Here is a 53,799-nt window from a genome sequence, read left to right as displayed (position 1 = left end):
ACATCGCGCAGGTCCACAGCGACTGCCAATTGTCGCGGCCCTCGTTGAAGAGCACATAGGCCGCCGACAGCGTCAGCACGCCGGCGAAGACCGATTCCGCGATCGGACGCTGGCCAATCTGCGGCCGGTTCAGCATCAACAGCGCGAACGGCACCACCGCCATCGTCAGCGAGGCGTAGGGGAAGTCGTGGTAGCGCGGGTCGAACACGAAGCCGAGCGCGGTCTGCGCCGCGATCACCGCGGCCACCGCCAGCGTCAGACCCAGCACGGCGGTGAGCTTCGACCATTTCCGGCCCTCGCGCGGACCGAGCAGATCGAGGAAGGTCGGAAGGCTGCGGCCGATCACCATCGCCTGCGCGCAGAAGATCGGCGACAGGATGCCGGCCGCGAGCAGCGTGCCCCAGAGCAGCCAGCCGCCGATGCCGTAGCTCTCGTAGTACATCTTGTCGGCGCCGATCCCGAGCAGGATGCCTGCCGAGGTCGCCGAGATCGCCACACCGAGCCAAGCCGAGAAACGCGGCGTCCAGGGCCTGCGCCGCAACGTCAGGCCGGCCACCGCGAACACCAGCACGCAGAGGCCCATGCCGGCGCCCATGTACCATTTCCAGTAAGGGAAATTGCTGATCGGCTGGCCCGGCGGATATTTCAGGTTCCGGCGCACCGAGTCATAGAGGCCCCAATAGCCGCCGACGGTGCCTTCCAGCTTGCGCTTCCAAGGCTGGTCGTAGGACTCGATCAGATTGACGCGGAATTTCTGCGCTTTCGCCAGACTCAGGATCTCGGAGACGACGCGCGCCTGGTTGGTGCGCGAAGGCAGCGCGCCCTCGCGCATGCGCCCTTCGCTCGGCCAGCCGGTTTCACCGATCAGGATCTCCTTGCCGGGAAATGCGACCGCCATGCGCTCGCGGATCTGTTCGACATGGGAGGCGGCAAACTTCGCCTTGACCGGGAAGTCCTCCCAATAGGGAAGGATGTGGATCGTGACGAAGTCGACGGCGTCATAGATCTCGCGATTCCTGAGCCAGAACTCCCAGACATCGGCATAGGTGACGGGCACGCTGACCTGCGCCTTCACCGAGCGGATGATGGAGACGAGGTCCGCGGTCGTCATCTCGCCGCGCAGCAGCACTTCGTTGCCGACGATGATGCTGGTGATGGTTCCGGGGAAATCCTTGGAAAGGCGAATGGCGAGCGCGGCCTGCTCGAAATTCTTGGTGCGGTTGCTGGAGAGCCAGATCCCCTGGAGCACTTTCAGTCCACCGATCCGGGCCGCGATCGCCGGCACCTGGTCGAGCCCGTTCTCCATCGAATAGGTGCGGACGCAGTCGGTGATCTCCTTGAGCTGGCGCAGGTCCTGCTCAATCTGGTCGGCCTCGATATGGGTCCACGCGTTCAGCGGCGACTGCTCGCCGCGGAACGGCGCGTAGGAGACGCACTGGACCTTGTCGGCGGGATCGATCGGGGCGCGCGCGAGCGAGATCGGCGTGGCAAGCCACCACCACACGGCAGCGATCGCACCCAGTGAAACGAGCAGAAGCGCCAGTGGCGTACGAAGAGAAATCGGTTCCGTCCTCCGCGAAGGGCAGTCGATTACCTGCTAGCACGCCGTCTGCCAAGGGGGTGACTCCGTTATGGATACATCCCTCCCCTGAGGAATTTACCTGCGGCCGTTCGACCGAGGCCTAGGATCGTGACTTTGCTGGACAAAATTCCAGATTCAGGCCATGGACTCGGGAGGACTTTTCCGCCGCATTGGAGACCCATTTGGACGCCATCACGCAGGCGCGTCCGCGAAGGTCCTGACGCGGACGGTCAGTGATATATTGGGGAATTCATGCGGCAACGGGTGTTCGAGTTACGAAATGCGGTCCTGCGGCAGCTCGCCGCCACCTTGGCCGTTTCTTCCCTTGTCATCCTGATGGGTATCGGCGCGGCCTCCGCCCAGAGCGGCACGCCCGCCCCCGACCAGAGCAAGGCAGCCGCCCAGCCCGCCGACGCGGCCAAGGATGCCGCCCAGAACCAGCGCCGCACCGACGAGTTCGCCGAAGCAGCCCAAGTCATCAGCGGCCCGGCCGGCAACCCCGAATGCGTCTGGCTCGGCCGGCGCGTGGTGCGGCTGATGTGGCGGGATGACCTCGATACCGCATTCCGCCATCTCGACTTGTACGACCGCTTCGGCTGCCCCGGCGGCCATATCCAGGCCGCGTTCCGCTGCCTGACCCGCTTCGGCGGCCAGATCGATCCCAAAGTCGCCGAGACCCTGGACAGCCGTGTGCACGCTTGCTGGATCAACCCGGCGTCGCAGCCGCAGCAGGCGGCGGCCGCAGCCTCCCAGCCGGCCGCGCCGGCATCGGGCAATGCGCAGCCGCAGCCGGCCGCGAGCCCCTCGCCGGCGGCAAGCCCGTCACCGGCGCCCCCGAAATAGCCGCGATTGTTTCAGCCTCCGTTCAGGAACGATCGGCGATAGAGGCAATTGGCACTGCTGCGAATTTGAAATGTGCATGCCCTCATACGGTCATGAGGCGATGACAGTTGTGAAACCGCGCGGCAGAGGTATGCTCCATTTGCCGCGGACTTGGTCGGATCTCGGGGTCGGATCCGCTTCCCTGCCCCCTCAGCCCCTTTTGGTTTAGCCGCGATGCGGGTTGTCGCCGCCGTTCTGTTGCTTGTGTCCGCGCTCCACGCCGGCCTCTGGGGGGTCTTGCGTGACAAGGAACCCGCGCCCGACTTCAAGGGCTTGCTGCCCAGCGTCTCCTATGCGCCGTTCGAGGGCTCGGCTCACCCCGATATCGACAACATTCCGACGGTGGAGAAAATCCGCGCCGACCTGAAGACGCTGTCGACGATGACGCGCGCGATCCGTCTCTATTCGTCCACGGGCGGCGTGGAACTGGTGCCGCCGATCGCGGCCGAGTTCGGCCTCAAGGTCACCGTCGGCGCCTGGATCGACAAGGACAAGGATCGCAACGAGCGCGAGATCAAGGCCACCATCGAGCTCGCCCGCAAGAACAGCAACGTCAACGGCGTCGTCGTCGGCAACGAGGTGATCTACCGCGGCGAGCAGAAGGTCGAAGACCTCATCGAGATGATCAAGAAGGTCAAGGGCGCGGTCCGCGTGCCCGTCACGACCGGTGAAATCTGGAACATCTGGCGCGACAATCCCGACCTCGGCTCCAATGTCGACTTCATCGCCGCCCACGTGCTGCCCTACTGGGAGAACTTCCGCTCGGACCAGGCGGTCGACCAGGCCGTCGACCGCTACAATCTGTTGCGCAACCTGTTCCCCGGCAAGCGCATCGTGATCGCCGAATTTGGCTGGCCGAGCGCGGGTTACAATTTGCGCAACGCCGACCCCGGTCCGTTCCAGCAGGCACTGACCTTGCGCAACTTCGTCAGCCGCGCCGACGCCATCGGCATGGAATACAACATTGTCGAAGCCATCGATCAGCCCTGGAAATACTTCGAAGGCGGCGTCGGTCCGTACTGGGGCATCCTCAACGCCAGCCGCGAGCCGAAATTCGCATGGACCGGGCCGGTGGAGAATCCCGACTATTGGAAGCTGATGGGTGTGGCGCTCCTGGTCGGTATCCTGCTGTCGCTGCCGATCCTGCGGCTGCAGCAGCCGACGGCGAAGCAGGCGTTCCTGCTGTCGGCCACCGCCAACGGCGTCGGCGCCTGGGCCGCCACCGTGTTCGCGTTCTGGAACGGGCACTATTTCATCTTCGGCTCGGCCTTCGCGCTCACGCTCGGCATGATCCTGCTTGTTCCCCTTGTGCTGATCGCGATGGCGCGCATCGACGAGATCGCCGCCGTCGCCTTCGGCCGGCCGCCGCAGCGCCTGCTCGCGAAGGACAAGCCAGTCGAGAACGTACCGGAGAATTACTTTCCAAAAGTCTCGATCCACATCCCCGCTTATTTCGAGCCGGTCGAGATGCTCAAGCAGACGCTCGATGCGCTGTCGCGGCTGAACTATCCAAACTACGAATGCGTCGTCATCATCAACAACACGCCGGACCCTGCGTTCTGGCAGCCGATCCAGGATCATTGCCGCGCGCTCGGTGAACGCTTCAAGTTCATCAACGCCGAGAAGGTGCAGGGCTTCAAGGCCGGTGCGCTGCGCATCGCGATGGACCGCACCGCCGTCGACGCCGAGATCATCGGCATCCTCGATGCCGACTACGTCGTCGATCCCGACTGGCTGAAGGACCTCGTGCCGGCGTTCGCCGATCCCAGTGTCGGCCTGGTGCAGGCGCCGCAGGAACATCGCGACGGCGATCTGTCGATCATGCACTACATCATGAACGGCGAATATGCCGGCTTCTTCGACATCGGCATGGTCCAGCGCAACGAGACCAACGCCATCATCGTGCACGGCACGATGTGCCTGATCCGCCGCGCCGCGATGGACATGGCCGGCGGCTGGTCGTCCGACACGATCTGCGAGGACAGCGACCTCGGCCTTTCGATTCAGCAGCTCGGCTGGACCACGCACTACACCAACCACCGCTACGGCCAGGGCCTGCTGCCCGACACCTACGAGGCCTTCAAGAAGCAGCGTCACCGCTGGGCCTATGGCGGTCTCCAGATCGTCAAGAAGCACTGGCGGAACTTCCTGCCGGGACGGAGCCGGCTGACGCCCGACCAGAAGCGCGAATATGGCCTCGGCTGGCTGAACTGGCTGGGTGCCGAAAGCCTCGGCGTGGTCGTGGCACTGCTCAACCTCGTCTGGGTGCCGATCGTCGCCTTCGCCGACATCGCCATTCCCGACAAGATCCTGACGCTGCCGATCATCGGCGCCTTCATCGTCTCGCTCGCGCACTTCTTGTCGATGTACCGCGCGCGCGTCGCGATCAAGCCCGGCCAGATGCTGGGTGCGATGATCGCCGCGATGAGCGTGCAGTGGACAGTGTCCCGCGCCGTCGCGCAGGGACTGATCACCGAGCACATCGCGTTCGCGCGCACCTCCAAGGGCGGCCTGTCCAGGATGTCGATCGAGTTCCAGGCGTTCTGGGAGGCCGTGATCGGCGCCCTGCTCCTGATCGGCGCCGGCGTGCTGGTGGCCTCCAACAGCTATCGCCAGATCACCGAGATCTACATCTTCGCTGGCGTACTGGTGCTGCAGAGCCTGCCGTTCCTGGCTGCGGTCGCCATCGCCATCCTCGAGCTCAGCCGCATCAACTCGTTCCAGTTCTGGCGCGACAGCGCGATCCGCACCGCCGAGCTGATCGGCCTGCGCCCGGTCGCGCTGCCGACCCCCGCCGGCACGCCGCAGCAAGTGCCGGTGCCGAGCGAGGTCCGGCGGGAAGCGAACTGACGGGGCTCCGAACGCGGCATCCGGCCCATGGGCGGACGTCGCGGGTTCTTCGGCGTGGATGGCGGCCCGCCATCTCGGTTGAAAATCCCGGCTCAAGCATTGGAAACGGCGAGCGAATTCCCGCTGTTGCCTTCAACTTCGGCAGCCACCCGAGCTATTGACCTCCGCGCCCCATCCCCCTACACAGCGCGGGCCGAAAGCATGATCCGGAAACAGCCGGTTTTTCCGCAACGCTTGCGTCGATGTGGCGGCAAGACATGCTTTTCCAAATGACCGAAGACGATGGCGATCTCTTCAAAGCCATCAGCGGCCATGGGAGCGCGTAGCTCAGCCGGTAGAGCACGTGACTTTTAATCACGGGGTCCTGGGTTCGAGCCCCAGCGCGCTCACCAACAGATACTCCGCTTTAAAATTTTCGGTTTTATCGGAGCCTTGCTCATGCGGGGCGCATTCCGGGCCACTTGGACCCTTTTGCCGCCATAGGAAAATAGGGCTGCCGAGCACGTGCAGCGTGCGCCTCCATCGTGCCACTATCGACTCCTTGATTCGGAGTGAGTCTAGATGGCGAGTAGAAGCGTCGAGTTGGCCGTGTTCTGGCTGCCGCTCCTTGCGGGTATCCTACTTAGCGGGATTGCCGGCAGTGCTTGGTACGGCGGCGACAAAATTCCAGCAATTTGGATCGCTTTCTTCGGAGTGGTCTGTCTATTGCTGACCGCTGCTCTCCAAATACAAAACTTCGCGTATGCCAACCTGCTGCAACCAGAAATCGATATCGAAGCACCGACCCAACGAACAATTTTGACGTGGAATCCGCCTACCAGCTTTTTCATCAACTCCCGTCCCGAGAACAAAGCGCCGCCCGGAAGAGACAGCTCCGAGTCCCCGGCGATCATTTTCGAGAACAGGAGCAACGTCATCGGGCAGGACGCGTCCAATGTTGCGCCCGCTCAGCTCAATCAGCGCGTCGACACGATCTGGCGAATAGCCGGTGCGTCCGCGCTCAAAATCGGTCGTGAAGGCGCACATCTGATCTTCCAGCACCGCGAACCCGCCAACGTGATAAACCTGCACTTAGGAAACGTGCGGCGGGGGCGGTGGTTGGTTCTTGCCTGAACCACGCCAATTCATAGCGTTTAGCTCCTTTTAGCCGCCGGCAGTCAATGTCCAGCCATCACGCTCATTGCGTATCAGCTTTTGCTGTTCGAGCTTCTGCGCCAGACGGTACACGTCCAATTTCCGATAGTCCCCGGTACTCCACCGGACATGCGCAGCCGTCTAAAGGGAACTACCCTGCCGGCTTTTGGACCATTTCGGATGACGCGCAGCAAGGAGCGGGGCAGCCCACCGATCCTCATTTGCCGCAAATGCAGGGGGCGAATGGACTACCTCGCGACGCTGCCTGCGATTGTGAACCTACCGGCAGTGTATGCTTACAGGTGCCTCCCCTGCCTGAGAGTTGACACCGTCGCTCTGGAGTAGCCCGCATCGAGCGCCGAGGCTTATCCACACCCACGACCCGCAGTAGCTCGCCGCCGACCGACGCCCCTACCAATCGATAATTTGCAGCCTGCATCGAGGCGCGTTTTGATGGGGCATGCCTCGCTCCGCCGTCATAGCGCCACTCATTTCAGTCGCCGCCCGGTCAAGATCACTTTCGGCGAGCTGCGCGAGATGGGCTTAAGCGGCGTCATGGTCTGGTGCCACTGCGGCCATCACGTCGCGGTCAGCGCCGATCGCTGGCCCGACGAACTGCGGCTTTCTGATCTTGAACGGCGGTTTATCTGCCAAGTCTGCGGTAGTCGCGGCGCCGATGTGCGGCCTGACTTCGCCCCTCCCAAAATGGGCACCAACGTATGAGGCCCGCCAGGCTTAGCCGGCGGGCCCTTTGATGGCTCACTGAGGAGGCTTCTTCGTTGCGGTCGGTGGCTTCGCTGTGCCACTGCTGGGGGTATCATAATGCGCCGAGTTACGTCCGCCCCCAGGCTTCCCATTCATTTTGCCCGCCGATGCTGGAGACATAAAGCCGGCGGCGATCATCGCGCCGCCGAACGCAACAATCACAAACAAAGCAGTAGCTCTTACGATTTCGGCGCGTTCTCCGGCCTGTCGTTCCCCCGTGTAGGCCGGGACTCCGCCTCCTGCCAGTGGAGTGAACCTTTATGTAGCCGGCTCAGACCAATGAATGTCCGGGATTTTGCTGATCCCTCTCGGGGCTGGAACGCCGCCGCCTGCGCTTCATTTCAAGCGGGCGGCGTTTTCATGAGGAAAGCCTATGGTACGCGCGCACCCCCAGCTTTGGTGCGGAATTCAGTATCTATTCTGACTGAACAAGCGCCTAGTCATTCGATCACCGGCCCATCACGGCATCTATCGGTGACTGAGAGCTGCTCGTGCTCCCGCCCTACGCGGAGCCACCCTATGCCAACCAGAAAAAAACAAACCATTCCCCTGACAACGCGACTTGCTCAATTGGCGGAGGAAGCCCGCCGCCGCGCCGAGGCGGCTCCGCTCGGAGCGAAGCGCGAAACTCTCCTGAAAGCGGCGCGCATAAGCGAAACCGCCCTCCAGCTCCAGCAATGGATTAGCTCACCTGGATTGAGAGCACCGAGCTAACGGGAAGGGCCGCCCGGTGGGCGGCCTCTTTTCTTTGCCTCACTGTGACGGCTTGGCTGGCCCCCGACCCGCCAAGGCGCACGGCCGACGGCCGGAACGATCCGCCAGCAGCGCAATTGCTCCCTGAGTAGGAGTTGCGTCATGCGTCATGCGCCGTCGATCGTGCCGCTGGATAGGCTCGACCGGGAGATTTACCTTGTACTGGAAGACTTCGGCGCGCGCGCCGGCTACTCCTGGCGGGAGACCGACGAGCAGGACACCGACGTCGAGACCATCATCCGCGACCTGCTCTCCGGGCAGTACGCCTATCCGGTCCGTATCGTCGCCTTCAACGCGATCGAGGGCCGGGCTCGCGATGCGACCAGCGAGATCGCTGACGAGCTGGCCGAGCGCGTCACAGGGCGCGCCGAGATCACGCCGGCCTTGCAGGCCTTCATCCGGGCCAATGCTTCCCGACCGTTTGCTGTACAACTGGCGCTCCCTCTACGGGGCGCCGCCTGACTTCAAATCTGTGATCGACATGTTGCGTGGGGACTGCGGTGACAGTGATCAAGCAGGCACAGTTATCGGAAGTTCGCCCTTCCCCTCCGCCTGATTTTTTGGTACCAAATAAAATGAAACCAGCAAAAAAGATTCGTGCCAAAAAGCATCGCGGCCGCCCCGCTACTGGTCAGGGCGTCCAGATCGGCACGCGCTGGCCGGAGGCGACTGTCGTTCAGATCGACGCATGGGCGTCGCGGCAGGAAGACACTCCGGCTCGCTCTGAATCCATCCGTCGGCTGGTCGATATTGGCTTGGGCAAACCCGCCCCCGCCCTCGCGGTTACGTCTGCCGCCAAGGCCTCGTCCGAGCGGGCTCGGGAAATGGCGGGTAAAGCGATCGACAAGCTCAAAGACAACAAAGCGAGCCCGGATGACCAGGCCAGCCGCAAGCGGCGGCTCGTCAAGGGACCCGAGGAATTCCAGAACGTTCGACGCGATCGGCCAAATCGAAAATGATTTGACCGGCGCCCGCTTGGTCAATCTCGGCCTCAAGGCAAAAAGCAAATGATCAAACCCAAACGGTCGGCCGAGCAACAAATCGCGGACGAAGCCGATCGAAGGACCCTCAATCCGATAGCATCGAGACAGACAATAGCGGACAGTCAAGCCACTCCGGAGTTTCAGGAAAACCTCAAACGCCTGAAGTCCGAGCGGCTGGAGCGTGAGGCTCGACTGAATCCGAAGCGCAAGGTCTGATTTGAGCTTGTCGAGCTTTCGCCTCGCCTGGTTGGGCCGGTCAGGCCAACGGGCCGCGTTGGATGGAGGGTGCAGAAGGTCGTGGAAATGTTGAATCGACGGTGGATGATCTTCCTGCTGGTTTCCGTGGTGATCGTTTGCTCGATCTTCGCAGGCGCTCGGTACTATCTCAGCAAATGCCATGGCATGGATGCGTGCGCGGCCGCCGAAGCCGAGAGCCATGAGCGAGACAAGCCGGCCGAGCCACAATAGTTTTCGGATAAAAGCCCGCTGCGAAGACGGACGACCCCAACGGCGAGCTCGCGAATGAAAGTCAGGACCGCGACGACGGACTACACCACGCCGCCGAAGTCGATGCCTTCCTTGGCAAGCGCCTCAGCTTCCTCGGCGGACGTTGTCGGCTTCGTATCGAGGTAGGGGCGCTCAGACGCTGGCAAAATCGTGCGGAGGTTCTGGCCGTCTGTCCGCGTGATGCGAGCAACCCAGCGCTTGGGCCCGTGCTCAAGCCGTTCGATATGGTACTGCTTGTACGTAATCATGACCGTCGGACGCAACTGACGCTGACACAGGCTTTATTCTATCCAACCAGGCATCGCCGCACAACGGCCGCTTAAACTGGGTTAGGGCCCGCCAGCCCGTCAACGCGAACCCGGCCGCGATGGCGCACACAGCCCCAGATGATTTGCCTGACCTACCTTCAGCTCTCCGGAGCTGACACCGTAGCCGGCGTGCTCAGCGGAGCTCCTCCCACCGAAACTGGCCCGATAGATTTCGACTGCCGGGCGATCCGCTTACGGATCGCGGCGGACAGTCCGTAGCGCGCATGCGCTCGTCGAACGGAGGACGTGACGTCCGACATCATGGCATTTTGCAGCGAGTCGATCTTCGCAATCAGTGTGGACAGCTGCGAAGATACCTTCCTCACATCGACCCGTTCGTCCGTGATGCTCTGTCGCAGCGAAAGCAGCACCATCGAATCCGCCTGCAGCACAGCCGCGTTTTGTTGCAATGCCTGGTTGCTCTCCTGCAGCGAAGCCGTGTGTTGCTGCTGGGTCGACTGAATATCCTTCAAGGCAGCGACAACCGGATCCGGCTTTGGCGCTGAAGCCTCTTGCCGCGGTAGCAACTCAGCCAGGCTGCTCAGATTGAGCGACGGCAAGCCGGACGGCCATGTGTAGATCGCCGCCGCGCCGTTGATGGCCAGCGCACACACCGACAGCGTCATAACCGACGTCCGGCTGGACCGCTTGACGGGTTCTGGAGCGTCCAAGCTTGCGGGTGCGTCGGCGGCGATGGCCGCAGCCAGTGCGGCAGGGTCGAGCTGTTCGACAAGGCCTTGCGTTTCGAAAGTCGCGGTCATGGCATTGACCCCAAATGAGCGAGCAACAGGAAGCCGTCGCCGGAACGTCCTCGCGACGGCTCCCTTACGCAGCACCCATCTACAACTGTCTAAAATTGTCGGCTTTTCAGCTTAATTTCACGTTAGCGGCCGCGGCCTGCCGCAGACCCCGCCGCCCCGGCCGACTACGGGGTCGTGCGACAGACATAACTCGCAGGCCGATGCGAGAGCTCCTCCCGAGCCCGGGACGCCGCCTCGGCCCGAAGCGGATTTTCCGAAGTTGGCACACTACGCCTGTTTTGCCCGACGCGTCAACCGGCGTCTCCGCCGGATGCAAGACCGCCGTGTGCCAAAAAGAAAGCGTTGCGCCAGCAGGACTTAGCTACTGTGCATGGGGTTGTTTTCGCGATTTTGGCCAGCGTGTGTTCGTGCGCCGGCCCCTGCCCCAAAAGCCGCGAGACAACCCGCTCAAAAAGTGTAGGATTCGACAAAACAGGGAGGAGCGGCATGTTTGAAATCAGCGGTTTCGACACGGCAGGAATCGTCAGCCTCAAGCGGCTGTCACTCACCGCCGCCCTCAAGAAGGCCAAGGAACTTATCGCCGACGGGTGCTGGGGCGTTCAGGTGATTGGTCCAGGGGGCCAAGTCTACACCTCGTTCGAGGAGCAAGCCGCGTAGTCCGCCCGCCTTCGGCAGCATTCGGAATCACCCGCCCATCCGATCGGGCGTCGCGCGCTCTCGCCCTTGCGGTGATCGACGTGAAAACCCCAGCGCCTGGTGGAGCGCTGGGGCGTTTTCAAAATATCAATTGGTGAAGCAATGAGGCCTTCGTAGCAGCGATCTCGGCCATCGCTTGTGAACTGCTTCACACGTCCTTCGATCTTTCCACACCTTGACGAGGCTCAACTGCCGCACGCCGTGCCGTTGCCAATCAACTCGTTTGGGAGCACGCTCTCTCCAGGCGCGCAGACGCCACTCAGGGAGAAAGCCATGAAGGACACGGGCCTGGATCATCGCCACCGCGACAAGGATGGCGCGATCAGCAAGAAGCACGGCAACACGCTGGTTGGTACGTTGCGCAAGATCTACGGCAAGGGTTTTGCTGCCGGTTATCCGGATACGACTGAACTCAGCGAGGTCCTGCACCAGCTGAACGAGACATCGCTCAGCCAGTTGCGACGCGATCACGACACCGGGCATCTCGGCCACAAGATCGACCACGTCCCGAAGTGAGGGACTTCCCCTAGTCCCAACTTCAGGTAGACGATTCAACTTCGCTGCCGGTGGTCTCGCCGAACTTGCCGTTTGAGCTCTCGCAGCCCGAGCGCTAGGATGAGCCTTTTACGGAGGCTCATTTGAAACAGTTCATGATCATCACCGCCATTGCACTCGCCGTGACGGCTCCCGCCCGCTCGCAGGCCCTCGTCGATCCCAACAAGGTTGCTCCCGAATATCGCGAGGCGGCCGAGAAGCGGCGGGCCGAGCAGATGCGGCAGCGCGAATGCGCGCTCAAGGCCGATCTCGAGAAGGTGCTGCCCAGGGATCGCACCGTCTATCTCAACCATTGCCTGGACACGATAGCGGCCAAGCAATAGCGCCTGATCGAGCGGCCTGAGGTCACTGACGCGTTCAAGCTTTCTTCAGACATTTGGGATCACCTGACGATCCATTTCCATCAGTCATTGTCGATCGACCGCGCATGAGTTTCGTCCAGATTCAGTGCACGCGCTGCAAGACCGTGTTCCGCGACCGCGCGGGACGGTTGCAGGACGGCTATTCCAGGCAATGTCCGAGCTGCGAGGTGGTGCTGTTCTTCGCGGAGGATTCGCCGAACCCTCAGGTCAAGCAGGCCATGAAGCGCGCGCGCCAGGCTCGCAAGGAGCAGCGCGAAACCGAAATGGCCAGGATGTCCGCGCCGCAACCGCGCGCCAATTCTTCGCGGGCCCACACCGGACGGATACAGCTCTCATCGGAGGACGACGGGGACTAGCTCACCCGCGCTTCTGCGGAAACAGGCGGTCACGGATATAGCGCGAAGTCGGCGTCAGGCGGATGCCGCGCGGCTTCTGCCAGACGGCGCGATCAATCTCGTGCTTGTCGCCGATCGCGAGCCTGCCCTTGGCGCCCTTGGCGATGAAGATCGCGTCGCTCATCTTGCGGCCGGAGCGCTTGTTCCTGGTCGTCACTTCCTTCCAGAGGCTGATCCGGCCGAGCTTCAGCTTGGGCAGCTCTTCCTTGATTTCCCGCCGCAGGCAGTCCTTGTCGGATTCGCGCGCCCGCTTGCGGCCGCCCGGAAACATCCACAGGCCGTCCGACCGCCGTCTGACCAACAAGACCTTGCCGCGCTTGGCGGCAACCAGTTTGGAAGACTTCGCCATGTCCGCCGTAATCGAAAATAGAATCGAGCCCATGGTAACTTGTCTAGTCCGATAGACAAGTTCGGGATGGATCTTGATCGTATGGGGCAACGCCGCCAGGTCTGATTGAACCGGCAGGCCGATCCCCGTTCGAGGCGCCGGATCAGCCCTCGCCCGCCGCCGTCCCCGCCCTTGCCCCCGCCTCTGCCCGGTCCTCCGTCCTGATCCAGGCCATCATCATCTCCCAGGCCACCGACAGGATGATGGGGCCGATGAACAGCCCGACGATGCCGTGGGCGAGCGTGCCGCCAATCACGCCGACGAAGATGACGATGGTCGGCGTGGTCAGGCCGCGCCCCATCACCAGCGGCTTCAACATGGTGTCGAGGAAGCCGACGACGACGAGAAACACGGTGAGCAGCAGCGCGGTGGTGACGTCCTTGGCGGTCCAGATCCAGATGATCACCGGCAGAAGCACCAGGAAGGCGCCGATCTGCACGATCGAGAGCAGCAGCACGATGAAGGCGAGCAGGCCTGCGCTCGGCACCGCGGCAAGCTTGAAGCCGATGCCGGCGAGCAATGCCTGCACGATCGCGACGCCGATCACGCCTTGCGCCACGGCGCGGATGGTCGCGCCCGCGAGCCCCAGGAAATGCTCGCTCTGTTCGGGCACGATGCGAAACAGGAAGCCGCGGCCGGCCGCAACCAGCCTCGGCCCGTGCGGAAACAGGAAGCCGGCCACGAACACCGAGACCAGGAACTGGAGCGTGCCGACGCCGGCATCGCCCGCGAGCGACAAGAGCGGTCCCGCCAGCGGCTGGAGATACGGCGCCACCTCGCGCAGCACCGCGCGGATGTTGTTGTAGGCCTGCTCCCAGAGCTCGAATAGCCAGGGGCCAACGACCGGCCACGACTTCAGCTGCTCCGGCGCCGATTGAAGCGCGAGGTCGCCGGTGCCGAGCTGGTGCGCCAGTTCGCGCACGCCGTCCACTGCACTGATGCCGAGCCAGGTCGCAGGACCGATGACGATGCCGAGCGTGATCAGGGTCAGGATCGCCGCTGCGGTCTTGGGCCGGCCGCCCAGGATCTTGGCGACCCAGCTGAAGGCCGGGTAGAAGGCAACCGCGAGCACGCCGCTCCAGGCAAGGATCGGCACGAAGGGGCGGATGATCAGGAAGGTCCAGATGATCAGCAGGCCGAGCAGGCCGACGCGGATCACGAGCTGGATGATGTCCTCGCCCGTCAGGAGCTGACGCAGACTTTTCACGGGCACGGCTTTCCTTGCGGCATTGACGCGGGTTCCGGCACTTGCGCGGCCCAGCGTTATTGCCAGCCGCGCACCCGGCGTCAAGACGACCGAGCCGGCCCGAGCCGGTGATTAGGAACGCATCGGGCCACTCGGCATTCCGAGACGATGGCACGCCGCCCCAGAGAGCCCGTCGCACATGCGGGAATTCACCGCGGCATCCACTTTTCCCTGAAGCCAAACGCCGCACCGGGCTATTGGCGCTACGCCTATGCCGTCGGCGACAGGGCCCGCTCCGGGCGCGTGCAAGGCAGGCTGCCGTTGCTCGCCATCAGGCGCGTACAGATGCGCATCGACCGCGACATGCGGAGCATTAACGACGGTTAACCGGATTTCGTCCAACCGGTTTACGCCGATGCAAAGGCGCGCACCTACGCTTCCATCGAGGTCCCCCAAACCACTTTCGGTGCAATGGCCAATACCATCTGGACGATCGAAGAATTCACCTGCGCGGGTTGCGGCATGAACTACACCGCGACAAGGGAGGAGCACGCAGAAGTGCATTCCGGCAGCTTCAAGTGCAGGATCTGCAGCGGCGTGGTGCACACCTGGTCCGGCAAGCACCATTTCTTCGGCTGGGAAGCGGTGAAGACCAAGCCACCCGTGTTCGGAAGGCGCTGGGCCGGGGTGCCGTGGTAGGCCAACCGACGAAGCGGGCAAGCTGAGGCTGTTCTGCGACGGCGGCCAGGGAGCAACGCTGCGGCCGTCGTGGCCTAGCTGTGAAGTTGCGCGTTGAGGCCCTCCCAATTTGGCGTACGTTTGGTTGCCTCGATCGCACCGCTCTGGGAATTACGACGAAACAGAAGGCCCTTCTGGCCTGATAGTTCTCTGGCTTTCAGGATTCGGCCATCTTCCAGAAGGATGCGCGCGCCCGCCGTGACATAACAGCCGGCTTCGACGATACAATCGTCACCCAATGAAATGCCGATGCCGGCGTTGGCTCCGATCAGGCAGCGCTCACCAACTGTGACCCTCTCTTTCCCTCCTCCGGACAGAGTGCCCATGATCGATGCTCCGCCGCCAACGTCGCTGCCGCTTCCCACAACCACACCGGCGCTAATGCGGCCCTCGACCATGCAGGGGCCGAGCGTACCGGCGTTGAAATTGCAAAAGCCCTCATGCATGACGGTTGTGCCCGGCGCCAGGTAGGCTCCGAGCCTTACACGGTCCGCATCTGCAATTCTCACGTCCGCAGGCGTCACATAATCCGTCATGCGCGGAAACTTATCGATGCCTGCCACCTCAAACGCGAGGGCACGCTTTCGCGCCACCATTCGCGCTTCCGGGACACGAGAGCATTCACAGGGACCGAGTGTCGTCCAGGCAACGTTGGGCAAAAGACCGAAAATTCCTTCAAGATTCAGGCAATGGGGCTGGACGAGCCGGTGGCTCAGGAGATGAAGTCGAAGATACGCGTCGTGCACATCAGTCGGCGCAGATGCAAGAGAGTGAATTTCTGTACGAATGGAAACGATCTCGACATCGCGGATATCATCGTGTCGCGCATATCCGTCCGCCGATGCACCCAACGATCTGACGATCTCGTCGCTCGTCAGCCGTACCGTCACGGCCTTGTCGGCCGCCACAACCAGGCGCAGCCGAGGAAACCAGGAATCCAGCACGCGACCATCAGCGCCAACCGTCGCAAATCCCTCACCACTCGCGCCCCTCAGCTCCATCGTCATTTGAATGTCTCACACTATGATCCCAGACGCAGTGCATACGCGATCCCGGCGAAATGGCAACTTCTGGTGGCTCAAAGGCGATCGCCCGGATTTGGCGAGCCAGACGCGGCTGCGCGAACTGCGACTTCTACTTCGTTCCATCGCCGGCTACACTCCTCTCCCTGCAATCAAAATCGATCCGCAATGACCTCACCCTTCGTTCCCCAGATCGCCCTCTACCGCAACTGGCTCGCCGAGCAGCGCGGCCTCACCTTCGCGACCTACGAAGACATGCGGCAATGGTCGGTGCGCGATCTCGACGGCTTCTGGCACAGCATCTGGGACTATTACGATCTGCAATCGCCAACACCGTTTGCGGCCGTGATCACCGAGCGCAAGATGCCCGGCGCGATCTGGTTTCCTGGCGCCCAGGTCAACTATGCCCGGCAGGTGTTCCGCCATGTGGATGCGGCTGACGCCGCCGGCCTGCCCGCGATCGTCAGTTCCGGCGAGGACGGCAGGCTTTGCGAGACGAGCTGGCCGGAGCTGCGGCGCAAGGCGGCCGCGCTCGCGCTGCATCTGAAAGCAAAAGGCATCAAGCCCGGCGACCGCGTCGCCGCCTATCTGCCCAACATCCCCGAGACCATCATCGCATTCCTGGCGAGCGCCAGCATCGGCGCGGTCTGGAGCGTGTGCGCGCCCGATATGGCCGCGCCTGCCGTGATCGACCGCTTCAAGCAGATCGAACCCAAAGTGCTGATTGCCTGCGACGCCGTCACCTATGCCGGCCGCCGGCACGATCGCAAAGACGTCCTCACCGAGCTGCGGCAATCGCTGCCGACGGTCGAGCACGTCATCCTGCACAGCGAGGCCGCCGCGCCCGCAGCGCCGGTCGCCCTGCTGTCCGAAATTGTCGCAACAACCGGCGCGGAGATCGACGCATTCGAGCCGGTCTGGCTGCCGTTCGATCATCCGCTCTGGATCGTCTATTCCAGCGGCACCACCGGCCTGCCGAAGCCGATCGTGCACGGCCATGGCGGCATCGTCATCGTGGTGCTGGCGCTGCTGGGATTGCACAACGATCTCGGCTGCTCATACCACGAGAACTCGTTCGGCGAGCGCTATCACTGGTACTCTTCGACCGGCTGGATCATGTGGAACTCGCAAGTCGGCGGCCTGCTCAGCGGCACCACCTGCTGCATCTTCGACGGCAGCCCCGGCGGCGCCAGGGACAAGCCGGACTGGACCACACTGTGGCGCTTCGTCGCGCAGTCGAAAGCGACCTTCTTCGGTGCGGGCGCCGCGTTCTTCGCCAACTGCGTCAAGGCCGAGATCGATCTCGCCGCCGCCGGTGATCTCTCACAGCTTCGATGTCTCGGCTCGACCGGCTCTCCGCTGAGCGCCGACACGCAAGCGTGGTTCAACGACCGCTTCGCGGCGCTCTCGAAAGCCAACGGCAGCAAGGCGCAGGCCGATATCTGGTGGGCCAACATCTCCGGCGGCACGGATTTCGCCGGCGCCTTCATTGGCGGAAATCGCGAACTGCCGCAGACGCCGGGCGCGATGCAGTGCCGTCTGCTGGGTGCTGCCGTGGAAGCCTTCGACGAACAGGGCCGCGCCGTCATCGGCGAGGTCGGCGAACTCGTCTGCACCGAGCCGATGCCGTCGATGCCGCTCTATTTCTGGAACGACAAGGGCGATACGCGCTATCGGGCGAGCTATTTCGAGACCTATCCGGACAATTTCGACGGCAGCGGCCGCGGGCCGGTGTGGCGGCATGGCGACTGGCTCAAGGTCGACCCTGACGGCTCCTGCATCATCTATGGCCGCAGCGATGCCACCATCAACCGGCATGGCCTGCGCATGGGCACGAGCGAACTCTATTCCGCGATCGAGGCCCTGCCCGAGGTGCTGGATTCCCTCGTCGTCGATCTCGAATATCTCGGCCGTGACAGCTACATGCCGCTGTTCGTGGTGCTGCGCGAAGGCGTCGCCTTCGACGGCGCAATGCAGGCGAAGATCAACAAGGCGATCGAGGCCGGCCTCTCGCGCCGTTTCCTGCCCAACGAGATTCTTGCGGTCGCCGAAATTCCGCGCACGCTCTCGGGCAAGAAGCAGGAACTGCCGATCAAGAAGCTGCTGCTCGGCCAGCCCGTCGAGAAGGTCATCAACCGGGAGGCGATGGCCAATCCCGCCTGCCTCGACTGGTATCTCGCCTTCGCACGCGACTATGTGGCGCGGACCGAGACTTGAGGGGGAGATCGCCCCAATTGCGCCGATGCCGTTTGGACTCCGTTCACCGATCGCCGCTAGAGCAGGATGGATCTTCCGCAACGAACGCGCGCCATGGCCGACCTCAACGCCGTCCTCACCAGGCTCAACGACCGTTTGCTCCGCCTCGAGGGCGAGCTGTTCGTGCTGCGCTCGCTGGCCCGCGCGACGCTGACGGCGGGCGATGACCACGCGGCGCGAATGCGCAAGCTGGTCGAGGCCGCAAAGGTCGCGCTCGACGACGAGGCCACGCGCCCCCTCGACAAGCCGACGCGCAAATATGTCGATGCGGCGACCGCGCTGGTAGAGGAATTGCTGGTCGAGCCGACCTCGGCGCGGCCGTTGTTCACCGTCATCGACGGCGGCCGGCGCGACTGAGCGTCAAACTGGCCGGCCGTCATTCGTCGCTGCGATATCGCCCGACTTGAGCCGGCTGAGGCCGGCTTCGATGATCGCGATCTCCTCGTCGATCTGGCCGATCGGCAGGCTGAAATCGTAGCCGGACCTGCTCTTCAGATCGACCGCAAGCCGCTGTCTGTGCATCATCAGTTCGTCGAGGCCGCGCCGGTTCTTCAGCCGGACATAGACGTCGACGATCTGCTCAATCGCGCTCGGCATGAAATAGGTCCCGGCGAAAAAGCCCGCACGGCGCACCCACGCCGGCGGGACAATCTCGGTGTCGCGGTACGCAATACAAATCCGCGACGGATTCGTCGATACGCCAAGCTGGTTGAGATCATGTTACCGTCAGATGATTTCGTGATGGCCGAGCACGAAAAAGCCGCTGGCAATTACGCCAGCGGCCAAATCCGGGTTCGAAAACGGATGCGGGTTGAAATGTCGCCAGCCCCGGTGGGTCCACGTTCTACCGGCAAATCCTGGATCACTCTGCTAAAAACGAAACACAGGAACCGGCCTATCTCCACTTGCCGCCCGACCGTGGTGGCGCGGCCACGCTAGTCCGAAACGCAAAAATATTTGCGCGGCAGCCTACGGTAGGCGCTGTAGCGGTAATGCGGCCGGTACGCGTAGCCGCGATAGAGTGCCGGCGGCTCCTGGCCGTAATAGGCGCCGTGATCAAAATTGATGACCGGCCCTTCCGCGCAGCGATAGGTGTCCCAGGTCGGGCCGATGAACGGTGCCACCCCAACCTCGGGCGGAACCGCCGGATAGGGTGGTCCGCCAGCGCGCGCCGCAACGGTTACGACCGGGGCCGCGAGAAGGACAAACCACGCGCTCCGCATGCGTTCGCTCCGAGCCGATGCCATGCGCGCATGGAAGCACCGGACCGGCCGACGCCGCAATCGCGGAGTTGATCGCGCACCCCTCGCCCGGTGCATTGTTGATAACCGGCGCAAACCCGGCGCGGGTGGTGACAGGACCTCCGGACGTGTTATCGGGAGATGACGCAGTTGCGAGACGGATCGGACACCCATGCGCATTACCCTCGTCGGCTCCCGCCATTTCGGCGTGACCACCCTGAACATGCTCCGGGAGCACGGTGTCTCGATCGTGCGGGTCGTGGTGGCCGACGCCGAGGATCGTCTCGCCGCGACAGCGAAGGCGGCAGGCATCGGGGTCGTGGTCCAAGCCAACCCCAAACTGGTGGTGGCCTCCGAGATCGCCCCCGACACCGATCTGATCGTCACCGCGCACAGCCACGCCCGGATCGGCAAGGACGCGCTCGAGGCCGCGAAGCTGGGCGGGATCGGCTATCATCCCTCGCTGCTGCCGCGTCACCGCGGCAAGGCGGCCGTGGAATGGACCATCAAGGAAGGCGATCCGATCGCCGGCGGCACGATCTATCACCTCGCCGACCGCATGGACGCCGGCGCCATCGCGGCCCAGGAGTGGTGCTTCGTCAAGAAGGGCGAGACGGCGCGGGAGCTATGGGAGCGCGCGCTGGCCCCGCTCGGGCTCAAATTGCTGGCCGACGTGATCGATTACGCCAAGGTCCACAAGGCGCTGCCGTCCAAGACTCAGGACGAGCAGTTCGCGACCTCGGCGCCAAGTCTTTCCTAAAGCCCCTTTCCTAAGCCCCTTTCCTGAGTCGCTGTCCTGACGTTTACCCTTAACGTGAGGGCTCGTTGATTCTGCTTCGAAAATTGCAGCCGGAAACCCAAATAAACCATTGTTCCCACAGGAACAATTTTCGATTTGGCACCGCACCAAATTTCCGTCACATTTGGCCCGAATAAGGGTCAGCATATCAGACAAATTCAAGGACGGATTTTATGCGTTTTGCTCGCATTGCGGCGTTCTGTGCCGCTTCAGTTTTCACCCTCGCCGCGCCCGCTTTCGCCCAGACTCCCTATGACGGCAACTGGCAGGTCACCATCGTGACCAAGAGCGGTTCCTGTGAGCCGACTGCAAGCTCCTTGCTGACGGTTGCCGACGGCAAGATCACCGCGCCGGGCGCTAACGTTTCCGGCACCATCGGCAGCGGGGGACTTGTGAAAGTTTCGATCAATGGTGCATATGCCAACGGTCAACTCAGCGGCAACGCCGGATCGGGGAAGTGGAATGGAGCATCTGCAGGCATACCGTGCAGCGGGCGGTGGGAAGCATCGCGCCAATAGAAAAATCGTGACGAACGGTCTGGGCCGGCGGTTGCTGATCGCGGCCGCCGTTATGTTTGCGGCCGGAATTGCCAACTCCGAGAGCAAGGCCCAGTCCGGCCCGTTCGCCCCGCTGGCCGGCAGCTGGAGCGGCTCAGGCACGGTCACTCTGGATGACGGCTCGACCGAGCGGATCCGCTGCCGGGCCAAATACGCTCCGATCGGACCGACTATGGAGTTGTCGCTGACCTGCGCCAGCGACGCCTACAAGTTCAACCTCGGCGCCAACGTCAGGGCTGAAGGCAGCGCCATCGCGGGCAGCTGGTCCGAGGCCAGCCGCAATATCAGCGGCTCCCTTTCCGGCCGCGGCGCCGGCGGAAACTATGAGCTGCTCGCCTCCACCGCCGGCTTCAACGCCAACATCTCGCTCAAGACATCCGGCAACAAGCAGAACGTCACGATGCGCGCCGACAGCCAGTTCCGCGGCGCCAACATCTCGCTCTCGCGCTAAGCCGATACGAGTAGATTGACAATCGACCCGGCGATCTCGCCGGGTCGATTTTTTATGTGCCCGGCACGAACGCCGTGACCTCGATCTCGACCTTGGCCCGGTCGTCCACGAGACCGCCGATGTAGAGCAAGGTCGAGGGCGGGAAATTGCGCCCCAGCGTTTCCTTCCAGGCCGTGCCGATGCCGGCCCCGGCTGCCTCATATTCGCTGCGGCTGGTCAGGTACCAGGTCAGACGAACGATATGCTCGGGGCCGGCGCCGGCCTCGCCCAGGAGCTTGATGATCCGCTTCAACGCGGTCCCGACCTGCGCTGCCATGTCAGGCGCGTAATTGCCGGTCTCGTCGCCGCCGGTCTGCCCGGCCAGCATCACCCAGCGGCCCGGTCCGTCGACCACGACACCATGGGAAAAGCCGCGCGGTTTTTTCCACTCGGCCGGCTGCAAGATGTCCATGAGCGAATATCTCCCGATTGTTCTCGTTGTTCACTGATGCCTTAGCACGCCGCCATGCATCGCTGCACCGGCAGATTTGGCCGTTGCAAATGGCGACGATGTCGCTGATACCGGCTCTCCCTCAGGACCCTCGCCTCCCACACCTGCGCCGATGAACACGACACCGTCCAAAACGATGGCTGCCCTGTGGATGGCCGGCTGGCTTTCGCTGATGCTGGTCATGGCGGTCGCTGGGCGCGAGACCACGCGCGAGCTGAACGTCTTCGAGATTATGGAAGTGCGCTCGGTGATCGGGTTCACGCTTCTGCTGCCGATCATCTACCGGGCCGGTGGCTTCAAGGCGGTCGCGACCAAACGCCTGCCCCAGCACCTCGCACGCAACGGGGTCCATTATTTCGCACAGCTCGGCTGGTTCTACGCACTGACGCTGATCGGGATCGGCCAGGTCGTCGCGATCGAATTCACCATGCCGATCTGGACGGCGCTGCTGGCCGCAACATTCCTGTCCGAGCGCATGACCGTCTGGAAGGTATCCGCGATCGTACTCGGCATCGTCGGCGTGGTCATGATCGTGCGGCCCGCCACCGGCGAGATCAATCCGGGCCAGCTGATCGCACTGGGAGCCGCGATCGGCTTCAGCATTTCCATGATATTGGCGAAATCGCTGACCCGGACCGAAAGCGCATTATCGATCCTGTTCTGGATGATCGTCGTGCAGATGGTCGTGGGCCTGCTTCCGACGCTCTATGTCTGGACCTGGCCGTCAACCTCCCTGTGGGGTTGGCTGTTCGTCATCGGGGTCTGCGGCACATTCTCGCACTATTGCCTCGCCAGCGCGCTCCGGTACGCGGATGCGACCATTGTGGTGCCGATGGACTTTCTGCGGGTTCCACTCACGGCGACCGTCGGTTGGCTGCTCTATTCCGAGCGGCTCGATGCCTGGACCGTGCTCGGCGCGGCGCTGATCCTCTGCGGCAATCTCCTGAATTTGAAGCCGGCTTCGCCGGTTCCTGTCCGCGCGCGCTGAACCTCCCGACGCCTCGTGCGACAAAACCAAGTGGCCGTGTGATTTGGATCACGTTGGAGGGGCTTTCCATCGTGCACATTCTGCCACACAGCAGCGGGTTGAACGCGACGAACTGCCGTTTGGTGGTGCCAAGTCTTGGTGGCGCCAAGTCGGGCAATTCGTGTAAGTTCGTTGCCAATTTGTTGCTGCCTGCAATTCGATTCTGTTGGGGATTTCAGATGCGCACTCTCACCCTCCTCGCGTCGCTGATGTGCATGGCACTGTCGGTCAGTGCCGCGAAGGCCGACCGCCGTGTGGCTTTCGTCGTCGGCAACGGCACCTACAAGAACGTCGCACAATTGCCGAACCCGCCGATCGACGCCAAGGCGATGGCGGCAACGCTGCGCAATGTCGGCTTCGAGGTGATCGAAGGTTCGAACCTCTCGCGCGATCAGATGACGGAGAAGCTGCTGGACTTCGGCCGCAAGGCGCAGGGCTCCGATGTCGCAGTGTTCTATTATGCCGGTCACGGCATCGCGGTCGGCGGCTCCAACTATCTTCTGCCTGTCGATGCCGACATCAAGTCGGAGATGGACGTCAAGCTCGGTGCTGCCATCAACATCGATCTGACGCTCGAGCAGACCATGGGCGACGCCAAGGTCAAGCTGGTCTTCCTTGACGCCTGCCGCGACAATCCGTTCGCCGCCAAGATCAAGTCGAACTCCGCGACCCGCAGCGTCAACGTGCAGAGCGGTCTTGCCGAGATGAAGTCCGGCGAAGGCACGCTAATCGCGTTCGCCACCGGCCCGGGCCAGACCGCGCTCGACGGCCAGGAGGGCAACAACAGCCCGTTCACCCGTGCGCTGATCGACAACATCACCAAGCCCGGTGTCGAGATCCAGCAGGCGATGACGTCGGTCCGCGCCCAGGTCAACGAGGAGACCCACAAGGGTCAGCTGCCCTGGGGCCACACCAATTTGACCGGCGCGGTCTATCTCAACCAGGCTCCGACGACCCAGGTCGCCAATGCCGCACCGACGGCTGCTGGCAGCGCGCCAATGGCGACCGGCGGCAGCTCGGACGGCATCGAGCTCGAATACTGGCGCTCGGTGAAGGAGAGCAACAAGCCGGAAGAGCTCAACGCCTACCTCTCCGCCTACCCCAACGGTCAGTTCAAGGCGCTGGCGCTGGCACGCCTCGCGGCCATCAAGAGCGGCCCCTCGACCGCGACGCGTACCCTCACCGCTGGCGTCGATCCCGCGACCTTCACCGATGAGGCCACCCAGCTTACCGAGGACCAGATCGGCCTCGACAAGAACCTGCGCCGCGACGTTCAGCGTCGCCTCGGCGGGCTCGGCTTCGACAACAAACAGACAGGCGTGTTCAGCGAGGAGACCCGGTCGGTGCTCAAGCGGTGGCAGGCGGCGCGCGGCTATCCCGCGTCGGGTTACCTGAACAAACTCCAGCACAAGGCTCTGCTTTCGGAGGTTGTGGCCGGCCCGCCGACCGCGAGCGACAACAGCCAGAAGGCAGCCCGCCGGGCCGCCGCCCCCGCGGCCAGCAGCGCGCCCGCACCGGCTCCCCATCGCAGCAGCGGCGGCGATCCTGCCGGAGCAGCCTTCGTCGGCGGTGTCGTCGGCGGCATGATGGGCGGCATGTTCCGCCGCTGAGGCGACGCCAATCGCAGATACAAAAGCCCGGCTCGCGCCGGGCTTTTTCGTTGCGAGTCCCTCAGCCTTTGGTGCCTACTTCCCCGCGGCCTTTCGCAGGGCCTCGTTGATGCGGTCCTGCCAGCCGGGACCGCCGGCCTGGAAATGCTCCAGCACGTCCTGGTCGATGCGCAGCGTGACCTGCTCCTTGACCCCCGGCGCCACGTTCTGTTTTGGCGGTGCTGCGGCGATCTTCGCCGTCACCTTCTTGAACGCCGCCTCGGCCTCCGTCCTGGCGTCGCCCAACGTCCGCGGCCGCCTCGGTGGTTGATCCGCCATGTCCTAGATTCCTTCAAACAGAGCCGTCGAAAGATACCGCTCGGAGAAGGACGGCACTATAGCCAGGATGGTCTTTCCCGCAGCTTCCGGCCGCCTGCCGATCTCGAGGGCCGCGGCGATCGCGGCGCCCGACGAGATGCCGCCCGGAATGCCCTCATGCCGCGCCAGCGCCCGCGAGGTCTCGATCGCCGTCGTCGAGTTGATCTTCACGATCTCGTCGATCACCGAGCGGTCGAGGATGTCAGGGACGAAGCCCGCACCGATGCCCTGGATCTTGTGTGGCGTGTGCTGGCCGCCCGACAGCACCGGGCTCTCCTCCGGCTCGACCGCGATCACGCGCAGCGAGGGCCTGCGCGGCTTCAGCACCTGGCCGACGCCGGTGATGGTGCCGCCGGTGCCGACGCCGGCGACGAAGAAGTCGATGTTGCCGCCGGTGTCGTTCCAGATCTCCTCCGCGGTGGTGCGGCGGTGCACCTCGGGATTGGCGAGATTCTTGAACTGCTGCGGCATCACCGAATTCGGCGTCGTCTTCAACAGCTCTTCGGCTGTCGCAATCGCGCCCTTCATGCCTTGCGCGGCGGGTGTCAGCACCAGTTCCGCGCCCAGAAAGGCCAGCATCTTGCGCCGTTCGATCGACATCGACTCCGGCATGACCAGCTTGAGCCTATAACCGCGCGACGCCGCGACGAAGGCCAGCGCGATTCCGGTATTGCCGGAGGTGGGTTCGATCAGCACGGTGTCGGGCTTGACGATGCCGGCCTTCTCCATCGCGATGATCATGGCCGCGCCGATGCGATCCTTCACGCTTGCGGCGGGATTGAAATATTCAAGCTTTGCCAAAATGGTCGCGTTCACGCCGTGCATGGCCGGTAACTGGCGCAAGCGCACGATCGGCGTGTCGCCAAAAGCATCGACGATCGAGTCATAGATCCGGCCGCGGCCGGGTTGGTGCGCTGCACCCGTGGTGGACGATGCGTCCATGATGAACTCCCTGTGGCGACGATTTGTGCTTCTGTTGCAGCTCTTGCGCAGTTAGAGACAGCCTGCGGCGACACGCAAGCGACATTGCGGCACATGTTAAGTACGCTGCATCGCAAAATCACGTGAGCAGTAATTATCAGAAAACCAGCGCATTTGTGTTGCGACCTCGTCAACTGATTCTGCTTATGTTAGACTTAGGTCTCAAAGCAGAGAGGTCACCACGATGTCAGCAGTCGCTGAAGTGTTGTCGACCGTCGCATCGAACCGCGCTCCGCGGTGCAGTGAGTTGCCCACCTGTCCCGTCTGCGCCGACTCCATGGTCGCCGCCGAAGGTTCTGCGTATGTGTCGGAACACCTGATCAGCTATCTCTGGACCTGCGACAATTGCGGCTACGGCTTCGTGACCAAGCACGCCGTCAAGCAGCGCATTCTCTGCAACTGACGTTTCCTCTGCATCCGACCTTGCGCAATTGACCTAGCGCGGGGCGATATCGCCCCTCGCCCAGTCATCGCGCGTACGCCGATAGAACTCCTCGAACGTGCCCTGTGCGACCGCGTCCCTGATGCCCTGCATCAGGAACTGGTAGTAAGCGATATTGATCTCGGACAGCAGCATCGCGCCCAGCGTCTCGCCCGCCTTGACGAGATGATGCAAATAGGCGCGCACGTAGCTGCGCGCCGACGGCCAGGAGCTCTCTTCGTCGAGCGGACGGGGATCGTCGGCGTGGCGCGCGTTGCGCAAATTCACCTGGCCAAAGCGTGTGAAGGCAACGCCATGACGGCCATTGCGCGTCGGCATCACGCAATCAAACATGTCGATGCCGCGCTTGACTGCCTCGAGGATGTCGTCGGGTGTGCCGACGCCCATCAAATAGCGCGGCCGCTCTTTCGGCAGCAGCGGCGCTGTCTCGTCGATCATCGCCAGCATCACGGCCTGCGGCTCGCCGACGGCGAGACCGCCAATGGCATAACCATGGAAACCGATCTCGACGAGGCCTTGGGCGCTGGCATGACGAAGCTGGGGTATGTCGCCGCCCTGCACGATGCCGAACAGCATGTAGCCCTCGGGCGCGCTCTCGAAGGCGCGCTTGCTTCGCTCGGCCCAGCGCAGCGACAATTGCATCGCGCGGTCGATGTCGGCGCGCTCGGCGGGCAGTCGCACGCATTCGTCCATCTGCATGGCGATGTCGGAGCCGAGCAAACGCTGCACCTCGATCGAGCGCTCCGGCGACAGCTCGACCTTGGCGCCGTCGATATGCGAACGGAAGGTCACGGCCTGCTCGCTGACCTTGCGCAGATCCGCCAGCGACATCACCTGGAAGCCGCCGGAATCCGTCAGCATCGGCCCGTTCCAGCCGGTGAATGTCTGCAGGCCACCAAGTGCCGCGATCCGCTCGGCACCGGGACGCAGCATCAGATGATAAGTGTTGCCGAGCACGATGTCGGCACCGGCCTCACGCACCTCGCGCCAGTGCATGCCCTTCATCGCGCCAGCGGTACCGACCGGCATGAAGGCGGGCGTGCGCACCACGCCGTGCGGCGTAGTCAGGCGCCCGGTGCGCGCGGCGCCATCGGTGGCGAGCAGTTCGAAATGATTGGGCAGACCGGTGTCAGGACGATTCATGACGGTGCTTATTGCGTGTCGGAGCAGGCCGATCAACCCGCCCAGGCGATGCCTCGGCCAGCTTATGCATCAGACTGGGACAACGGACACCAATATTGGGGACACGGAATTGTGCGGCGGCGGCGCTTGTTAAACAAAACGATACAGTGTAGTTTTACCCTGGGGGCTGGACGAGCTGCCGCGGCAATGTTGCCGGCGGCGGTAGATGCGTGATCGCCAGCCACCGCCAATGCCCTTCCCTTCAAGTTCGACTGTTCCGTCCGCCCGTTCGCATGGCTGGACAAGGCAGACCGGCGCCCGCCTGTTCGGATTGCTGGTCTTGACGTGCAGCCTTGCGCTCGGCGCCTGCACCTCCCTGCCCCGCACGCCCTATACGGCCACCGAAGCCAGCACGTCGCGCGTCCTCGATATCGACGGCCTCCGGCGCTACGCCGACGAACCCATCACGAAATTCAGCTTCGAGAAGGACACCAGCACCGCAACGAAGTCCTACCTGGCGCTGTCAGGCGGCGGTGCCGATGGCGCCTATGGTGTCGGCGTGCTGAACGGCTGGACCGCGGCCAGAACCCGTCCCACCTTCTCGGTCGTCTCGGGCGTGAGCACCGGCGGCCTGATCGCGCCCTTTGCGTTTCTCGGCTCGCGATATGACGACACGCTGAAGGAGGTCTACACCAGCGGTGTCGCGGAGAGCCTGTTGAGCGATCCCAGCATCATGCGCGTGCTGTTCGGATCCGGCCTGTTCGGCAACACGCGGCTGCGCGAGCTCGTCGCCCGCTATGTCGGGCCCGAGATCATGGCGCAGGTCGCCCGTGAAAACGCCAGGGGCCGAAGGCTGCTGGTGGTGACCACCGATCTCGACACCCAGCGGACCGCGATCTGGGACATGGGCAAGATCGCCGCGGTCGGCACGCCCGAGGCGCTCAAGCTGTTTCGCGACGTGATGGCGGCCTCCGCCAGCATCCCCCTGGTGTTTCCGCCGATCATGATCGACGCCGAAGGCGAGGGCCGCAGGTTTCAGGAGATGCATGTCGACGGCGGCGTGACCGCCCCGGTGCTGACGCTGCCGGAAGCCCTGCTGTTCCAGGGCAGTCGCCTTCCCGGCCCTGCGAAGCTGGACATCTACATCCTCGTCAACAAGAAGATCGAACGCAATTTCGAGCTTGTCTCCAACAGCACCATCGACGTCGCCTCACGCAGCCTGTCGTCGATCACCCAGTCGCAGACCCGTTCGATCATCTTCTCGACTTATGATTTTGCCAGGCGCAACCGCCTGGGCTTCCATCTCTCCTACATCGCGCGCGACTATCCGGCGGCTCCCTCGGAAGGGTTCGACACCGCCTATATGCGGGCGCTGTATCAGTACGGATATGAGAAGGCGGCGTCTGGCCAAGCCTGGACTTCGACGCTTCCGTGAGCGCTCGCCGAGGAACGGGGCCGTGCCGGGACGGTTGACGATGAGGCCCATTCGGCCAGATTAGCCATGACGCACCCGTTGCTGCGCGTTATAGAGCAATCACGGATGTCACGACCGCGCAGGAATCATTGGGCATGGGATTGACTGCGACCAGGACAAGACCGGCAGCTCAGCGGCGCGAGGTGCCGAAATCGCGCGGCGGCCGGCCGACGAAGAGCGCCGCGATCGAGCGCGATCAGCGGCTGATCGAGGTCGCCACCCGCCTGTTCCTGGATCGCGGCTTTGACGCGACCTCGCTCGATGCAGTCGCTGAAGCCGCGCGAGTGAGCAAGCCCACCGTCTATGCCCGTTACGGCGACAAGCGCGGATTGTTCGCCGCCGTGCTGCGGCGCGAGATCGCGCGATGGCTTGCACCGCTATCCGCGGCCGCCGAGACGCAGCTCGGCAGCGCCTCGGATATCTCGGTCGAACAGCGGCTGGTCGAGATCGGGCGCGAGATGCTGACATTCACCTGCGGTCCCGATGCCGTCGCCTTCAGCCGCATGATGACGTCGCAGGCCATCAACTTCCCCGAGATCGCCAAGCTCGGCAAGGAGGAAGGCTGGCTCAAGGCCGTCGCCACCACGGCACGCTTCTTCGACCATCTGGTGGCGCAAGGCGCACTCAACATGGAAGACACCACGATCGCAGCCGAGGTGTTTCTCGATGTCGTCGTGGGACACACCCACCGCATGGCGACCTTCGGAACGACGCTCGAGCTGAAAGACGCCGAAAAGCGTATGCGGGTTGCCATCAAGCTGTTCCTGGCCGGAGCGCTTGGCCCCCCGGACCGCCTCCAGGACGCCGCCAAGACCACGCGGCGGCGGCGCCCATCCCGCTGACAATTCCGTGAGATTGCGATCTTTCCAGTGAATCCCGCGCCCGCGCCGTTGACCAAAACAAAACGATACGGTATGGTTTAGTTATAGGGCGATGCGGATCGCTTTTTCACCAGCCCCAAGAGGTCCGCACCGCCTCGATCGCCGCGGCGGTACAGCCCGTCACGACGCTCAGCGGCCGACCGATGCCCAAGGTCGGCCGCAAATTCTTTACGATCATCCGGCACACTCGCTGGCCGAGGGTTTCGAGCATGACGACAGCCAAACGACGTATCTCGGGATTGCTCGCGATCGCCCTGTCCGCACTCCTCCTCGCGGCGCCGGTGCGGGCGATCGTGAGCACGGGCACGCCGACCGCCCTTCACAGCGACACAGATGGTGACGCTGAGGCCGACCGCCAAGCGGTCAGTCGCGAGATCGAGCGCTTCCGCAGCTCGTCGATCTCGATCAACCAGGCCATGGCGATTGCGGAAGCCCGCCACGCCGGTGCCACCACGGCGGATGTGAGTTTCGACGGAGCCTCCGGTGTGCCGGTCTACCGGGTGAAGACCCTGCACAACGACCGGATCTGGCGCCACACCATCAATGCGGCGACTGGTGAGCTCGTCGGCGGCGAAGCCGCCCTCCCTCTCGCCGAGCTCGACCTCGACGACCGCAGCAACCTCGCAGCGCTCGGTGCCATCAAGCATCGGCTTGCGGATGCCGTGCACGTCGCCGAACGCGCGGCCTCAGGCAAGGCGATCAGCGGCGGGCTGGTGCGCGAACGCGGCCGGCTGAATTTCGCGATCGTCGTCATCAGTGGCGACAACCTCAAGGAGGTCATCCTCGAACCGCCGGGCGCCCGGACTAAATAGCGGCAGCCCCAATCCCGCCGAAAAGCCATTGACGGGCGCAAAACTCTCCCGCATAAGCTCCCGCCATGTTCACGACCACCAAACGCACGACGAAAACCACCACGGCCTTCGGGGCCCGGGGAGGCGTGCGCGTGTAGTCGTCGACTAGAACGCAATCCACTCTACCGAAGCCCCGCCCTCGTTGGTCCGGGGCTTTTTTGTTGTCTGAATTCTCAAATCAATGGAGGACACAGTGAGTAACGATCCCGTCGTCGCGATTGTCGGCGTCACCGGTGCGGTGGGCGCCGAATTCATTGCCACCATGGACAAGCGCGGCTTTCGCGTCGGCAAGCTCAAGGCGCTCGCCAGCGCCCGCTCGGCCGGCAAGACGGTGTCGTTCCGCGGGCAAGACGTCGTCATCGAGGAGCTGACCGAACGCGCCTTCGAAGGCGTCGACATCGCCCTGTTCTCCGCCGGCGGCAGCATCTCCAAGAAGTACGCGCCGATCGCCGTCAAGGCGGGGGCCGTCGTCGTCGACAACTCCTCCGCCTTCCGGATGGACCCGAACGTGCCGCTGGTAATCCCCGAGATCAATGCGAACCGCATCCGCGACCACAAGGGCATCATCGCCAACCCGAACTGCGCCGCCATCACGGCGCTGGTGCCGCTATGGCCGATCCACCAGACCAACCGCATCAGGCGCGTGATCATCTCGACCTACCAGGCCGCCTCCGGCGCCGGCGCCGCCGCCATGGACGAGCTGGTCGAGTCCACCCGCGCCAACCTCAACGGCCAGGTTTATACGCCGAAAGTGATGCCGCATCCCTACGCCTTCAACCTCTTCAACCACAACACGGCGATCGACCCCGACACCGGCTACAACGACGAAGAGACCAAGGTCATCAACGAAACCCGCAAGATCTTCGAGGACGACAAGATCGCGATCGGCGTCACCTGCGTCCGTGTGCCGGTGCTGCGGGCTCATTGCGAAGCCATCACCTTCGAATGCGAGAAGCCGATCAGCGAGGATCAGGTCCGTGCCATCATGGCGCGAGCGCCCGGCGTCAAGGTCGTCGACGACCGTGCCAAGAACTACTTCCCGATGCCGATCGACGCCACGGGCCAGGACGACGTCCTGGTCGGCCGCATCCGCAAGGACCTCAGCGACCCCTCCGGGCATTCGATCTCGATGTTCGTGGCAGCGGACCAGTTGCTCAAGGGCGCTGCGCTCAATGCAGTGCAGATCGCGGAGCTCTTGCCGCAGCGGGTGATGGCGTAACGGGAGGTGCGTAGGGTGGGTTAGCGACAGCGTAACCCACCACTGTCTCTACCGCGTAAACAGAAGCGGTGGGTTACGCCTTACGGCTAACCCACCCTACGGCGCCCGAAACAACAAACACGCATCGCCATAGGAATAGAACCGATAGCCGGTCGCGATCGCATGCGCATAGGCCTGCCGCATCGCATCGAGCCCGGAGAACGCCGACACCAGCATGAACAGTGTCGACTTCGGCAAATGGAAATTGGTCAGCAGAACATCGACGGCGCGGAAGCGATAGCCCGGGGTGATGAAGATCGACGTCTCGGCGGCGAACGGCTCAAGGGTGCCGTCCTCGCTGGCTGCGCTTTCGAGCAGGCGCAACGACGTGGTGCCAACCGCGATGATGCGGCCGCCGGTCTTGCGCGCGGTGTTGAGCCGCTCCGCCGTCTCGGCCGAGAGCGTGCCCCACTCGGCGTGCATCTTGTGGCCTTCGGTGTCGTCCACTTTCACCGGCAGGAAGGTCCCTGCCCCGACATGCAGCGTGACGCGGTTGATGCCGACGCCGCGCGCGTGCAGCGCCTGCTCCAGCGCGGGCGTGAAATGCAGGCCGGCTGTCGGCGCGGCAACGGCGCCTTCGTTCGCCGCGAACATGGTCTGGTAGTCGGCGAGATCCTGATCGTCGGGCGTGCGTTTCGAGGCGATGTAGGGTGGCAGCGGCGGGCTGCCGAGATCGGCGATGGCCTGATCCAGCGTCGGACCGTGGAACGAAAATGACAGCGTCACCTCGCCTTCCGCGCCCTTGGCCTCGACCTCGGCGTCGAGATGGCCAAGCAGGCAGACCTTGCCCTCATTGCCGAAGCGGATGCGGTCGCCGGCTGCGAGTTTCTTGGCGGGCTTCACCAGCGCCTGCCAGCGCGAGCCGTCGAGGCGCTTGATCAGCGTCGCCTCGATCTTCGGCTCGGTCTCGCGGCCGATGCGACGGCCCTTCAATTGCGCCGCGATCACCTTGGTGTCGTTGACGACGAGCTGGTCGCCCGGCTTCAGCCATTGCGGCAGATCGGCGATGACCTGGTCGCGGAGCGTGCCGGGATCGACGACCAGCATCTTCGCGGAGTCGCGCGGGCTCGCCGGGCGCAATGCGATGCGCTCGGCGGGCAGGTCGAAATCGAAGAGATCGGTGCGCATCTCGGGCTCACGGCCGTACAGTCACTCCTCATCCTGAGGAGCGCGGAACGCGCATCTCGAAGGATGAAGGCCCTGCTGCTGCAGCTCGGCCTTCATGGTTCGAGACGGCGCTACGCGCCTCCTCACCATGAGGAGAAACGCCTACTCCGCGTCAGCCGCCATCCGCGCCTTGACGATCTTGTCGGGGTTCTGCACGGGTTCGCCGCGCTTGATCTTGTCGACGTTCTCCATGCCCTCGGTAACCTTGCCCCACACCGTGTACTGGTTGTCGAGGAAGCGGGCGTCGTCGAACACGATAAAGAACTGGCTATCGCCGGAATCCGGGCTGGCGGCGCGCGCCATCGAGGTGGTGCCGCGCACATGCGGCTCCTTGTTGAACTCGGCCTTCAGCTTCTTGCCGGAGCCGCCGGTGCCGGTGCCCTGCGGGCAGCCGGTCTGCGCCATGAAGCCGTCGATCACGCGATGGAACACGATGCCGTCGTAGAAGCCCTCGCGCACGAGCTCCTTGATGCGCGCGACGTGGCCGGGCGCCAGATCAGGCCGCATCTCGATGGTAACGGGGCCCTGGGTGGTCTCGAGGATCAGTGTGTTTTCGGTGGCGCTCATGCTCGTCTCTCTTGGGTTGGGGGTGAAGTCCTGTCAGGTGAAGATTTGCGGTTGCGAAACTGGATCGCGAATGGACGCCCTGCAGCGGCGCCGGCCATCGCATCGGTAAATGGCATCGGCGTGCAACGTTGCAATGCCTCCATCACCGCGACCCGGTATTGCAGCCGGTCCTCGTCGGAAGCCTCCGCGGATTCATAGGTAATCCTCGGGTGGCCCAGAATGTTTCCAGCCCGGTTAAAGCTCACGACGACGGTGATGTCGATCGGGCGGGCCTTGGCGGCGGGCGGCGGCTTCCAGCAGGTGCGCAGATGCCGGAAGATGTCCTGGATGGTGTTGACCTGTGCGTCCTCGGCGATTGCGCCGGGGACGCCGAGCAGCAGCACCGCGGCAACCAGCAGGAGCTTGCCACAGGCGCGCGCCATCGCCTCTCCTACTTGATGTCGGAAGCGACCTGCACCTTCACCATCTTGTCGGGATCGGTGACGGTGCCGCCGCTTGATCCGGGAGGCGCCTTCTTCAGCTTGTCGACGACGTCCATGCCCTGCACGACCTCGCCGATCACGGTGTACTGGTTGTCGAGGCTGCCGCCGTCGGCGAACATGATGAAGAACTGCGAATTGGCGGTGTCGACGCTGTCGCCGCGCCGGGCCATGCCGACGATGCCACGCGCAAAATGCACCTTGGAGAATTCCTGCTTCAGGTTCGGATATTTCGAGCCGCCGGTGCCGTTGAAGTTCTGACCGTCGCCGGTCTGCGCCATGAAGCCGTCCATGACGCGGTGGAACGGCACATTGTTGTAATAGCCCTCGCGCGCGAGCTGTTTGATGCGTTCGGCGTGCTGGGGCGCGAGGTCCGGCCTGAGCTTGATGACGATGCGGCCCTTGGTGGAGTCGATGACGATGGCGTTGGCCTTGTCGAGGCCGGCCGGCAAGGCTTGCGCGAAGGCCGGCACCGCGAACAGAACCGCGGCAAGAACTGCGAGAATTCGGATCATGATAACTCCGGATCAGAGATGAGAAAGGAAACGCGCCGTTATCAGGCGAATTTTGCCTTGAGCTGGGCCGCAACCAGCGGCGGGACGAAGGCCGAGACGTCCCCGCCCATGGCAGCGATCTGGCGCACCAAAGTGGCGGTGATCGGGCGGACCATGGGAGAAGCCGGCAGGAAGACCGTATGCACCTCGGGCGCCATGGCCTCGTTCATGCCGGCGAGCTGCATCTCGTAGTCGAGATCGGTGCCGTCGCGCAGGCCCCGAATCATGATCGTCGCACCGTACTTGCGCGCCGATGTCACCGACAGGTCGTCAAACGTCACCGCTTCGAGCACGCAGCCGGCCTGGGCCGCCACCGGCCCGCAGACGTCATGGAGCATCTTCAACCGCTCCTCGGTCGAGAACAGCGGCTTCTTGCCGGGATGCACCCCGATCGCCACAACGAGCCTGTCGCACAGCGACACGCTGTGCCGGACCACGTCCAGATGGCCGTTGGTGATGGGGTCGAAGGAACCTGGATAGAAGGCAATGCGCGGCATGGCCAACGTCCTACCGCGCCCGGCCCGGCCCGGCAAGCCGGTCAGGTTCCCTGGCGGTTTTTCCGCAAAACCGTGTCGGAATGGGCCGAATTGTTTCGTCCTGAGGGCGGCCACGAAACAAAACGGAGCGCGAACGAAACCATTTCCCGGGTTCGCGAAGACGTCCGGAAACTGGCCATGGTTACTAATCCGGCCAACGAACGACGGGCCGCACACTGGGCGTAGCGGCCGCATCACAGGGGACTGTCATGATCAAAGCTCTTTCGGCGATCGCCATCTCTGGGTGTGTTGCTGCCGCTCTCACCCTCCTGCCCGGCTTCGCCCCCACCGTCGAAGCGAGCGTGCCGCAACCGCTCGCCAAGAGCGACCGGCTCGACATCCGCACCATCGGCAAGGACTGCTCGCAGCAGGCCTGGCCGAATTTCGAGGCGTCCTGCCTTCGCCAGGCCGGCACCAAAGCCGACATCCGCGAGGCTCGCCTCGTGACCGCAAACCGCACTCCGTAGCGGCGTCTGTCAGTTTCGCGTCAGGTAGCGACAAATCCCATAGATAAACCCCATGGATATTTGCGACGTCCCGTCGCAGACTGCCCGATGCTCGCGCCCGCCGGAATGACCCGTCGGCCGCGATCCCATCGAGGGGTCGCCATTGTCCAGTACGCCTGCAGTCGCCTCCGGCCATCAACCTGATCCACTGCCGCTTGCAATGACCATGGGCGCCCTCGGGGTGGTCTATGGCGATATCGGCACCAGTCCCCTCTACGCCCTCAAGGAAGCCGCCAAGGCCGCCGCCCACGGCGGCACATTGACGAACGATGCCGTTCTGGGCGTTGCCTCGTTGATCCTCTGGGCGCTGTTGCTGATCATCTCGCTGAAATATGCGCTGTTGATTTTGCGCGCTGACAACCGCGGCGAAGGCGGCATCGTCGCCCTGCTGGCCTTGCTGCATGCCCGCAACGCCCAACCCGGTACTTGGCGCGCGCATCTGCTGGTCGTCGGCCTCGTCGGCGCCGCCCTGCTCTACGGCGACGGGGCGATCACGCCGGCGATCTCGGTGCTGTCAGCCATCGAAGGTCTGAAGGTCGACGCACCCTCGCTCGCGCCGGCGGTGGTGCCCGTGACCGTCGTCATCCTGATCGGACTGTTCATGATGCAGAAGCAGGGCACCGGCTTCATCGGCCGCATCTTCGGACCGGTGATGCTGGCCTGGTTCTTCGTGCTGGCAGCGCTCGGCATCCACGGCATCGTCAAGGCGCCGGCGGTGCTGGCGGCGCTGAGCCCGCTCTATGCGTTCGACTTCCTGATCCACCAGGATTTTCATGTCTCCTTCGCGATCCTGGGGGCCGCCTTCCTCGCGGTGACCGGCGGCGAAGCCATGTATGCTGACATGGGGCATTTCGGCCGCCTGCCGATCCGGCTGGCCTGGTTCGCGATCTGCCTGCCCGCGCTGGTGCTGAACTATTTCGGCCAGGCCGCGCTGCTGATCACCGACCCCTCCATGATCGAGAATCCGTTCTTCCAACTCTGCCCCGACGCCCTGCACTATCCGCTGGTCGCGTTCTCGGCGGTCGCGACCGTGATCGCCTCGCAGGCCATCATCTCGGGCGTGTTCTCGCTGACGCAGCAGTCGATTCAGCTCGGTTTCCTGCCGCGCATGCAGATCCGTCACACCACGAGCGCAGCGATCGGCCAGATCTACGTGCCGTTGGTGAACTGGCTGCTCGCCGCCGCAACGCTCGGCGCCGTGCTGAGCTTCGGCAGCTCGGAGGCGCTGGCCGGCGCCTACGGCATCGCGGTGTCGCTGTTGATGGCGATCACCACGCTGCTCGCTGCCCTGGTCGCGATCCAGTGGGGCTATTCGCCGTGGCTGGTGGTGGCCGTGAACGGCTTCTTCTTCGTGATCGACGTGATCTTCTTCTCGGCCAATTCGATCAAGCTGTTCGAGGGCGGCTGGTTTCCGCTGATGCTCGCGGGCTTCGTCGCTTTCCTGATGCTGACCTGGCGCAGCGGCGTGAAGCTCGTCGAAGCGGCACGCGCGAAGCTGCGCCAGCCCGAGGAGGATCTGATCGAAACCGCGGTCAACAAGTGCAGCGCCAGGCTGCCCGGCACCGCCGTGTTCCTGGCGTCGGCGCCGCGCGGCGTGCCGCTGGCGCTGACCCAGTTCGTCAAGCACAACCACGTGCTGCACGAGCGCATCGTCCTGGTCACCGTGCTGATCGAGGAGCTTCCTCACATCGACGACGAAGACCGCATCGAGGTGATCGAAATCATTCCCGGCATTACCCGCGTCGTTCTGCATTACGGGTTCATGCAGAACCCGACGATCTACGAAGGGCTGACCTTCGCCTGCCGCCACGGCAAGCTGCCCGGCATCGACCTCTCCGACATCACCTATTACGTCGGCCGCGAGACCATCATCCCGCGCGAGGACGTGCCGGGCATGTGGGTCTGGCGCGAAACCGTGTTCGCCTTCCTGCAGCGCAACGCCGAACGCTCCGCCGCGTTCTTCGGCGTGCCGACCAAGCAGGTGGTGGAGTTCGGCACGGAGCTGGAGATTTAGCGCAATTCGTAGCCCGGATGGAGCGACTTGTCCGCCGTAGCTCGGAGAGCGAAGGCGGAAGTGCAATCCGGGACAGCCGTTCGAATGAAGAACCCGGATTTCGCTTGCGCTCCATCCGGGCTACGAGGGGTGACGCATCACTCCCCGTTCGACTCCCCATTCGCCCCGTTTCCGCTCTCGGCCTCTTCCGTGATGTGCTCGACCGAGACGACGTGTTCGTCCTCGGCGGTGTCGAACACGATCACGCCCTGGGTTGAGCGGCCGGCCACGCGGATGCCTTCGACCGGGCAGCGGATCAGCTGGCCCTTGTCGGTGACCAGCATGATTTGATCGGCGTCTTCCACGGGGAACGACGCCACCAGGTTGCCGTTGCGGTTGTTGACGCTCATGGCCACGATGCCTTTGCCGCCGCGGCCCGTGGTGCGGTACTCGTAGGACGAGGTCCGCTTGCCGTAGCCGTTGACGGAGACGGTCAGCACGACCTGCTCGGCCGCCGACATTTCGACATAGCGCTCCTGAGCCAGCTGGAAGCTGCCGGAGGTCTCCTCGGCCTCGGCGTCCGCCGCCGGCTCCTCGGCCGCAGCTTCGCCGGCAACCGCACGACGCATCTTCAGATACGCCGAGCGCTCGTCGGACGTCGTCTCGACGTGGCGCAGGATCGCTAGCGAAATCACCTTGTCGCCCTCGGCAAGCGCAATGCCGCGCACGCCCATCGAGGTGCGCCCGGTGAACACGCGCACGTCGGTCACGGGGAAGCGGATGCACTGGCCGCCGGCGCCGGTCAAAAGCACGTCGTCGTGCTCGGTGCAGATCTGCACGTCGACGATAGCTTCGTTGTCGTCGAGCTTCATCGCGATGATGCCGGAGCGGCGGACGTCGACGAAGTCGGACAGCTTGTTGCGCCGGACGTTGCCGCCTGTCGTGGCGAACATCACGTCGAGATTGCCCCAGGTGGACTCGTCCTCCGGCAGCGGCATGATGGTGGTGATGCGCTCGCCCTGCTCCAGCGGCAGGATGTTGATCAGCGCCTTGCCGCGCGCGTTCGGCGCGGCCATCGGCAGGCGCCAGACCTTGATCTTGTAGACCTGGCCGCGCGAGGAGAAGAACAGCATCGGAGTATGCGTGGACGCCACGAACAGCCGGCTGACAAAATCCTCGTCGCGGGTCTGCATGCCGGCGCGGCCCTTGCCGCCGCGGCGCTGGGCACGGTAGGCCGACAGCGGCACGCGCTTGACGTAGCCGGCGTGCGAGACGGTGACGACCATGTCCTCGCGCTGGATCAGGTCCTCGTCCTCGACCTCGCCTTCCTGCTCGATGATGACGGTGCGGCGCGGGGTCGCGAACTCGGCCTTCACCTCGGCGAGCTCGGACTTGATGATTTCAAGCACGCGGTCGCGCGAGCGCAGGATGTCGAGATAGTCGGCGATTTCGCCGGCGAGCTTGTCGAGTTCCTCGCGGATTTCGTCACGGCCGAGTGCGGTGAGGCGTTGCAGGCGCAAATCGAGAATGGCCCTCGCCTGCTCCATCGACAGCCGGATCGTACCGTTCTCGCTGATGCGGTGGCGCGGATCGTCGATCAGCGTCAGCATGTCCTCGACGTCCCGGGCCGGCCAGTCGCGCGACATCAGGGTGTCGCGGGCGGTGGTCGGGTCGGGCGAGGTCCGGATGACGCGGATCATCTCGTCGATATTGGCGACCGCGATCGCCAGACCGACCAGGATATGGGCGCGATCACGGGCCTTGGCGAGCAGGAACTTGGTGCGCCGCGTGACGACGCGCTCGCGGAAGTCGACGAAGATCGCCAGCAGGTCCTTCAGATGCATGATCCGCGGACGGCCGCTGTCGAGCGCCACCATGTTGACGCCGAAGCTCGTCTGCAGCGGCGTGAACCTGTAGAGCTGATTCAGCACCACATCCGGCACGGCGTCGCGCTTCAGTTCGATGACGACGCGGTAGCCGTCGCGATCCGATTCGTCGCGCAGGTCGCCGATGCCTTCGATCTTCTTTTCCTTGACCAGCTCGGCGATGCGCTCGACCATCGTCGCCTTGTTCACCTGGTAGGGAATCTCGCTGATGATGATCGCCTCGCGCTCCTTGCGGATGGTCTCGATCGCGACCTTGCCGCGCATCATGACCGAGCCGCGCCCGAGGTGATAGGCGGCGCGGATGCCCTGCCGTCCGAGGATGACGCCGCCGGTCGGGAAATCCGGTCCCGGCACGATGTTGATGAGCTCGTCGATGGTGAGCGCGGGGTTGTCGATCAGCGCGACGCAGGCGTCGATGACTTCGCCGAGATTGTGCGGCGGGATGTTGGTCGCCATGCCGACTGCGATGCCGCCGGCGCCGTTGACGAGCAGGTTCGGGAACTTGGCCGGCAAGACCGACGGTTCGGTCTCGTTGTTGTCGTAGTTCGGCTGGAAGTCGACCGTGTCCTTGTCGATGTCGGCCAGCAGAGCCAGCGCCACCTTCGTCAATCGGGCTTCAGTATAACGATAGGCAGCCGGAGGATCGCCGTCGACCGAGCCGAAATTGCCCTGACCGTCGATCAGCGGCACGCGCATGGAGAAGTCCTGCGCCATCCGGACCATGGCGTCGTAGATCGACTGGTCGCCATGCGGATGATATTTACCGATGACGTCACCGACCACGCGGGCGGACTTGACGTACTTCTTGTCCGGCGTGTGCCCCTGCTCGTTCATCGAGTACAGGATGCGCCGATGCACCGGCTTCAGGCCGTCCCGGGCGTCAGGCAGCGCACGCGCCACAATCACGCTCATGGCGTAGTCGAGATAGGACTTCTTCATCTCCTCGAAGATGGAGACGGGGCGAATATCCGAGGGTTGCGCCGGCTGGTCGCCGGGCTTGTCGTCGTCGTCAGCCAAGGGGAAATCCGATGAGGTTTTATCTGGGAATCATATAGCGCATCGAGCCTCTGATAACCACCCTCGCGGGGATCTGGGAAGCGCTTTTTCCGCCTATTTTTCCAACAACTTAAGCCCTTGCGAGCGGTGCCTCGGGCAGCCCCCGCATCGGCCTTGCAAAATCGCCGGTAACACGTGGAAAACCGACCGGCGAGCTTGCCCCGTCAGCGCGTTTGCCAAGCCGCAATCCGAGCTCACCCCAAACATGAAGCGGGCCCGGAAATCCCGAGCCCGTCCTGCCGATTAGTGGGATTTTTTGACACGAGATGAGAAGCGCCGCCCACGCGGCCGGCGCCTCCGCATCGATATGCCTCGTTCTCAGAACGGAATCGCTCAGAACGGGATGTCGTCGTCCATGTCGCTGTTGCGGCCACCGCCGCCGGCGGCAACGGGTCGCCGCGGCGCGCTGCTGACCGGACCGGAGGAGCCGAAATCGCCGCCCGGCTCGTCGCCGAAGCTGCCGCCTCCCCCGCCGCCACTACGGCCGTCCAGCATCGTCAGGGTGGAGTTGAAGCCCTGCAGCACGACTTCGGTCGAGTACTTTTCAACACCGCTCTGGTCGGTCCATTTGCGGGTCTGGAGCGCACCCTCGACGTAAATCTTGGCGCCCTTCTTCAGATACTGTTCGGCGACCTTGCAGAGCCCTTCATTGAAGATCACGACGCGGTGCCACTCGGTCTTTTCCTTGCGCTCGCCGGTCGCCTTGTCGCGCCAGGTCTCCGAGGTGGCGACGCTCAGATTGGCGATCGGCCGCCCGTCCTGGGTGCGGCGGATTTCAGGATCCTTGCCGAGATTTCCAACCAGAATGACCTTGTTGACGCTTCCCGCCATCTCCGCTCTCCGCTCCGAATGCCACTGAATTCAAGAAGGCCGGTCCGCTCCCCGCGCTCCACCGTGCCTGTTGAGGCGACCCTATACGCTCGCCGAACGCTTGCGGACGACGATCAGTCCGTCGCCCCTCCGGTTATCCCCACATATAGCATCGACCTCCGGCATGTTCCAGATTTGTTCTTGGCGAACTTCCGCATCGAATATGTGGCGTCGATCGGCCAATGTACTGCGGGAAGGCACGCGTCGATTGGAACCTTTGTAGGTTCCCAAAAGCGAAGGAAAGAACTTAACATTCAGCAAGTTGTGGGTCCTCGCACGGCCCCGTTCTTGTTGCATTTCGGAGACGGACTTTGCCGCTCCGCAGAGCTACGGTTTCCTCGGACTTAAATCATATGGGCCCTCGTGCCTGATCAACCGCTTCGGGGAAGAAAGAAGCGGACGAACCTGGGGAGACTGGCAATGAATAAGCTTCTTATTGGTGCAATCAGTGCAGTGGCGATGGGCCTGTCGGCTCCCGCGAGCGCGGCGGATCTTGCCGCGCGTCCCTACACCAAGGCTCCGGCGCCGGCGATTGCCACCATCTACGATTGGAGCGGCTTCTACATCGGCATCAACGGCGGCGGTGGCTCGAGCCACACGTGCTGGGACTTCGTCACGCCCGCGACCGGCGTTTTGGTCGGGGAAGGCTGCCATAACGCGGTCGGCGGCACGGTCGGTGGCCAGATCGGCTATCGCTGGCAGTCCACCAATTGGGTGTTCGGCCTCGAAGGCCAAGGCAACTGGGCCGACTTCCGGGGCGACAACGTGAGCACACTTTTCCCCGGCACCGCCCTGGTCACGGGTGATCGCAACCGTTCCCGCATCGACTCTTTCGGGCTCATCACCGGTCAGATCGGTTACGCCTGGAACAACGTGCTGCTTTACGTGAAGGGCGGCGCCGCCGTCGTCGGCGACAAATACGACATCTACGCTGCGGCGGGCACGCCCGGCGCGGGCGCGCTGCTGGCCTCGGCGCGGGAGACTCGCTGGGGTGGCACGGTCGGGGCCGGTCTGGAGTTCGGCTTCGCTCCCAACTGGTCGCTGGGCTTTGAATACGACCACATCTTCCTTGGCGATCGCACGATCGGCTTCACAACGCCCGCGGGTGCGGTTTTCGGCAGCGACCGGATTCGCCAGGACGTCGACATGGGCCTCGTCCGCTTGAACTATCGCTGGGGCGGTCCGGTCATCGCAAAGTACTGATCGCGCTGGAATAGAGCACTTCGGAGGCCGGCCTCGTGCCGGCCTTTTGCTGTGCGGTTCTGCGATATCAATAGGTCAATAGCCGTTCCGTTTTCCGATCGCTGTTGCTTTTCAGTGACACAACTTGCGGCTTCACCGGTGTATGGACGATATCAGTTGGACCACGGCGTCCGATGCTCTTCCGGAACAGGGAGGGACAACAGAAACTGGGACTGGGATTACTGAAGATGAAAAAGATTTGGTTGGCTTCGGCCTGTTTGTTCGCACTCGCTGCCCCGGCTTCGGCCGCTGATCTGGCGGCGCGCCCCTACACCAAGGCTCCGGTGGCCATGGCTTCGGTCTACAACTGGACCGGCTTCTACCTCGGTATCGTCGGTGGCGGCGCCTGGGAAAATTCCTCGACCGACCCGAAGATGAAGGGCGGCTTCGTCGGCGGTACTGCCGGCTACAACTGGCAGACCGGCAATGTCGTGTTCGGCATCGAGGCCGATGGTTCCTGGGCTGACGTCAGCGCGTCGGTCACCGGCCCCGTTGCCGTCCCCGGCTTCGGCCTCGTCAGCACCACCCTCAGCTCGAAGACCGATGCGATGGGCACCGTGCGCGGCCGCATCGGCTACGCCGTCAACAACGTCCTGTTCTACGGCACCGGTGGTTACGCCTGGATCGACAACAAGCTCAGCATCAGCGCGCTCGGCGTGACCGCTTCCGACAGCAAGTGGCACTCCGGCTGGACCGTCGGTGCGGGCGTCGAAGCGTTCTTCGCTCCGCAGTGGTCGGTCAAGGGCGAGTACCTCTTTCGCAGCCTCGGCGGCGAGACCTACTTCTCGGGCGCCCTGCCCACCGGCACGCTCGAGTTTCACACCGTGCAGGTCGGCGTGAACTATCACTTCGGGGGCCCGATCGTCGCGAAGTACTGATCTTCGCTATCGACGCCATCGTGTTACGAAAGGCCGGCCTCGCGCCGGCCTTTTTGTTTGAACGGGACCGGTCACGCGCAGTTCCGCAAGCCGTGCTCCTGCCAGATGCCGCCAGCGCGCCAACAATCCGTTGACGATTCGCAAACGCCACTGGAAATCCGTCCCTGTTCTTCCTACGTTCGCTTACTTACCCATCGGCGCCGATCCCGGTTCCGGGCGATGCGCGCCTTTCAAGTTGGCGCGATCGCGCGCTTTTGGATTCCCTGAGGACCACCAGGATGGATGAAGTGATCAAGGCGAAGCGCCAACAACAGAACGCGGGAGCACACCTGCGCGCGATTACGATCCGTGGCGCGCGCGAGCACAACCTCAAGAACGTCGACGTCGAAATTCCCCGCGACAAGCTCGTCGTGTTCACGGGGCTGTCAGGCTCCGGCAAATCCTCCCTCGCGTTCGACACCATCTATGCCGAGGGCCAGCGCCGCTACGTCGAATCGCTGTCGGCCTATGCCCGCCAGTTCCTGGAGATGATGCAGAAGCCCGACGTCGACCAGATCGACGGCCTGTCGCCGGCGATCTCGATCGAACAGAAGACGACGTCGAAGAACCCGCGCTCCACCGTCGGCACGGTGACCGAAATCTACGACTATATGCGCCTGCTGTGGGCGCGCGTCGGCGTGCCCTATTCGCCCGCCACCGGCCTGCCGATCGAGAGCCAGACCGTCTCGCAGATGGTCGATCGCGTGCTGGCGCTGCCGGAGAGCTCGCGGCTCTATCTGCTTGCGCCAGTCGTGCGCGGCCGCAAGGGCGAGTACCGCAAAGAGCTCGCCGAATGGCTCAAGAAGGGCTTTCAGCGCGTCAAGATCGACGGCGCCTTCCATGAGCTCGCGGAAGCGCCTGTTCTCGACAAGAAATTCCCGCACGATATCGACGTCGTCGTCGATCGTATCGTGGTGCGCCCCGACATCGGCCAACGCCTCGCCGAAAGCTTCGAGACCGCGCTCAAGCTCGCCGAGGGCCTCGCCGTCATCGAATTCGCGGACGCGCCGGCTGCAGCAGCCCCCGCGGAAGAGAAAAAGAAGACGGCCAAGATCCACGACAAGAGCGGACCCGAGCGCATGCTGTTCTCGGAAAAGTTCGCCTGCCCTGTCTCCGGCTTCACCATCCCCGAGATCGAGCCCCGGCTGTTCTCGTTCAACAATCCCTATGGCGCCTGCCCCGCCTGCGGCGGCCTCGGCGTCGAGCAGCATGTCGACGAGGACCTCGTCATCCCCGACAAGGAGCTAGCCATCGGCAAGGGCGCGATCGCGCCCTGGGCCAAGTCCTCGTCGCCCTATTACATTCAGACGTTGACTGCGCTCGGCAAGCATTACAAGTTCACGCTGACCACCAAATGGAAGGATCTGCCCAAGAAGACGCAGAACGCGATCCTCCATGGCTCCGGCGAGGACGAGATCAAGTTCTCCTACGAGGACGGCGTCCGTTCCTATGACACCAAGAAGCCGTTCGAGGGCGTCATCACCAACATCAACCGCCGCTATCGCGAGACCGAGAGCGAGTGGGCGCGCGAGGAGCTGGCGAAGTACTTCCACGACGTGCCCTGCGAGGCGTGCCACGGCTTTCGGCTCAAGCCCGAGGCGCTCTGCGTCAAGATCGGCGGCAAGCATATCGGCGACATCTCCGAGATGTCAGTGAAGGGCGCCGGCGCGTGGTTCGAGACCGTGCCGGAGGCGCTGAACGCCCAGCAGAACGAGATCGCCGGCCGCATCCTCAAGGAGATCCGCGAGCGCCTCACCTTCCTGCTCGACGTCGGCCTCAACTATCTCACGCTGTCCCGCTCCTCCGGCACGCTCTCCGGCGGCGAGAGCCAGCGCATCCGCCTGGCCTCGCAGATCGGCTCGGGCCTGACAGGTGTGCTCTATGTGCTCGACGAACCCTCGATCGGCTTGCACCAGCGCGACAACGCGCGCCTGCTCGACACGCTCAAGAGACTTCGCGACCTCGGCAACACCGTGATCGTGGTCGAGCATGACGAGGACGCGATCCTGCTCGCCGACCACGTGCTCGACATCGGCCCCGGTGCCGGCATGCATGGCGGCAACATCATCGCCGAAGGCACGCCCGCCGAGATCATGCGCAACCCCAACTCGCTGACCGGCAAATATCTGACCGGCGAGCTTGAGGTCGAGGTGCCGGAGCGGCGCCCGCCGAACCATCGCCGCACCATCAAGGTGGTCAATGCGCGCGGCAATAACCTCAAGAACGTCACGGCCGAAATCCCGCTCGGCCTGTTCACCTGCGTTACCGGCGTCTCCGGCGGCGGCAAGTCGACGCTGCTGATCGACACGCTGTACAAGGCGATCGCCCGCAAGCTGAACAACGCCAGCGAGGGCGCCGCGCCGCACGACCGCATCGAGGGCCTCGAGCACATCGACAAGATCATCGACATCGACCAGTCGCCGATCGGCCGCACGCCACGCTCCAATCCCGCGACCTATACCGGTGCCTTCACGCCGATCCGCGAATGGTTCGCCGGCCTGCCCGAGTCGAAGGCGCGCGGCTACGAACCCGGCCGCTTCTCCTTCAACGTCAAGGGCGGCCGCTGCGAGGCCTGCCAGGGCGACGGAGTCATCAAGATCGAGATGCACTTCTTGCCCGACGTCTACGTCACCTGCGACGTCTGCAAGGGCAAGCGCTACAACCGCGAGACGCTGGAGGTCCTGTTCAAGGGCAAGAGCATCGCCGACGTGCTCGACATGACCGTCGAGGAAGCGGCCGAGTTCTTCAAGGCGGTCCCGCGGGTGCGCGAGACCTTCCAGACGCTGCATCGCGTCGGCCTCGACTACATCCATGTCGGCCAGCAGGCCACGACGCTCTCGGGCGGCGAAGCTCAGCGCGTCAAGCTCGCAAAGGAGCTGTCAAAGCGCGCCACCGGCCGCACGCTCTACATCCTGGACGAGCCGACCACCGGCCTGCATTTCCACGACGTCAAGAAGCTCCTGGAGGTGCTGCACGAGCTGGTCGCGCAGGGCAACACGGTCGTCGTCATCGAGCACAATCTCGAAGTCATCAAGACCGCCGACTGGGTCATCGACCTCGGCCCCGAAGGCGGCGACGGCGGCGGCGAGATCGTCGCCTGGGGCCCCCCGGAAGACATCGCGAAAGCGCCGCGGAGCTACACGGGGAAGTTTTTGGCACCGGTGCTGGCGAAGGCGCGGAAGCCGAAGCGGAGACGCGCGGCGAGCGAGGCGGCGGAGTAGGTTACGCAGCGGGAGCGTGCCGACACATTGTCTGAGGGAGGTCGCTTTTGCCTGCAGGACTTCTGCAAACCTATCGTGCGTTCGCCCACAATAATGCTTGGGCGAACCACCGGCTGCTCACTGCTTGCGCCGCGCTGTCTCAGGCTGACTTCGAAGCCGCACGAACCGGCTTCTTTCCAAGCCTGCAGCGCACGCTCAACCACATCCATGTCATAGACCTCTTCTATGTCGATGCGCTGGAGGGCGGATGGCTGGGACCGGCGGCTTGGAAGAACCAGGTGCCCCACCTTTCACTTGCCGCGCTGAAGCCCGAGCAAGCCGCGATCGACAAGCGCTTGATTGCCGTCTGCGATGGACTGACGCCCGAGCTTCTCGACGGTCTCGTGCGGATCAACCGCGACACCCGCGTGCAGATCGAACGTCGCGACCGGCTGCTCATGCATCTGTTCCAGCATCAAATTCATCATCGCGGACAAGCCCACGCGATGCTTTCCGAAACGCACGTTACCCCGCCCCAGCTAGACGAGTTCTTCGCCGAGGGAGAGGCGCCGCTCAGGGCCACCGAATTCGACCAACTCGGATGGACCGAGGAAGCGGTGTGGAAAGCCTAGCGGTGTAGCTTCGTCTCCATGCCCTACTCCCTCGCCATCTTCGATCTCGACGGCACGCTGGCTGACAGCTTCCCGTGGTTCCTGCGCACCATCAACGACGTCGCCGACCGCTTCGGCTTCCGCCGCGTCGCCGATGAGGATGTCGAGGGGCTGCGGCATGCTTCGTCGCGCGAGATTCTCAGCCGGCTCGAGGTGCCCTTGTGGAAGCTGCCGGCGATCGCGCGGCATGCGCGGCGGCTGAAGGCTGAGGCGGCCGCCGAGATTTCGCTGTTTTCGGGCGTCGAGACGATGCTGAAAACACTGGCCGGTAACGGCGTGCAGCTCGCACTGGTGACATCGGACAGCGAAGCGAATGCGCGCGAAAAACTCGGCGAGGCCGCCGCGCTGTTCGCGCATTTCGACTGCGCCGCGTCGATCTTTGGCAAGCCTTCGAAATTCCGACGGGTCATCCGCCGCGCCGGCGTGGAGCCGGGCAAGGTCATCGCGATCGGCGACGAGGTGCGCGATATCGAGGCGGCGCGGGCCGTGGGGATCGCCTGCGGCGCGGTGGGCTGGGGTTATGCGGCGCCGGCGGCGCTGCGGGCGCAGGCGCCGGATCACATGTTTGAGCAGATGGATGAGATTGTATGGACGCTGTGCCCCGGTGCAGTAGCCCGGATGAGCGAAGCGATATCCGGGAACGGCGGTGGATGAGGAGAGCCTGTCCCGCAAGTCGCTCCGCTCATGCGGGCTACGACGCCCCTACTCCGTCCTGCGCAAAAACGCCCCGAACGCGCGCGGGCCGTCGCCGGTCTTGACTTCGCCGATCACCTTTAGCTCGACCGCGTCGATGATGTCGAGCGTGTTGCTCTCCCAGCAGGCGACGATGATGCGCTTGCCGTCGGCGGTCGCGGCGATGCCTTCGGGATAATCGCCGACATTGATGCGTTTGATCGGCTTCAAGGTCGCCAGATCGAACACGCTGACAGTGCCGCCATATTGGTCGGTGACGAAGCCGCGGCCCTGCGCCAGCGCCACCGCATAGGGGCGCATCCCGACCGGCACGCGGCCGGTCTCGGACCCAGCGGCGATGTCGATCACGGAGACGTCGTTGGAGCCGACATTGGCGGTGTAGGCCCGCTTGCCTTCGGCATCGATGGTGACGCCGAACGGACGGGTGCCGACCTTGATGGTCGCCTTGCGCTGGCGGGTCGCGATGTCCACCACCGAGACGCTGTCGTCGTCGCGGTCGGCCGAGAGCAGCAGCTTGCCGTCTGGCGTCACTGCGAGCCCCGACGGCGAGGCGCCGACCGCGATGCTGGCCGTGACGCTGCGGCTCGCAGCGTCGATCACCCGCACGGCGGCTGCGTACCAGTCCGCGACATAGACGGTGCGGCCATCCGGCGCGACGGCAATGCCAAGCGGCCCGCCGCCGACCTCGATCCGCCCTGCAATCTGCCGCGTTGCTGCGTCCACCACCGTTACGGCCTTGGCGTCCGGGCTCGTGACATAGGCAAAGCGCCCGTCCGCGCTAACGGCCACGCCCGCCGGCTTGCCGCCGATCGGGATGGTCGCGACGCTGCGCGCGGTGGCGAGGTCCACCACCATCAAATCGTCGCTGAGCTGGTTGGTCACGAACGCCTCGTCGGCGCACGCGCTGCCGAGAGCGGCACGGTAAAGGCTGGCAGCGAGCGCCGCCAGGACCAACGCCCGCACGGTCAGCTTCCGCTCTCGATCTTCTTCTTCAACGACTCGAGGCCGGCCTTGTAGAGCCCGCTCACCGCAGTCTTAGCCGCCTCGTCGCTCAGCTCCGGCGGCGGATCGTTGTTGGGAAAGCCGCGGTAGAACGCGCCGGCCCATTCCAGGGTCGAGGCCTTGCCGTCGGCGCTCGGCGTGACGGTGAGCGTCGAGGAATAATTGGTGACCGGCAGCACCTTCACGTCCACATTGGTGATCCGGTAGGAATAGCTCATCGCGGCGGCGTCAAACTTGTAGAGCTCTTCGTCGACGGTCGCGCCTCCCGTCAGCGTCAGCTTCCGCGTCGCGCCGATCTCGTTGCCCTTCTCGCCCTCGGTCTTGGCAACAGGCGGCAGCCAGCTCATGTCCTGGAAATTGCCCATTGCGGCCCACACCTTGGCCGGGGCGGCGGTGATCTCGATGGATTCGCGGACCTTCTGCCGGGTCGGCCCGTGGGCCCAGGCCGATGTCGAAGCCGGGCCAAACGCCGCCGTCAAAGCTGCCGCGCCCGCAGCAGTCAGTACTACGCCCAAGACCGTGCGGCGTCCAATCGTCACCCTCATCTCGTTTCCTCATGCGTCTCATTGATCATGCGCGACTTGATGCGCGCTGGGATCATGGTAGCGCATTTTGCGGCCGAGGGGAGACCCGTTCGTGGCCACGTTGCGGCAGGCGTCCGCGCGCCCCACAACCCCTTGCCGCCCGGCGGGCAAAACACCCGATAAGCGGGTCAACCACGATCGGCAAAAATATTTCTCTTTATCCGTATTTCGGATTATCGTATAGAAAGCCATCCCAACCCGGCCGAGGGGCGGATCGCGATCGTCACGAACGCGGGATGGGACGTGGTGGACGTGGGCCACACCGGCGCGAAGGCTTCGCAGGGCGGGCAACCGTGAACGAAGGCGTCGCGCACACGACCGGTGTGATCCGCGTACGGCAAAATCGTGTGGTCCTGACGCCCGGGGTCTGTGCGTCAAGTCTTGTGGTGATGTGGGCGGCCCGACCGGGCATCCGCATCAGCCATCCGCAAGGCGACGGGGGCAATAGTGCATCGCTCCCCGGGGAGATCACGACATAAGCCGTCAAACCACTGCGCAGGGAAGGCCGTGTGTTGGGCTTCACCTGTATGCCGCTGTGCAGCCTCTTGTAGCGCAACCTTCGCACAGTGGACCGTGGGTGCCAGCCGGCACCCGGCCTTCCCTGCGCCCTCGGCATTTTTGGGGGCAAAGAATGCCGCAAAGCTCGGGCCGCACAGGCCGCGAGAAGGCGAAGGTGCGCGGACTCTGTGGATTGAAATACGAAGATGGATTTTGGGCGCGTGCCCCGGACGCGGCGCAACGCCCCTTCGGCGGTGCGCCGCAGAGCCGGGGCCCACGCAGCGGCAAATGCACGGCTTCTGGGTCCCCGCTCTACGCCGCAACGCTTACGCGTTGCAGCTTGTCCGGGACACGAGCGTGGAACTTTATCTGGCGCGCTGGCGACCGCAACATGCCAAGCACGAAAGCCTCGCGAAAGCTGCATCTGGGAAACAGACAGAAACAAACGGCAACAAAACTCGTCATGCGGCATCGGACGCAAATTGAAATCTCAGTTGTTAACCGGAATCTTCCTGGGAAGACCCAGCTGAGACAGTTTGCCGGCATGAGGCCAGCCCCCATCTCGCGACCCCGCAATGATTGACGGATGTCCGGGACCGTAAGAGCCGCGAGGAGTGCGCGATGGTATCAACGTATTTCAGTTACAGCTACATCACGCGCAATCTCAAGCAGTCCCTGACGCGGGTCGAACAGCAACAGGACGTGGCGCGAGAGGCCGCCTATTACAAAGCCCACATCGGCAAGGTGAAGTCCGTCGACGACTTCATGAAAGACTATCGCCTTTATCATTATGCGACGAAGGCATATGGCCTGGAAGACATGGCCTACGCCAAGGCCTTCATGAAAAAGGTGCTGGAGAGCGACCTCTCCGACGCAAACAGCTTTGTCAACAAGCTGGTCGACAAGCGTTACCGCGAGTTCGCCGCGGCATTTTCCTTCAACGGCAGTGCAACGCCGGTTGCGCAATCGGAGAACCAGACCGACGAGATGATCGGTCTGTACACGGCGACCAGGAAGAGCCAGGTCGATGCACTTACCGGCGACTCCAATTACTACAGCGCCGAAATCGGCAACATCAGCAGTGCAGACCAGCTCCTGAACAACGACCGTCTTCGCAACTATGTCTATTCGGCATACGGAATCGATCAAACCAAGTGGTCGCGTGACACGATAAGCCAGGTCTTGCGCAGCGATCCATCCGATCCCAACAGCTACGTCAACACCACTTTCGCCTCTCAGTTGAGTGGCCTCAACGCCGACCTTGCTCAGGCCCGATCGGATGTCACCGCGGCCAATTCACGGATCGCCGACTACACCACCCAGCTATCGCAGCCGGGCGCGAACGTGACCCAGTTGAACGTGCAGATCCTGGTCGAAAAGCATCATTTGGAGTCATATGCGAGCAGCATTTCCAGCCTCAGCGACCAGATAGGGACGATTGGCGGGTTCGTCGACCTGGCCGGTGCGTTCGAGTTTTCGCCCGACGGGTCCCTTCCGTCAGGCGTGTCCGCGCAGACTGCTGCAAATGTCACCATCACGAAACAGAGGTTCGACGACAGCAAGTCCGCCGTCTATTCGGCGGCAAGCCCGTTGAACGAAGCCTTTGCAATCAGGCAATTCAGAACCGCCATCCTCAAGATCAATTCAGTCCAGGCGTTCGTATCGACACCGGGCGTTTATGATTTTGCGCTGGGAGCCGTCGGCCTCGATCCCGCAAACGTCTCGCCGGCGACTGTCAAGGCCGTGCTCGAAAGCGACATCAACGACCCCAAAAGCTACGTCTATACCCTCAAGGACAATCGATATCTGGAGCTGGCGCGCGCCTTCAACTTCGACGCTAAAGGCAATCTGACGACCCCCTTGGTGGCTCAGGACTCTGCTGAAGTCCTCCAGATCGCCAAGGACTACGTCATTGGAGCGGTGAAGAGCGCAAGCACGGCAACTCCCCAGCAGCAGGCCGCAGTTCGGGCACAGGCCACGAAGGATGCGTCGGAATATCAGCAGGCCATCGCCGGCATCGACAGTGTTTCCGATCTTCTCGCAAACAGGCCGATGGTCGATCTCATTCTCCTGGCCAAGGGTCTGGATCCCAAGAAGGTCAGCACCGATTTTCTCAAGAAGATCTTCGCCTCCGATCTGAACGATCCAAAGAGCTTCGCGAACACCGAGAGCGATCCTCGCTTTGCCGAAATCGCGGCGTCGTTCAATTTCGACAGTCAAGGCAACGTCGCGCGTCTTCCGATGATGGGGCCGCAGAAGCGGGATCAGTTTCGGGAAACACAGGCGAACTATGTCGAGCAAAGCCTGGAGCAGCAGCAAGGCGATGCGAATCCCGGCGTGCGCCTGGCGCTCTATTTCCAGCGAAAGGCGGGGGACATCACATCCGCGTACGACATCCTTGCCGACAAGGCTCTTTCGGAGGTGTTCAGGACCACCTTCGATCTGCCTGACTCGATGGCGGCGATGCCGATCGACCAGCAGGCCAAGTTCGTGGACAGATTCATGAAGATCAAGGACCTGTCCGATCCCGCGAAGGTTACAAAGCTGCTGAACCGTTTCTCCGCCATGTATGACATCAGAAACAGCCAGAGCACCGGTCAGGGTCAATCCCCCCTGCTCAACCTCTTTCAGGGATCCGGTTCGGGGATCAGTGACTCCACATATCTGGCCATTGCCAAGCTACGCACTCACTGACGGTCGCCCGCCGGGACTAGTCCAACACCTCGAGCACCAGCTCCATGGTCATGAGCACGGGATTGTCGCCACGGACCAGACGGCCCTCCGCCATGCCGCCGGTGTAGTCGATCAGGGCGACGTCGAGTGCGGCTTCGAGCGCTCCGGAGGCGCCGGCCGCAATCGTGCCGCCGGTGACCGCAAGCTCGGTCGCGAAGGGCTCGGTCACGCCGCCATGGCTGAAGCGGGCGCCGATGGTCGAGCCGACGCCGCCGTGGATCCTGGCGCGCGCGATGCCTTGCGCGCGGCAGAAGTCTTCGAGACAGATGGCGAAATCCTGATTGGGGCGCAGCCGCAGCGCGAAAGCGCGGCTGGTCGTGCGTGCGCCGGTGCTCGCAGCCGGCACCGGCCCGAACAGCTTGAAGTTGGTCTCGGGATCGGGTTCGGCGGCAAACATCGCACCATCGATGCCGAAGGCCTCGACCTCGAACGGCTCGGCGACGTCAGTCTCGTCCGGCAGCATGTGGCCGCCACTGTCGCGGCCATCGGGCTCCGTCCACAGCCCATGGCAATGAAAGAACGGCGCGCCATCGCGCGTGCCCAGCGTCATGCTGCCGAGCCTGGTGCGCGTCACGCCGCCCGGCCGGAAAGTGTCGCTATAGAACGCGGCGTTCTCGCTGGTCTTCGACAGCGCCGGCATGACATAGGCGAACGGCCCGAGCGCGCCGCGCCCGAAGCTGAGCACGCCGCCGGCGAATCCCTCCGCGGCAAAACCGCGGCGCGCCGCCTCCAACAGCGGCAGACCTGCTCGAAGCGTGAAGGAGAAAGCGCGTCCCCTCGCCTCCACCCATTGGATGCGTTCGGCGACCGGCGCGCCGGGCTGCTTGATGCTGCGCATGACTTTCGCTCAGCCCGCCCGCGTCTTGTCGAGATCGAGCAGCCCGCGCGCCTCGAGCTCGTCGCGAACCATCCGTTTGGGAATCTTGCCGTAGCCGGATTTCGGCAAGGCCTCCCAGAAGAAGAACCGCTTCGGCATCTTGT

At 63.7% G+C, this 53,799-nt stretch carries 58 protein-coding genes and 1 tRNA gene (2 of these 59 cut by a window edge); 35 read left to right on the top strand and 24 right to left on the bottom strand.

The features are described from left to right. Positions 1-1,504 carry the 5' portion of a hypothetical protein gene (locus tag BRA1253DRAFT_RS02720; RefSeq protein ID WP_007590821.1) on the bottom strand. 56 nt of this gene lie to the left of the window's left edge, so 1,504 of the gene's 1,560 nt are visible here — the first part of the coding sequence; it begins with the start codon at positions 1,502-1,504; the stop codon falls past the left edge of the window. A gap of 330 nt (positions 1,505-1,834) precedes the next feature. On the opposite strand from BRA1253DRAFT_RS02720, the gene BRA1253DRAFT_RS02715 reads away from it, so the two are divergent. Then, positions 1,835-2,425, top strand: a complete 591-nt coding sequence (locus BRA1253DRAFT_RS02715; RefSeq protein WP_007590816.1) for a hypothetical protein — start codon at positions 1,835-1,837, stop codon at positions 2,423-2,425. 213 nt (positions 2,426-2,638) lie between these two features. Then, the gene (locus BRA1253DRAFT_RS02710; protein WP_007590814.1) at positions 2,639-5,314 is read left to right on the top strand and encodes a glycosyltransferase; all 2,676 of its coding nucleotides are present in this window, start codon (positions 2,639-2,641) and stop codon (positions 5,312-5,314) included. 179 nt (positions 5,315-5,493) lie between these two features. On the opposite strand, the gene BRA1253DRAFT_RS45815 is transcribed toward BRA1253DRAFT_RS02710, so the two are convergent. Beyond that, the gene (locus BRA1253DRAFT_RS45815; RefSeq protein WP_256375789.1) at positions 5,494-5,628 is read right to left on the bottom strand and encodes a hypothetical protein; all 135 of its coding nucleotides are present in this window, start codon (positions 5,626-5,628) and stop codon (positions 5,494-5,496) included. 2 nt (positions 5,629-5,630) lie between these two features. Between BRA1253DRAFT_RS45815 and BRA1253DRAFT_RS02705 the strand changes: the two genes are divergently transcribed. The 7 genes from BRA1253DRAFT_RS02705 (at position 5,631) to BRA1253DRAFT_RS43335 (ending at position 9,417) form a co-directional block, all read left to right on the top strand. After that, a tRNA-Lys gene (locus tag BRA1253DRAFT_RS02705) sits at positions 5,631-5,706 on the top strand. Positions 5,707-5,896: 190 nt separating this feature from the next. Beyond that, positions 5,897-6,427: a hypothetical protein gene (locus tag BRA1253DRAFT_RS43340; protein WP_157158530.1), complete on the top strand. Its 531-nt coding sequence runs from the start codon at positions 5,897-5,899 to the stop codon at positions 6,425-6,427. A gap of 474 nt (positions 6,428-6,901) precedes the next feature. Then, positions 6,902-7,171: a hypothetical protein gene (locus tag BRA1253DRAFT_RS02695; RefSeq protein ID WP_007590810.1), complete on the top strand. Its 270-nt coding sequence runs from the start codon at positions 6,902-6,904 to the stop codon at positions 7,169-7,171. An 897-nt stretch (positions 7,172-8,068) separates the two neighbouring features. Continuing rightward, a complete protein-coding gene (locus tag BRA1253DRAFT_RS02690) occupies positions 8,069-8,428 on the top strand; it encodes a hypothetical protein (protein ID WP_007590806.1) in 360 nt (119 codons plus the stop codon). A 38-nt stretch (positions 8,429-8,466) separates the two neighbouring features. Beyond that, a complete protein-coding gene (locus BRA1253DRAFT_RS02685; protein WP_245285851.1) occupies positions 8,467-8,925 on the top strand; it encodes a hypothetical protein in 459 nt (152 codons plus the stop codon). A 48-nt stretch (positions 8,926-8,973) separates the two neighbouring features. After that, positions 8,974-9,165 (top strand): hypothetical protein, encoded by a 192-nt coding sequence (locus BRA1253DRAFT_RS02680; protein WP_007590801.1) that lies wholly within the window; start codon positions 8,974-8,976, stop codon positions 9,163-9,165. A 69-nt stretch (positions 9,166-9,234) separates the two neighbouring features. After that, entirely contained in the window at positions 9,235-9,417 is a 183-nt protein-coding gene (locus BRA1253DRAFT_RS43335) for a hypothetical protein (RefSeq protein ID WP_157158529.1), read from the top strand. Positions 9,418-9,497: 80 nt separating this feature from the next. Here the strand turns inward: BRA1253DRAFT_RS43335 and BRA1253DRAFT_RS02675 are convergent, their stop codons facing one another. Continuing rightward, positions 9,498-9,704, bottom strand: coding sequence for a hypothetical protein (locus tag BRA1253DRAFT_RS02675; protein WP_007590800.1), 207 nt, complete (start codon positions 9,702-9,704; stop codon positions 9,498-9,500). A 158-nt stretch (positions 9,705-9,862) separates the two neighbouring features. Further along, positions 9,863-10,525, bottom strand: coding sequence for a hypothetical protein (locus tag BRA1253DRAFT_RS02670; RefSeq protein ID WP_035992636.1), 663 nt, complete (start codon positions 10,523-10,525; stop codon positions 9,863-9,865). A gap of 486 nt (positions 10,526-11,011) precedes the next feature. On the opposite strand from BRA1253DRAFT_RS02670, the gene BRA1253DRAFT_RS44250 reads away from it, so the two are divergent. The 4 genes from BRA1253DRAFT_RS44250 to BRA1253DRAFT_RS02655 all read left to right on the top strand — a co-directional run bounded on the left by BRA1253DRAFT_RS44250 (position 11,012) and on the right by BRA1253DRAFT_RS02655 (position 12,494). Beyond that, entirely contained in the window at positions 11,012-11,182 is a 171-nt protein-coding gene (locus BRA1253DRAFT_RS44250) for a hypothetical protein (protein ID WP_007590796.1), read from the top strand. Positions 11,183-11,494: 312 nt separating this feature from the next. Beyond that, entirely contained in the window at positions 11,495-11,737 is a 243-nt protein-coding gene (locus BRA1253DRAFT_RS02665) for a hypothetical protein (RefSeq protein ID WP_007590794.1), read from the top strand. 134 nt (positions 11,738-11,871) lie between these two features. Then, complete coding sequence (locus BRA1253DRAFT_RS02660; protein WP_198288291.1) at positions 11,872-12,099, top strand: hypothetical protein; 228 nt, start codon at positions 11,872-11,874, stop codon at positions 12,097-12,099. 104 nt (positions 12,100-12,203) lie between these two features. Further along, positions 12,204-12,494, top strand: a complete 291-nt coding sequence (locus BRA1253DRAFT_RS02655; protein ID WP_007590779.1) for a hypothetical protein — start codon at positions 12,204-12,206, stop codon at positions 12,492-12,494. A 1-nt stretch (position 12,495) separates the two neighbouring features. Here BRA1253DRAFT_RS02655 and BRA1253DRAFT_RS02650 read toward each other — a convergent pair whose 3' ends face one another. After that, positions 12,496-12,882: an NUDIX hydrolase gene (locus tag BRA1253DRAFT_RS02650; protein ID WP_198288224.1), complete on the bottom strand. Its 387-nt coding sequence runs from the start codon at positions 12,880-12,882 to the stop codon at positions 12,496-12,498. Between the two features lie 142 nt (positions 12,883-13,024). Further along, on the bottom strand, positions 13,025-14,134 hold the full coding sequence (locus tag BRA1253DRAFT_RS02645) for an AI-2E family transporter (protein WP_007590777.1): 1,110 nt from the start codon (positions 14,132-14,134) through the stop codon (positions 13,025-13,027). Positions 14,135-14,275: 141 nt separating this feature from the next. On the opposite strand from BRA1253DRAFT_RS02645, the gene BRA1253DRAFT_RS02640 reads away from it, so the two are divergent. Then, positions 14,276-14,494, top strand: a complete 219-nt coding sequence (locus BRA1253DRAFT_RS02640; protein ID WP_007590776.1) for a hypothetical protein — start codon at positions 14,276-14,278, stop codon at positions 14,492-14,494. 84 nt (positions 14,495-14,578) lie between these two features. Next, positions 14,579-14,806, top strand: coding sequence for a hypothetical protein (locus BRA1253DRAFT_RS02635; RefSeq protein ID WP_007590775.1), 228 nt, complete (start codon positions 14,579-14,581; stop codon positions 14,804-14,806). A gap of 74 nt (positions 14,807-14,880) precedes the next feature. Here BRA1253DRAFT_RS02635 and dapD read toward each other — a convergent pair whose 3' ends face one another. Continuing rightward, positions 14,881-15,852: a 2,3,4,5-tetrahydropyridine-2,6-dicarboxylate N-succinyltransferase gene (dapD, locus tag BRA1253DRAFT_RS02630; protein ID WP_007590771.1), complete on the bottom strand. Its 972-nt coding sequence runs from the start codon at positions 15,850-15,852 to the stop codon at positions 14,881-14,883. A gap of 183 nt (positions 15,853-16,035) precedes the next feature. On the opposite strand from dapD, the gene BRA1253DRAFT_RS02625 reads away from it, so the two are divergent. Both BRA1253DRAFT_RS02625 and BRA1253DRAFT_RS02620 read left to right on the top strand, forming a co-directional pair. Then, positions 16,036-18,084 carry an acetoacetate--CoA ligase gene (locus tag BRA1253DRAFT_RS02625; protein WP_007590766.1) on the top strand — a complete coding sequence of 683 codons (2,049 nt, stop codon included), beginning with the start codon at positions 16,036-16,038 and terminating at the stop codon, positions 18,082-18,084. A 93-nt stretch (positions 18,085-18,177) separates the two neighbouring features. Next, the gene (locus tag BRA1253DRAFT_RS02620) at positions 18,178-18,480 is read left to right on the top strand and encodes a hypothetical protein (protein ID WP_007590765.1); all 303 of its coding nucleotides are present in this window, start codon (positions 18,178-18,180) and stop codon (positions 18,478-18,480) included. A 3-nt stretch (positions 18,481-18,483) separates the two neighbouring features. Here BRA1253DRAFT_RS02620 and BRA1253DRAFT_RS02615 read toward each other — a convergent pair whose 3' ends face one another. Both BRA1253DRAFT_RS02615 and BRA1253DRAFT_RS02610 read right to left on the bottom strand, forming a co-directional pair. Beyond that, the gene (locus BRA1253DRAFT_RS02615; RefSeq protein WP_007590764.1) at positions 18,484-18,720 is read right to left on the bottom strand and encodes a hypothetical protein; all 237 of its coding nucleotides are present in this window, start codon (positions 18,718-18,720) and stop codon (positions 18,484-18,486) included. Between the two features lie 338 nt (positions 18,721-19,058). Then, the gene (locus tag BRA1253DRAFT_RS02610) at positions 19,059-19,346 is read right to left on the bottom strand and encodes a hypothetical protein (RefSeq protein ID WP_007590763.1); all 288 of its coding nucleotides are present in this window, start codon (positions 19,344-19,346) and stop codon (positions 19,059-19,061) included. A 190-nt stretch (positions 19,347-19,536) separates the two neighbouring features. On the opposite strand from BRA1253DRAFT_RS02610, the gene BRA1253DRAFT_RS02605 reads away from it, so the two are divergent. The 3 genes from BRA1253DRAFT_RS02605 (at position 19,537) to BRA1253DRAFT_RS02600 (ending at position 21,171) form a co-directional block, all read left to right on the top strand. After that, complete coding sequence (locus BRA1253DRAFT_RS02605) at positions 19,537-20,124, top strand: formyltransferase family protein (protein WP_007590762.1); 588 nt, start codon at positions 19,537-19,539, stop codon at positions 20,122-20,124. 212 nt (positions 20,125-20,336) lie between these two features. Further along, entirely contained in the window at positions 20,337-20,681 is a 345-nt protein-coding gene (locus BRA1253DRAFT_RS41045) for a hypothetical protein (protein ID WP_007590760.1), read from the top strand. Beyond that, positions 20,626-21,171: a hypothetical protein gene (locus BRA1253DRAFT_RS02600; RefSeq protein ID WP_007590758.1), complete on the top strand. Its 546-nt coding sequence runs from the start codon at positions 20,626-20,628 to the stop codon at positions 21,169-21,171. The genes BRA1253DRAFT_RS41045 and BRA1253DRAFT_RS02600 overlap by 56 nt, the downstream gene beginning before the upstream one ends. Positions 21,172-21,223: 52 nt before the next feature. On the opposite strand, the gene BRA1253DRAFT_RS02595 is transcribed toward BRA1253DRAFT_RS02600, so the two are convergent. After that, on the bottom strand, positions 21,224-21,622 hold the full coding sequence (locus tag BRA1253DRAFT_RS02595) for a RidA family protein (protein WP_007590756.1): 399 nt from the start codon (positions 21,620-21,622) through the stop codon (positions 21,224-21,226). 151 nt (positions 21,623-21,773) lie between these two features. Between BRA1253DRAFT_RS02595 and BRA1253DRAFT_RS02590 the strand changes: the two genes are divergently transcribed. Together BRA1253DRAFT_RS02590 and BRA1253DRAFT_RS02585 are read left to right on the top strand one after the other, a co-directional pair. Then, positions 21,774-22,649 carry a DMT family transporter gene (locus BRA1253DRAFT_RS02590; RefSeq protein ID WP_007590753.1) on the top strand — a complete coding sequence of 292 codons (876 nt, stop codon included), beginning with the start codon at positions 21,774-21,776 and terminating at the stop codon, positions 22,647-22,649. A 218-nt stretch (positions 22,650-22,867) separates the two neighbouring features. Next, complete coding sequence (locus BRA1253DRAFT_RS02585; protein WP_007590751.1) at positions 22,868-24,298, top strand: caspase family protein; 1,431 nt, start codon at positions 22,868-22,870, stop codon at positions 24,296-24,298. Between the two features lie 75 nt (positions 24,299-24,373). Here BRA1253DRAFT_RS02585 and BRA1253DRAFT_RS02580 read toward each other — a convergent pair whose 3' ends face one another. After that, complete coding sequence (locus BRA1253DRAFT_RS02580; RefSeq protein WP_007590749.1) at positions 24,374-24,616, bottom strand: BrnA antitoxin family protein; 243 nt, start codon at positions 24,614-24,616, stop codon at positions 24,374-24,376. Positions 24,617-24,619: 3 nt separating this feature from the next. Further along, a complete protein-coding gene (cysK, locus tag BRA1253DRAFT_RS02575; RefSeq protein ID WP_007590747.1) occupies positions 24,620-25,597 on the bottom strand; it encodes a cysteine synthase A in 978 nt (325 codons plus the stop codon). Positions 25,598-25,820: 223 nt separating this feature from the next. On the opposite strand from cysK, the gene BRA1253DRAFT_RS02570 reads away from it, so the two are divergent. Beyond that, a complete protein-coding gene (locus BRA1253DRAFT_RS02570) occupies positions 25,821-26,039 on the top strand; it encodes a hypothetical protein (RefSeq protein ID WP_007590746.1) in 219 nt (72 codons plus the stop codon). A 33-nt stretch (positions 26,040-26,072) separates the two neighbouring features. On the opposite strand, the gene tgt is transcribed toward BRA1253DRAFT_RS02570, so the two are convergent. Beyond that, positions 26,073-27,221: a tRNA guanosine(34) transglycosylase Tgt gene (gene tgt / locus BRA1253DRAFT_RS02565; RefSeq protein WP_007590745.1), complete on the bottom strand. Its 1,149-nt coding sequence runs from the start codon at positions 27,219-27,221 to the stop codon at positions 26,073-26,075. A 205-nt stretch (positions 27,222-27,426) separates the two neighbouring features. On the opposite strand from tgt, the gene BRA1253DRAFT_RS02560 reads away from it, so the two are divergent. From BRA1253DRAFT_RS02560 to BRA1253DRAFT_RS02545, 4 genes are all read left to right on the top strand, one after another. Continuing rightward, positions 27,427-28,635: a patatin-like phospholipase family protein gene (locus tag BRA1253DRAFT_RS02560; RefSeq protein WP_051058392.1), complete on the top strand. Its 1,209-nt coding sequence runs from the start codon at positions 27,427-27,429 to the stop codon at positions 28,633-28,635. Between the two features lie 134 nt (positions 28,636-28,769). Beyond that, the gene (locus BRA1253DRAFT_RS02555) at positions 28,770-29,516 is read left to right on the top strand and encodes a TetR/AcrR family transcriptional regulator (protein WP_007590740.1); all 747 of its coding nucleotides are present in this window, start codon (positions 28,770-28,772) and stop codon (positions 29,514-29,516) included. 248 nt (positions 29,517-29,764) lie between these two features. After that, a complete protein-coding gene (locus BRA1253DRAFT_RS02550) occupies positions 29,765-30,367 on the top strand; it encodes a PepSY domain-containing protein (RefSeq protein WP_007590739.1) in 603 nt (200 codons plus the stop codon). Positions 30,368-30,587: 220 nt separating this feature from the next. Then, on the top strand, positions 30,588-31,625 hold the full coding sequence (locus BRA1253DRAFT_RS02545) for an aspartate-semialdehyde dehydrogenase (protein WP_035992631.1): 1,038 nt from the start codon (positions 30,588-30,590) through the stop codon (positions 31,623-31,625). Positions 31,626-31,721: 96 nt separating this feature from the next. Here BRA1253DRAFT_RS02545 and queA read toward each other — a convergent pair whose 3' ends face one another. The 5 genes from queA to coaD form a co-directional block, all read right to left on the bottom strand. Then, a complete protein-coding gene (gene queA / locus BRA1253DRAFT_RS02540; RefSeq protein WP_007590737.1) occupies positions 31,722-32,792 on the bottom strand; it encodes a tRNA preQ1(34) S-adenosylmethionine ribosyltransferase-isomerase QueA in 1,071 nt (356 codons plus the stop codon). A gap of 141 nt (positions 32,793-32,933) precedes the next feature. Continuing rightward, the gene (locus tag BRA1253DRAFT_RS02535) at positions 32,934-33,398 is read right to left on the bottom strand and encodes a peptidylprolyl isomerase (protein WP_007590736.1); all 465 of its coding nucleotides are present in this window, start codon (positions 33,396-33,398) and stop codon (positions 32,934-32,936) included. Continuing rightward, on the bottom strand, positions 33,395-33,820 hold the full coding sequence (locus BRA1253DRAFT_RS02530) for a hypothetical protein (protein ID WP_007590735.1): 426 nt from the start codon (positions 33,818-33,820) through the stop codon (positions 33,395-33,397). Before BRA1253DRAFT_RS02530 ends, BRA1253DRAFT_RS02535 begins: the two co-directional genes overlap by 4 nt. A gap of 8 nt (positions 33,821-33,828) precedes the next feature. Next, entirely contained in the window at positions 33,829-34,392 is a 564-nt protein-coding gene (locus tag BRA1253DRAFT_RS02525; protein WP_007590733.1) for a peptidylprolyl isomerase, read from the bottom strand. A 41-nt stretch (positions 34,393-34,433) separates the two neighbouring features. After that, a complete protein-coding gene (gene coaD, locus BRA1253DRAFT_RS02520; RefSeq protein ID WP_007590732.1) occupies positions 34,434-34,928 on the bottom strand; it encodes a pantetheine-phosphate adenylyltransferase in 495 nt (164 codons plus the stop codon). Positions 34,929-35,176: 248 nt separating this feature from the next. On the opposite strand from coaD, the gene BRA1253DRAFT_RS02515 reads away from it, so the two are divergent. Together BRA1253DRAFT_RS02515 and BRA1253DRAFT_RS02510 are read left to right on the top strand one after the other, a co-directional pair. Continuing rightward, positions 35,177-35,434, top strand: coding sequence for a hypothetical protein (locus BRA1253DRAFT_RS02515; protein WP_007590731.1), 258 nt, complete (start codon positions 35,177-35,179; stop codon positions 35,432-35,434). Positions 35,435-35,633: 199 nt separating this feature from the next. After that, positions 35,634-37,487, top strand: coding sequence for a potassium transporter Kup (locus tag BRA1253DRAFT_RS02510; protein WP_051058391.1), 1,854 nt, complete (start codon positions 35,634-35,636; stop codon positions 37,485-37,487). Positions 37,488-37,624: 137 nt separating this feature from the next. Here the strand turns inward: BRA1253DRAFT_RS02510 and gyrA are convergent, their stop codons facing one another. Further along, positions 37,625-40,369 carry a DNA gyrase subunit A gene (gene gyrA / locus BRA1253DRAFT_RS02505; RefSeq protein ID WP_007590727.1) on the bottom strand — a complete coding sequence of 915 codons (2,745 nt, stop codon included), beginning with the start codon at positions 40,367-40,369 and terminating at the stop codon, positions 37,625-37,627. A 372-nt stretch (positions 40,370-40,741) separates the two neighbouring features. Further along, entirely contained in the window at positions 40,742-41,239 is a 498-nt protein-coding gene (locus BRA1253DRAFT_RS02500) for a single-stranded DNA-binding protein (protein WP_007590726.1), read from the bottom strand. Between the two features lie 459 nt (positions 41,240-41,698). On the opposite strand from BRA1253DRAFT_RS02500, the gene BRA1253DRAFT_RS02495 reads away from it, so the two are divergent. The 5 genes from BRA1253DRAFT_RS02495 (at position 41,699) to BRA1253DRAFT_RS02475 (ending at position 47,962) form a co-directional block, all read left to right on the top strand. Beyond that, complete coding sequence (locus BRA1253DRAFT_RS02495; RefSeq protein ID WP_007590725.1) at positions 41,699-42,481, top strand: outer membrane protein; 783 nt, start codon at positions 41,699-41,701, stop codon at positions 42,479-42,481. 227 nt (positions 42,482-42,708) lie between these two features. Beyond that, positions 42,709-43,398 (top strand): outer membrane protein, encoded by a 690-nt coding sequence (locus tag BRA1253DRAFT_RS02490; protein WP_035992628.1) that lies wholly within the window; start codon positions 42,709-42,711, stop codon positions 43,396-43,398. A gap of 278 nt (positions 43,399-43,676) precedes the next feature. After that, positions 43,677-46,658 carry an excinuclease ABC subunit UvrA gene (gene uvrA / locus BRA1253DRAFT_RS02485; RefSeq protein ID WP_007590723.1) on the top strand — a complete coding sequence of 994 codons (2,982 nt, stop codon included), beginning with the start codon at positions 43,677-43,679 and terminating at the stop codon, positions 46,656-46,658. 47 nt (positions 46,659-46,705) lie between these two features. Next, entirely contained in the window at positions 46,706-47,269 is a 564-nt protein-coding gene (locus tag BRA1253DRAFT_RS02480; RefSeq protein WP_007590721.1) for a DinB family protein, read from the top strand. A gap of 18 nt (positions 47,270-47,287) precedes the next feature. Next, positions 47,288-47,962 (top strand): HAD family hydrolase, encoded by a 675-nt coding sequence (locus tag BRA1253DRAFT_RS02475; RefSeq protein WP_007590720.1) that lies wholly within the window; start codon positions 47,288-47,290, stop codon positions 47,960-47,962. Positions 47,963-48,010: 48 nt separating this feature from the next. Here the strand turns inward: BRA1253DRAFT_RS02475 and BRA1253DRAFT_RS02470 are convergent, their stop codons facing one another. Beyond that, a complete protein-coding gene (locus tag BRA1253DRAFT_RS02470; RefSeq protein ID WP_007590717.1) occupies positions 48,011-48,964 on the bottom strand; it encodes a cytochrome D1 domain-containing protein in 954 nt (317 codons plus the stop codon). Positions 48,965-48,966: 2 nt separating this feature from the next. Then, positions 48,967-49,548, bottom strand: a complete 582-nt coding sequence (locus BRA1253DRAFT_RS02465; protein ID WP_007590716.1) for an SRPBCC family protein — start codon at positions 49,546-49,548, stop codon at positions 48,967-48,969. Between the two features lie 1,158 nt (positions 49,549-50,706). Between BRA1253DRAFT_RS02465 and BRA1253DRAFT_RS02460 the strand changes: the two genes are divergently transcribed. Next, a complete protein-coding gene (locus BRA1253DRAFT_RS02460) occupies positions 50,707-52,779 on the top strand; it encodes a DUF1217 domain-containing protein (protein ID WP_007590714.1) in 2,073 nt (690 codons plus the stop codon). Between the two features lie 16 nt (positions 52,780-52,795). Here BRA1253DRAFT_RS02460 and BRA1253DRAFT_RS02455 read toward each other — a convergent pair whose 3' ends face one another. Further along, a complete protein-coding gene (locus tag BRA1253DRAFT_RS02455) occupies positions 52,796-53,656 on the bottom strand; it encodes a PCC domain-containing protein (RefSeq protein WP_007590713.1) in 861 nt (286 codons plus the stop codon). A 9-nt stretch (positions 53,657-53,665) separates the two neighbouring features. Further along, positions 53,666-53,799: the 3' end of an acyl-CoA synthetase gene (locus BRA1253DRAFT_RS02450; RefSeq protein WP_007590712.1), read on the bottom strand. It continues 1,474 nt past the right edge of the window; 134 of the gene's 1,608 nt are visible here — the last part of the coding sequence; its start codon lies off the right edge, out of view; it ends in the stop codon at positions 53,666-53,668.

The organism is Bradyrhizobium sp. WSM1253 (genome assembly GCF_000244935.1).
GTDB lineage: Bacteria > Pseudomonadota > Alphaproteobacteria > Rhizobiales > Xanthobacteraceae > Bradyrhizobium > Bradyrhizobium canariense.
This window is presented reverse-complemented; position numbering and strand designations above follow the sequence as displayed.

Bases quoted from the DNA above. Each gene is read 5' to 3' on its own strand.
- BRA1253DRAFT_RS02605 (WP_007590762.1), top strand. From the start codon at position 19,537: ATGCGCATTACCCTCGTCGGCTCCCGCCATTTCGGCGTGACCACCCTG.
- BRA1253DRAFT_RS02460 (WP_007590714.1), top strand. From the start codon at position 50,707: ATGGTATCAACGTATTTCAGTTACAGCTACATCACGCGCAATCTCAAG.
- BRA1253DRAFT_RS02655 (WP_007590779.1), top strand. From the start codon at position 12,204: ATGAGTTTCGTCCAGATTCAGTGCACGCGCTGCAAGACCGTGTTCCGC.
- BRA1253DRAFT_RS02580 (WP_007590749.1), bottom strand. From the start codon at position 24,616: ATGGCGGATCAACCACCGAGGCGGCCGCGGACGTTGGGCGACGCCAGG.
- BRA1253DRAFT_RS02500 (WP_007590726.1), bottom strand. From the start codon at position 41,239: ATGGCGGGAAGCGTCAACAAGGTCATTCTGGTTGGAAATCTCGGCAAG.
- BRA1253DRAFT_RS02530 (WP_007590735.1), bottom strand. From the start codon at position 33,820: ATGGCGCGCGCCTGTGGCAAGCTCCTGCTGGTTGCCGCGGTGCTGCTG.
- BRA1253DRAFT_RS02475 (WP_007590720.1), top strand. From the start codon at position 47,288: ATGCCCTACTCCCTCGCCATCTTCGATCTCGACGGCACGCTGGCTGAC.
- BRA1253DRAFT_RS02615 (WP_007590764.1), bottom strand. From the start codon at position 18,720: ATGCCGAGCGCGATTGAGCAGATCGTCGACGTCTATGTCCGGCTGAAG.
- BRA1253DRAFT_RS41045 (WP_007590760.1), top strand. From the start codon at position 20,337: ATGCGTTTTGCTCGCATTGCGGCGTTCTGTGCCGCTTCAGTTTTCACC.
- BRA1253DRAFT_RS44250 (WP_007590796.1), top strand. From the start codon at position 11,012: ATGTTTGAAATCAGCGGTTTCGACACGGCAGGAATCGTCAGCCTCAAG.
- queA (WP_007590737.1), bottom strand. From the start codon at position 32,792: ATGCGCACCGATCTCTTCGATTTCGACCTGCCCGCCGAGCGCATCGCA.
- BRA1253DRAFT_RS02635 (WP_007590775.1), top strand. From the start codon at position 14,579: ATGGCCAATACCATCTGGACGATCGAAGAATTCACCTGCGCGGGTTGC.
- BRA1253DRAFT_RS02465 (WP_007590716.1), bottom strand. From the start codon at position 49,548: ATGAGGGTGACGATTGGACGCCGCACGGTCTTGGGCGTAGTACTGACT.
- BRA1253DRAFT_RS02675 (WP_007590800.1), bottom strand. From the start codon at position 9,704: ATGATTACGTACAAGCAGTACCATATCGAACGGCTTGAGCACGGGCCC.
- BRA1253DRAFT_RS02695 (WP_007590810.1), top strand. From the start codon at position 6,902: ATGGGGCATGCCTCGCTCCGCCGTCATAGCGCCACTCATTTCAGTCGC.
- uvrA (WP_007590723.1), top strand. From the start codon at position 43,677: ATGGATGAAGTGATCAAGGCGAAGCGCCAACAACAGAACGCGGGAGCA.
- BRA1253DRAFT_RS02670 (WP_035992636.1), bottom strand. From the start codon at position 10,525: ATGACCGCGACTTTCGAAACGCAAGGCCTTGTCGAACAGCTCGACCCT.
- BRA1253DRAFT_RS02535 (WP_007590736.1), bottom strand. From the start codon at position 33,398: ATGAGCGCCACCGAAAACACACTGATCCTCGAGACCACCCAGGGCCCC.
- BRA1253DRAFT_RS02550 (WP_007590739.1), top strand. From the start codon at position 29,765: ATGACGACAGCCAAACGACGTATCTCGGGATTGCTCGCGATCGCCCTG.
- BRA1253DRAFT_RS02665 (WP_007590794.1), top strand. From the start codon at position 11,495: ATGAAGGACACGGGCCTGGATCATCGCCACCGCGACAAGGATGGCGCG.
- BRA1253DRAFT_RS02490 (WP_035992628.1), top strand. From the start codon at position 42,709: ATGAAAAAGATTTGGTTGGCTTCGGCCTGTTTGTTCGCACTCGCTGCC.
- BRA1253DRAFT_RS02640 (WP_007590776.1), top strand. From the start codon at position 14,276: ATGGCACGCCGCCCCAGAGAGCCCGTCGCACATGCGGGAATTCACCGC.
- BRA1253DRAFT_RS02680 (WP_007590801.1), top strand. From the start codon at position 8,974: ATGATCAAACCCAAACGGTCGGCCGAGCAACAAATCGCGGACGAAGCC.
- BRA1253DRAFT_RS02625 (WP_007590766.1), top strand. From the start codon at position 16,036: ATGACCTCACCCTTCGTTCCCCAGATCGCCCTCTACCGCAACTGGCTC.
- BRA1253DRAFT_RS02600 (WP_007590758.1), top strand. From the start codon at position 20,626: ATGGAGCATCTGCAGGCATACCGTGCAGCGGGCGGTGGGAAGCATCGC.
- coaD (WP_007590732.1), bottom strand. From the start codon at position 34,928: ATGCCGCGCATTGCCTTCTATCCAGGTTCCTTCGACCCCATCACCAAC.
- BRA1253DRAFT_RS02585 (WP_007590751.1), top strand. From the start codon at position 22,868: ATGCGCACTCTCACCCTCCTCGCGTCGCTGATGTGCATGGCACTGTCG.
- BRA1253DRAFT_RS02650 (WP_198288224.1), bottom strand. From the start codon at position 12,882: ATGGCGAAGTCTTCCAAACTGGTTGCCGCCAAGCGCGGCAAGGTCTTG.
- BRA1253DRAFT_RS02555 (WP_007590740.1), top strand. From the start codon at position 28,770: ATGGGATTGACTGCGACCAGGACAAGACCGGCAGCTCAGCGGCGCGAG.
- BRA1253DRAFT_RS02715 (WP_007590816.1), top strand. From the start codon at position 1,835: ATGCGGCAACGGGTGTTCGAGTTACGAAATGCGGTCCTGCGGCAGCTC.
- BRA1253DRAFT_RS02660 (WP_198288291.1), top strand. From the start codon at position 11,872: ATGATCATCACCGCCATTGCACTCGCCGTGACGGCTCCCGCCCGCTCG.
- BRA1253DRAFT_RS02510 (WP_051058391.1), top strand. From the start codon at position 35,634: ATGACCATGGGCGCCCTCGGGGTGGTCTATGGCGATATCGGCACCAGT.
- BRA1253DRAFT_RS02590 (WP_007590753.1), top strand. From the start codon at position 21,774: ATGAACACGACACCGTCCAAAACGATGGCTGCCCTGTGGATGGCCGGC.
- BRA1253DRAFT_RS02525 (WP_007590733.1), bottom strand. From the start codon at position 34,392: ATGATCCGAATTCTCGCAGTTCTTGCCGCGGTTCTGTTCGCGGTGCCG.
- BRA1253DRAFT_RS02610 (WP_007590763.1), bottom strand. From the start codon at position 19,346: ATGCGGAGCGCGTGGTTTGTCCTTCTCGCGGCCCCGGTCGTAACCGTT.
- BRA1253DRAFT_RS02515 (WP_007590731.1), top strand. From the start codon at position 35,177: ATGATCAAAGCTCTTTCGGCGATCGCCATCTCTGGGTGTGTTGCTGCC.
- BRA1253DRAFT_RS02620 (WP_007590765.1), top strand. From the start codon at position 18,178: ATGGCCGACCTCAACGCCGTCCTCACCAGGCTCAACGACCGTTTGCTC.
- BRA1253DRAFT_RS02595 (WP_007590756.1), bottom strand. From the start codon at position 21,622: ATGGACATCTTGCAGCCGGCCGAGTGGAAAAAACCGCGCGGCTTTTCC.
- BRA1253DRAFT_RS45815 (WP_256375789.1), bottom strand. From the start codon at position 5,628: ATGGCCGCTGATGGCTTTGAAGAGATCGCCATCGTCTTCGGTCATTTG.
- BRA1253DRAFT_RS02690 (WP_007590806.1), top strand. From the start codon at position 8,069: ATGCGTCATGCGCCGTCGATCGTGCCGCTGGATAGGCTCGACCGGGAG.
- dapD (WP_007590771.1), bottom strand. From the start codon at position 15,852: ATGACGATGGAGCTGAGGGGCGCGAGTGGTGAGGGATTTGCGACGGTT.
- BRA1253DRAFT_RS02545 (WP_035992631.1), top strand. From the start codon at position 30,588: ATGGAGGACACAGTGAGTAACGATCCCGTCGTCGCGATTGTCGGCGTC.
- cysK (WP_007590747.1), bottom strand. From the start codon at position 25,597: ATGGACGCATCGTCCACCACGGGTGCAGCGCACCAACCCGGCCGCGGC.
- BRA1253DRAFT_RS02570 (WP_007590746.1), top strand. From the start codon at position 25,821: ATGTCAGCAGTCGCTGAAGTGTTGTCGACCGTCGCATCGAACCGCGCT.
- BRA1253DRAFT_RS02560 (WP_051058392.1), top strand. From the start codon at position 27,427: ATGCGTGATCGCCAGCCACCGCCAATGCCCTTCCCTTCAAGTTCGACT.
- BRA1253DRAFT_RS02455 (WP_007590713.1), bottom strand. From the start codon at position 53,656: ATGCGCAGCATCAAGCAGCCCGGCGCGCCGGTCGCCGAACGCATCCAA.
- BRA1253DRAFT_RS02495 (WP_007590725.1), top strand. From the start codon at position 41,699: ATGAATAAGCTTCTTATTGGTGCAATCAGTGCAGTGGCGATGGGCCTG.
- BRA1253DRAFT_RS02710 (WP_007590814.1), top strand. From the start codon at position 2,639: ATGCGGGTTGTCGCCGCCGTTCTGTTGCTTGTGTCCGCGCTCCACGCC.
- tgt (WP_007590745.1), bottom strand. From the start codon at position 27,221: ATGAATCGTCCTGACACCGGTCTGCCCAATCATTTCGAACTGCTCGCC.